General features: G+C 74.1%; 51 protein-coding genes (1 of these 51 only partly in view). 27 read left to right on the top strand and 24 right to left on the bottom strand.

Annotation, left to right across the window (positions count from 1 at the left end):
- From ACFRQN_RS01875 to ACFRQN_RS01855, 5 genes are all read left to right on the top strand, one after another.
- A protein-coding gene (locus ACFRQN_RS01875) for an acyl-CoA dehydrogenase family protein (RefSeq protein WP_049652265.1) crosses the window boundary here: on the top strand, positions 1–424 show its end. The gene continues 764 nt to the left of window position 1, outside the view; 424 of the gene's 1188 nt are visible here — the last part of the coding sequence; its start codon lies off the left edge, out of view; its stop codon occupies positions 422–424.
- Between the two features lie 75 nt (positions 425–499).
- Positions 500–877, top strand: a complete 378-nt coding sequence (locus ACFRQN_RS01870) for a hypothetical protein (RefSeq protein WP_049652263.1) — start codon at positions 500–502, stop codon at positions 875–877.
- 318 nt (positions 878–1195) lie between these two features.
- Positions 1196–2074: an alkaline phosphatase family protein gene (locus ACFRQN_RS01865; protein ID WP_074004219.1), complete on the top strand. Its 879-nt coding sequence runs from the start codon at positions 1196–1198 to the stop codon at positions 2072–2074.
- Positions 2075–2498: 424 nt separating this feature from the next.
- Positions 2499–2981 (top strand): hypothetical protein, encoded by a 483-nt coding sequence (locus ACFRQN_RS01860; RefSeq protein ID WP_049657923.1) that lies wholly within the window; start codon positions 2499–2501, stop codon positions 2979–2981.
- A 275-nt stretch (positions 2982–3256) separates the two neighbouring features.
- Positions 3257–4555 carry a multidrug effflux MFS transporter gene (locus ACFRQN_RS01855; RefSeq protein WP_074004220.1) on the top strand — a complete coding sequence of 433 codons (1299 nt, stop codon included), beginning with the start codon at positions 3257–3259 and terminating at the stop codon, positions 4553–4555.
- 165 nt (positions 4556–4720) lie between these two features.
- Here the strand turns inward: ACFRQN_RS01855 and ACFRQN_RS01850 are convergent, their stop codons facing one another.
- The 10 genes from ACFRQN_RS01850 to ACFRQN_RS01805 form a co-directional block, all read right to left on the bottom strand.
- On the bottom strand, positions 4721–6778 hold the full coding sequence (locus ACFRQN_RS01850; protein ID WP_074004221.1) for a glycosyl hydrolase family 18 protein: 2058 nt from the start codon (positions 6776–6778) through the stop codon (positions 4721–4723).
- Between the two features lie 589 nt (positions 6779–7367).
- A complete protein-coding gene (locus ACFRQN_RS01845; RefSeq protein ID WP_079272435.1) occupies positions 7368–7943 on the bottom strand; it encodes a hypothetical protein in 576 nt (191 codons plus the stop codon).
- A gap of 226 nt (positions 7944–8169) precedes the next feature.
- Positions 8170–9099 carry an ABC transporter substrate-binding protein gene (locus ACFRQN_RS01840; RefSeq protein ID WP_380737486.1) on the bottom strand — a complete coding sequence of 310 codons (930 nt, stop codon included), beginning with the start codon at positions 9097–9099 and terminating at the stop codon, positions 8170–8172.
- Between the two features lie 44 nt (positions 9100–9143).
- The gene (locus tag ACFRQN_RS01835; RefSeq protein WP_049657036.1) at positions 9144–9821 is read right to left on the bottom strand and encodes an ABC transporter permease; all 678 of its coding nucleotides are present in this window, start codon (positions 9819–9821) and stop codon (positions 9144–9146) included.
- The gene (locus ACFRQN_RS01830; protein WP_049657035.1) at positions 9818–10486 is read right to left on the bottom strand and encodes an ABC transporter permease; all 669 of its coding nucleotides are present in this window, start codon (positions 10484–10486) and stop codon (positions 9818–9820) included. The genes ACFRQN_RS01835 and ACFRQN_RS01830 overlap by 4 nt, the downstream gene beginning before the upstream one ends.
- Positions 10476–11684 carry an ABC transporter ATP-binding protein gene (locus tag ACFRQN_RS01825; RefSeq protein ID WP_079272437.1) on the bottom strand — a complete coding sequence of 403 codons (1209 nt, stop codon included), beginning with the start codon at positions 11682–11684 and terminating at the stop codon, positions 10476–10478. The genes ACFRQN_RS01830 and ACFRQN_RS01825 overlap by 11 nt, the downstream gene beginning before the upstream one ends.
- Positions 11685–11899: 215 nt before the next feature.
- Positions 11900–12286 carry a rhodanese-like domain-containing protein gene (locus tag ACFRQN_RS01820; protein ID WP_049657033.1) on the bottom strand — a complete coding sequence of 129 codons (387 nt, stop codon included), beginning with the start codon at positions 12284–12286 and terminating at the stop codon, positions 11900–11902.
- Positions 12280–12870 carry a cysteine dioxygenase family protein gene (locus tag ACFRQN_RS01815; protein ID WP_079272438.1) on the bottom strand — a complete coding sequence of 197 codons (591 nt, stop codon included), beginning with the start codon at positions 12868–12870 and terminating at the stop codon, positions 12280–12282. The genes ACFRQN_RS01820 and ACFRQN_RS01815 overlap by 7 nt, the downstream gene beginning before the upstream one ends.
- Before the next feature lie 195 nt (positions 12871–13065).
- Entirely contained in the window at positions 13066–13143 is a 78-nt protein-coding gene (locus ACFRQN_RS01810) for a putative leader peptide (protein ID WP_107086570.1), read from the bottom strand.
- Between the two features lie 145 nt (positions 13144–13288).
- On the bottom strand, positions 13289–16468 hold the full coding sequence (locus ACFRQN_RS01805; protein ID WP_143204629.1) for a hypothetical protein: 3180 nt from the start codon (positions 16466–16468) through the stop codon (positions 13289–13291).
- Between the two features lie 430 nt (positions 16469–16898).
- On the opposite strand from ACFRQN_RS01805, the gene ACFRQN_RS01800 reads away from it, so the two are divergent.
- The 4 genes from ACFRQN_RS01800 to ACFRQN_RS01785 all read left to right on the top strand — a co-directional run bounded on the left by ACFRQN_RS01800 (position 16899) and on the right by ACFRQN_RS01785 (position 22003).
- Positions 16899–17741 carry a nitrilase-related carbon-nitrogen hydrolase gene (locus ACFRQN_RS01800; RefSeq protein WP_049649708.1) on the top strand — a complete coding sequence of 281 codons (843 nt, stop codon included), beginning with the start codon at positions 16899–16901 and terminating at the stop codon, positions 17739–17741.
- Positions 17742–17752: 11 nt separating this feature from the next.
- Positions 17753–19201 (top strand): dihydropyrimidinase, encoded by a 1449-nt coding sequence (gene hydA, locus ACFRQN_RS01795; protein ID WP_074004224.1) that lies wholly within the window; start codon positions 17753–17755, stop codon positions 19199–19201.
- Positions 19202–19369: 168 nt separating this feature from the next.
- Complete coding sequence (locus ACFRQN_RS01790) at positions 19370–20383, top strand: TIGR03842 family LLM class F420-dependent oxidoreductase (RefSeq protein ID WP_049649710.1); 1014 nt, start codon at positions 19370–19372, stop codon at positions 20381–20383.
- A gap of 63 nt (positions 20384–20446) precedes the next feature.
- Complete coding sequence (locus ACFRQN_RS01785) at positions 20447–22003, top strand: NCS1 family nucleobase:cation symporter-1 (RefSeq protein ID WP_074004225.1); 1557 nt, start codon at positions 20447–20449, stop codon at positions 22001–22003.
- A 58-nt stretch (positions 22004–22061) separates the two neighbouring features.
- On the opposite strand, the gene ACFRQN_RS01780 is transcribed toward ACFRQN_RS01785, so the two are convergent.
- Positions 22062–23306: a glycosyltransferase gene (locus tag ACFRQN_RS01780; protein WP_074004226.1), complete on the bottom strand. Its 1245-nt coding sequence runs from the start codon at positions 23304–23306 to the stop codon at positions 22062–22064.
- Between the two features lie 246 nt (positions 23307–23552).
- On the opposite strand from ACFRQN_RS01780, the gene ACFRQN_RS01775 reads away from it, so the two are divergent.
- Together ACFRQN_RS01775 and ACFRQN_RS01770 are read left to right on the top strand one after the other, a co-directional pair.
- Positions 23553–23819, top strand: coding sequence for a GlsB/YeaQ/YmgE family stress response membrane protein (locus tag ACFRQN_RS01775; RefSeq protein ID WP_049649713.1), 267 nt, complete (start codon positions 23553–23555; stop codon positions 23817–23819).
- A gap of 208 nt (positions 23820–24027) precedes the next feature.
- Positions 24028–24291 carry a GlsB/YeaQ/YmgE family stress response membrane protein gene (locus ACFRQN_RS01770; protein ID WP_063780048.1) on the top strand — a complete coding sequence of 88 codons (264 nt, stop codon included), beginning with the start codon at positions 24028–24030 and terminating at the stop codon, positions 24289–24291.
- A gap of 101 nt (positions 24292–24392) precedes the next feature.
- Here the strand turns inward: ACFRQN_RS01770 and ACFRQN_RS01765 are convergent, their stop codons facing one another.
- From ACFRQN_RS01765 to ACFRQN_RS01745, 5 genes are all read right to left on the bottom strand, one after another.
- On the bottom strand, positions 24393–25316 hold the full coding sequence (locus ACFRQN_RS01765) for an ADP-ribosylglycohydrolase family protein (protein ID WP_074004227.1): 924 nt from the start codon (positions 25314–25316) through the stop codon (positions 24393–24395).
- A gap of 108 nt (positions 25317–25424) precedes the next feature.
- A complete protein-coding gene (locus ACFRQN_RS01760) occupies positions 25425–26012 on the bottom strand; it encodes a TetR family transcriptional regulator (protein ID WP_074004228.1) in 588 nt (195 codons plus the stop codon).
- Between the two features lie 79 nt (positions 26013–26091).
- Positions 26092–27105, bottom strand: a complete 1014-nt coding sequence (locus ACFRQN_RS01755) for an aldo/keto reductase (protein ID WP_380717491.1) — start codon at positions 27103–27105, stop codon at positions 26092–26094.
- A 255-nt stretch (positions 27106–27360) separates the two neighbouring features.
- Positions 27361–27663 carry a GNAT family N-acetyltransferase gene (locus ACFRQN_RS01750; RefSeq protein ID WP_049649718.1) on the bottom strand — a complete coding sequence of 101 codons (303 nt, stop codon included), beginning with the start codon at positions 27661–27663 and terminating at the stop codon, positions 27361–27363.
- A 49-nt stretch (positions 27664–27712) separates the two neighbouring features.
- On the bottom strand, positions 27713–28624 hold the full coding sequence (locus ACFRQN_RS01745) for a class I SAM-dependent methyltransferase (protein ID WP_074004230.1): 912 nt from the start codon (positions 28622–28624) through the stop codon (positions 27713–27715).
- A gap of 197 nt (positions 28625–28821) precedes the next feature.
- Here ACFRQN_RS01745 and ACFRQN_RS01740 point away from each other — a divergent pair, with 197 nt between their 5' ends.
- The 8 genes from ACFRQN_RS01740 (at position 28822) to paaE (ending at position 37898) form a co-directional block, all read left to right on the top strand.
- The gene (locus tag ACFRQN_RS01740) at positions 28822–30324 is read left to right on the top strand and encodes a sensor histidine kinase (protein ID WP_074004231.1); all 1503 of its coding nucleotides are present in this window, start codon (positions 28822–28824) and stop codon (positions 30322–30324) included.
- On the top strand, positions 30321–30980 hold the full coding sequence (locus ACFRQN_RS01735) for a response regulator transcription factor (RefSeq protein ID WP_074004232.1): 660 nt from the start codon (positions 30321–30323) through the stop codon (positions 30978–30980). Before ACFRQN_RS01740 ends, ACFRQN_RS01735 begins: the two co-directional genes overlap by 4 nt.
- A gap of 835 nt (positions 30981–31815) precedes the next feature.
- Positions 31816–33489 (top strand): M20 family metallopeptidase, encoded by a 1674-nt coding sequence (locus ACFRQN_RS01730; RefSeq protein ID WP_198959430.1) that lies wholly within the window; start codon positions 31816–31818, stop codon positions 33487–33489.
- 321 nt (positions 33490–33810) lie between these two features.
- Positions 33811–34812: a 1,2-phenylacetyl-CoA epoxidase subunit PaaA gene (gene paaA / locus ACFRQN_RS01725; RefSeq protein ID WP_117491030.1), complete on the top strand. Its 1002-nt coding sequence runs from the start codon at positions 33811–33813 to the stop codon at positions 34810–34812.
- On the top strand, positions 34809–35138 hold the full coding sequence (gene paaB / locus ACFRQN_RS01720; RefSeq protein ID WP_049649721.1) for a 1,2-phenylacetyl-CoA epoxidase subunit PaaB: 330 nt from the start codon (positions 34809–34811) through the stop codon (positions 35136–35138). Before paaA ends, paaB begins: the two co-directional genes overlap by 4 nt.
- A gap of 13 nt (positions 35139–35151) precedes the next feature.
- Positions 35152–36075: a 1,2-phenylacetyl-CoA epoxidase subunit PaaC gene (gene paaC / locus ACFRQN_RS01715; RefSeq protein ID WP_380737483.1), complete on the top strand. Its 924-nt coding sequence runs from the start codon at positions 35152–35154 to the stop codon at positions 36073–36075.
- Positions 36076–36158: 83 nt separating this feature from the next.
- On the top strand, positions 36159–36719 hold the full coding sequence (gene paaD, locus ACFRQN_RS01710) for a 1,2-phenylacetyl-CoA epoxidase subunit PaaD (RefSeq protein WP_380737541.1): 561 nt from the start codon (positions 36159–36161) through the stop codon (positions 36717–36719).
- Positions 36720–37898, top strand: a complete 1179-nt coding sequence (gene paaE / locus ACFRQN_RS01705; protein WP_117491038.1) for a 1,2-phenylacetyl-CoA epoxidase subunit PaaE — start codon at positions 36720–36722, stop codon at positions 37896–37898.
- Between the two features lie 39 nt (positions 37899–37937).
- On the opposite strand, the gene ACFRQN_RS01700 is transcribed toward paaE, so the two are convergent.
- Positions 37938–39131, bottom strand: coding sequence for an NAD(P)-binding domain-containing protein (locus ACFRQN_RS01700; RefSeq protein ID WP_380737481.1), 1194 nt, complete (start codon positions 39129–39131; stop codon positions 37938–37940).
- A gap of 66 nt (positions 39132–39197) precedes the next feature.
- Positions 39198–39569, bottom strand: coding sequence for a YbjQ family protein (locus ACFRQN_RS01695; RefSeq protein ID WP_049649739.1), 372 nt, complete (start codon positions 39567–39569; stop codon positions 39198–39200).
- A 125-nt stretch (positions 39570–39694) separates the two neighbouring features.
- On the opposite strand from ACFRQN_RS01695, the gene ACFRQN_RS01690 reads away from it, so the two are divergent.
- Positions 39695–40624 (top strand): hypothetical protein, encoded by a 930-nt coding sequence (locus ACFRQN_RS01690; RefSeq protein WP_143204631.1) that lies wholly within the window; start codon positions 39695–39697, stop codon positions 40622–40624.
- Positions 40625–40714: 90 nt separating this feature from the next.
- Positions 40715–41464, top strand: a complete 750-nt coding sequence (locus ACFRQN_RS01685) for an aminoacyl-tRNA hydrolase (RefSeq protein ID WP_380737479.1) — start codon at positions 40715–40717, stop codon at positions 41462–41464.
- A gap of 136 nt (positions 41465–41600) precedes the next feature.
- On the opposite strand, the gene ACFRQN_RS01680 is transcribed toward ACFRQN_RS01685, so the two are convergent.
- From ACFRQN_RS01680 to ACFRQN_RS01670, 3 genes are read right to left on the bottom strand one after another with little or no spacing between them, the layout of a single operon-like run.
- A complete protein-coding gene (locus ACFRQN_RS01680; protein WP_380737477.1) occupies positions 41601–42344 on the bottom strand; it encodes a hypothetical protein in 744 nt (247 codons plus the stop codon).
- 30 nt (positions 42345–42374) lie between these two features.
- Positions 42375–43139 carry a hypothetical protein gene (locus tag ACFRQN_RS01675; RefSeq protein WP_380737475.1) on the bottom strand — a complete coding sequence of 255 codons (765 nt, stop codon included), beginning with the start codon at positions 43137–43139 and terminating at the stop codon, positions 42375–42377.
- Positions 43136–44059: an ATP-binding cassette domain-containing protein gene (locus ACFRQN_RS01670; protein WP_380737473.1), complete on the bottom strand. Its 924-nt coding sequence runs from the start codon at positions 44057–44059 to the stop codon at positions 43136–43138. The genes ACFRQN_RS01675 and ACFRQN_RS01670 overlap by 4 nt, the downstream gene beginning before the upstream one ends.
- Positions 44060–44257: 198 nt before the next feature.
- Here ACFRQN_RS01670 and ACFRQN_RS01665 point away from each other — a divergent pair, with 198 nt between their 5' ends.
- The gene (locus tag ACFRQN_RS01665) at positions 44258–45574 is read left to right on the top strand and encodes a sensor histidine kinase (RefSeq protein WP_380737471.1); all 1317 of its coding nucleotides are present in this window, start codon (positions 44258–44260) and stop codon (positions 45572–45574) included.
- A gap of 44 nt (positions 45575–45618) precedes the next feature.
- The gene (locus ACFRQN_RS01660) at positions 45619–46278 is read left to right on the top strand and encodes a response regulator (protein ID WP_380737469.1); all 660 of its coding nucleotides are present in this window, start codon (positions 45619–45621) and stop codon (positions 46276–46278) included.
- A gap of 31 nt (positions 46279–46309) precedes the next feature.
- Here ACFRQN_RS01660 and ACFRQN_RS01655 read toward each other — a convergent pair whose 3' ends face one another.
- From ACFRQN_RS01655 to modA, 3 genes are all read right to left on the bottom strand, one after another.
- Entirely contained in the window at positions 46310–47386 is a 1077-nt protein-coding gene (locus ACFRQN_RS01655) for an ABC transporter ATP-binding protein (RefSeq protein ID WP_380737467.1), read from the bottom strand.
- A gap of 124 nt (positions 47387–47510) precedes the next feature.
- Positions 47511–48269 (bottom strand): ABC transporter permease, encoded by a 759-nt coding sequence (locus ACFRQN_RS01650; protein ID WP_234348224.1) that lies wholly within the window; start codon positions 48267–48269, stop codon positions 47511–47513.
- A gap of 191 nt (positions 48270–48460) precedes the next feature.
- Positions 48461–49309, bottom strand: coding sequence for a molybdate ABC transporter substrate-binding protein (modA, locus tag ACFRQN_RS01645; RefSeq protein WP_380737465.1), 849 nt, complete (start codon positions 49307–49309; stop codon positions 48461–48463).
- A gap of 363 nt (positions 49310–49672) precedes the next feature.
- On the opposite strand from modA, the gene ACFRQN_RS01640 reads away from it, so the two are divergent.
- The 4 genes from ACFRQN_RS01640 to ACFRQN_RS01625 form a co-directional block, all read left to right on the top strand.
- Positions 49673–50740 (top strand): RNA ligase (ATP), encoded by a 1068-nt coding sequence (locus tag ACFRQN_RS01640; RefSeq protein ID WP_380737463.1) that lies wholly within the window; start codon positions 49673–49675, stop codon positions 50738–50740.
- Positions 50741–50863: 123 nt separating this feature from the next.
- Positions 50864–52270, top strand: coding sequence for a cytochrome P450 (locus ACFRQN_RS01635; protein WP_380737461.1), 1407 nt, complete (start codon positions 50864–50866; stop codon positions 52268–52270).
- 325 nt (positions 52271–52595) lie between these two features.
- Entirely contained in the window at positions 52596–53489 is an 894-nt protein-coding gene (locus ACFRQN_RS01630; RefSeq protein WP_380737459.1) for an MHYT domain-containing protein, read from the top strand.
- Positions 53490–53575: 86 nt separating this feature from the next.
- Positions 53576–56064: nitrate- and nitrite sensing domain-containing protein (locus ACFRQN_RS01625; protein WP_380737457.1), on the top strand; the 2489-nt coding region annotated here is incomplete at its 3' end.

Below are 56064 nucleotides of genomic sequence, written 5' to 3'. Positions count from 1 at the left end.
CGGCATCCTCTGGGGCACCGTCGGAGCCGCCCGCGACTGCTACACCGCCGCCCTGGACTACGCTAAGAGCCGGATCCAGTTCGACCGCCCGATCGCGGGCTTCCAGCTGACCCAGCAGAAGCTGGTCGAGATGATGCTGGAGGTCGAGAAGGCCTACCTGGTCGCCCTGCGGATCGGCCGGCTCAAGGAGCAGGGCGCGGCCCGCCCGCCGCACATCAGCTTCGGCAAGCTCAACAACGTCCGCACCGCGCTGGAGATCGCCCGCAGCGCCCGGACCGTCCTCGGCGCCAATGGCATCACCACCGAGTACCCGGTGCTGCGGCACGCCAACAACCTGGAGTCGGTGCTCACCTACGAGGGCACCAGTGAGATCCACACCCTGGTCCTCGGCGAGGCCATCACCGGCGAGTCCGCCTACCGCTGACGGGCCGCCGCCCGCCCCTCCCGGCCCGGGAAAACCGGTGGCCGGGCCCGTCGCGGCCCGGCTACCGTCCCTGCCATGACCAGCCAGTACGTCCCGACGCGGCCCCCGACCACCACCCTCTGGCGCCCCACCGGCCCGGAGGAGCTGGCCCTGGTCGAGGCCGCCGACCGGCGCGCCTGGCCGCCCCGCCTGCCCGAGCAGCCGATCTTCTACCCCGTCCTCAACGAGGACTACGCGATCCGGATCGCCCGGGACTGGAACGTGCCCGCCTCCGGCGTCGGCTACGTCACCCGCTTCGAGGTCGACACCGCCTTCCTCGCCCGCTACCCCGTCCAGCGGGCGGGCGGCCGGACGATCCTCGAACTCTGGGTGCCCGCCGAGGAGTTGGCCGAGTTCAACCGGCACATCGTCGGCCGCATCGAGGTGGTCCACGAGTTCCGCCCGCAGTCGTGACCCGCCCCGCCGCCGGCAGCGCCGACCTGCCCCGCCGTCCGTAGCGCCGACCTGCCGCCTCCCCGCCTGCCGCCCCGCCGCCCGGAGCCCGCGGCCCGGAGCCCGCGGCGTCGGCACGGTCGGCGGGGCGGCCCGTTCCGTACGGCCCCCGTCGGCCGCGGACCGCCCCGGCGGCTCCCCGGCGCTCTTCCGACACCTCGTGGACACCCGGCGTTCGGTGAGGTGACGCCGACCGGTACGGCGGTCGGTGGAGCATGGCGCGGTCGGCGGCGCCCTCGGCGGGCGCGGCCGGGTGCGCACGACCGAAAGGAACGTCCCATGTCCGCTGCCCAGTGGCCCCGCCCCCGCGTTCTCGTCGTCGGGATCGACGGTGTCCGCCACGACTACCTGGCGCAGGTGCAGATGCCGCGCCTGGAGGAGGTCGCCGAGGCCGGGTTCCTGGTGCCGGTCACCGTCGCGGACGGCACGCCCACCATGTCCGGGCCGTGCTGGACCACCATCGTGACCGGGGTCGAGCCCGCCAAGCACGGGGTCTGGGGCAACCACCTGGGCGGCAACCGGCTCGACGTGTTCCCCGACTTCGCCACCCGCCTCGCCCGGGGCGACCGGCGCCGCACCTTCGTCGCGGCCGGCTGGGACCCGCTGATGATCAACGAGTCCGGCGGCCCGCTGTTCCGCGCCCCCGGCCGGCTCTCCTACGTGGCCCCCGCCGAGGACACCCCCGAGGCCTGGGAGGCGGTGGACGAGGAGGTCGTCCGGGAGGCCGTCCACGTCCTCGGCACCGCCGACCCGGAGGCCTCCTTCGTCTACCTCGGCGCCGTCGACGAGACCGCCCACTTCCTGGGCTGCGGCGACGAGTACCGCGCGTCCATGCGCACCGCCGACGAGCGCCTCGGCCGCCTCCTCGACGCCGTCCGCGGCCGGGCGACCTACGCCGAGGAGCAGTGGACGGTCATCGTCGTCACCGACCACGGGCACGTGGACGCCGGCGGCCACGGCGGCCGTACGGTCGAGGAGCGGACGGCCTGGGTCGCCTGCGCGGGGCACGGCATCCCGGCCGGCCCGCCCACCGGCGAGATCCGCCACCCGGACGTCGCCGCGCAGGTGTACGCCTCCCTGCTGCGCCCGATCGACCCGCACTGGACCCTCGACGGCCGCCCGTTCCCGCTGGCCAGGCCGGTGCCGGCGGCGGTCTGAGCGGCGGGCGGTCCGCGATCCGGGGGTACCGGTGCCCCCGGGTGCAGCAGGCCGGGCTGCGGCGGCGCCGGGCTTGAGCGAGGCTCGACCGGGGCTCGACCGGGGCTCGGGCCGCGCTCGACCCGCGCGTGCCGGCCAGGGCGCCGGAGCGGCACGCCTCCGAGCCCGCGGGCCCCGGACCTGCGGGCCTCAGGGTCCCTGCCGAAGGACATACGCCTGAAGGTGGAGAAGGTACCCCGTGGGTTGGAGACAAGATCGCGACCTGGTGGTGACGATCCGACGGGTCGGGACGGGCCACGATGGTTGCACCGGACGGTGGAGCACGCCGACCGGGCCGGCGACGCGGACCTGAGCGGCCGCCGGCGGCGGAGACGAGCGGTCGGCGACGGCCGCACCGGTCACGACACGGAGAGGACAGCCGGGCATGAAGGGCATCGTGAGCAAGGTCGCGCTGGGAGTCGCTGGTACCGGCATGGCCGTCGCCGTGGCGGCCGTGGCAATCGGCCCGCGGGTGTCCGACTGGTACGACGAGCACCACCAGCAACAGGGCTCGTACGAGACCGGCACCCAGGCCAAGGCCGACCGCCGGTCGATGCCGACCTGGCTGCCCGACAACGCCTCCGGGGTGAAGTACCTGATGTCCACCAGGGGCGACGACCGCCTGCTGCGCGCCACCCTCCCGGAGGAGCGGCTGCCCGTCGGCTGCACCGCCGGGCAGCCGGGCAAGAGCGCGCACCCGGTGCCGGAGTCGCTCAAGGCCGGCTGGTTCCCCGAGGGCGTCGCGACCAAGGTCATCGGCACCTGTGGGTACTACAACGTGGCGCTGACCGGCAACCAGCTCTACGCGTGGCAGGACGGCGCGGCGGTGCAGGCGGCGCTGCGCGCCGAGCACGTCGCCAAGCGCTGAGTCCGGCGGGCACCCGAGTACTCCTGAGCACTCCCGGGAACCCCTGAACACCTCTGAGCACTCCTGGTCGCCGCGACCGGGGAACGGAACGGCCCGCCGGGCACCGGAAGGTGCGGGCGGGCCGTCGCCGTGTGCGGGCCGGAAACGGGCGGCGGACGATCCGCCCGGCGCACCCCCGCAGCCGGACAGCACGTACCCCCGCTGTGGGAACCGGACCGTGCTGCGGTAGGACGGAGCGCGAACGAACCCCACGTCGCCCGTCCGTAAGGAGAACCATGCCCGGCCCGACCGTCGGCCCCACCGACGACACGTCGACCGCTGCCGCCACCACCGCCCCCGCATCCGTCGCCGCACCCGCCACCGGCCAGACCCGTCCCGGCTGGGCCGTGATCGCCGCCCTCGGCGGCCTCACCGCGCTCGGTCCGCTCACCACCGACCTCTACCTGCCGGGCCTGCCCGCGATCGCCGACGACCTGGTCGCCCAGCCGGCCGCCGTCCAGCTCACCCTGACCTTCTCGATGTTCGGGGTCGCCGCCGGGCAGCTGCTCTTCGGGCCGCTCAGCGACCGCTACGGGCGCCGGGTGCCGCTGCTCGCCGGGCTCGTCCTCTACACCCTGTCCAGCGTGGTGTGCGTGTTCGCGCCGAACCTGGCCGTGCTGATCGCCGCCCGCTTCGTCCAGGGCGCGGCCGGGTCCGCCGGGCTGGTGATCGGACGCGCCGTCTCCCGGGACCGCTTCCAGGGCGTCGCGCTGCTGCGCTTCCTCGCCTCGATCGCCCTGATATCCGGGCTGGCGCCGATCCTCGCGCCGATCATCGGCGCGCAGCTGATGCGGTTCACCTCGTGGCGCGGCACCTTCGGCGTGCTGACGGCGCTCGGGCTGCTGCTCACCCTGGTCTCGTTCGGGGTGCTGCGCGAGACGCTGCCGCCGGAGACCCGGGACCGCGGCGGCGTGGGCGCGACCCTGCGGACGATGGGACGGCTGCTGGGCAACCTGCCGTTCCTCGGGCTGGCGCTGACCAGCTCCCTCGCCTTCGGGGCGCTGTTCGGCTACATCAGCGGGTCGTCGACGGTGCTCCAGCACGTGTACCAGGTCTCGCCGCAGACCTACAGCCTGCTGTTCGGGCTGAACTCGTTCGCGATCGTGGTGATGACCCAGGTGAACGGGCGCGTGCTGGCGCCGCGCTTCACGCAGCGGGTGCTGATGCTGGGCAGCCTCGCGGCGGCGGTCGCCGCCGGGGTGGCGCTGGTGCTGCTGACCACGGTGTGGGACTTCGGGCTGGCCGGGTTCTGCCCGCCGCTGTTCGTGATGATGGGCAGCCTGGGCGTGCTGCTGCCGAACACCGCCGCCCAGGCGCTCGGCCTGGTCGAGCCGCAGGTGGCGGGTACGGCGTCGGCGCTGCTCGGGACGGGCAACTTCCTGTGCGCCGCGGTGGTCGCGCCGCTGAGCAGCCTCGGCGGTCAGCCGTCGGCGGTGCTGCTGGCGCTGGTGGTCCTGGTCTGCGGGGTGCTCGCGACGGTGGTCTACCTGGCGCTGTGCCGACCGGAGCGGATGCGGGCGGCGGCGGGCGGCTGACAGGAGACGGGCGGCAGGCCGCGGCCGGAAGACTGACGGCGGACGGATGACAGCGAACGGGTAACAACGAACAGAAGACAGATGACAGCTGACAGATGTTGAAATCTGTCAGCTGTCATCCGTTATCCGTTACTCGTCAACCGTCATTCGTCGCCCGGGGCGGTCTCAGGCGATGGAGAAGTCATCCCCGTACACGTTGCCCTGGCCGTACCAGCCGTGCAGGTACACGGAGACGGTGCCGTTGGCGCCGGTGGTGAAGGGGACGGACACCTTGGTCCAGCCGGAGGAGTTGGCCCACGCGCTGGCGGTGGCGCCGCCGTTGACGCCGATGTAGGCGTAGTTGCCCTGCACCCAACCGCTCAGGGTGTAGCTGGTGTTGGGCTTCAGCGTGACGGTCTGCGCGCACTCGCCGGTCTGGGCGGCGGTGGCCGCGGCCTGGAGGGCCTTGGTGCCGGAGTGGACCGGGGTGGAGACCACGGCGCCGCCGCTCTGGCAGGTCCACGGGGCCAGGCTGCCGCTCTCCAGGTCGCCGTTGACCAGGCCGGTGGTCGGCGTGGTCCCGGTGACGGTCAGCGTGTAGGACGCGATGTGGTTGCCGGAGGCCCCGGTGGCGCTGATGCCCAGCGGGTAGGTGCCCGGAGTCACGGCCGAGCTGGTGGAGATGTTCAGGGTGGCGCTGTTGCCGGCGGTGACGCTGCCGGGGGTGATGGTGGCGGTGATGCCAGGGACGGGCTGGCTGACGACCGCGAGGTTGAGGTTCTGCGCCGAGCCGGCCGTGACCGCCGTCGAGATGGTCGCCGAGACGGACGAACCAGCCGCGACCGTACCGGAGTTCGGGTTCACGGCGACCGAGAAGTCATTGCCGGGCTGGGTGCCGGTGACGGTCAGGGTGAAGGTGCTGGTGTGGCTGCCGGAGGCCGCCGAGCCGGTGACCGTGATCGGGTAACTCCCGGGCGTCACCGAGGAGGTGGTGCTGATGTTCAGCGTGGCGCTGTTGCCGGCGGTGACGCTGCCGGGGGTGACGGTGGCGGTGACGCCGGCCGGGGCGCCGCTGACCGTGAGGTTGACGCTCTGCGCGGAGCCCGCCGTCACGGCCGTCGCGATGGTGGCCGAGGTGGACGAACCGGCCGCGACCGTGGCGGAGTTCGGGCTGGCCGACACCGAGAAGTCGTTGCTCACCGTCGAGCCGCTGGTGAACGGCGCGAAGACGTGGGTGAAGTCCCAGGTGTTCTGGGCGATCCCGGAGCAGTTGTCGTTGCCGGCCGTGCCCGGGCAGCCGCCGTTGTCGCGCTGGAGGGCCCAGAAGGACAGCGTGTTGATGCCCTTGGAGACCGCCCAGTTGTACACGGTGGTGGCGTTGGCCAGGGTGAAGGTCTCGGCCGGACCGAAGTCGTCGACACCGATCATCTCGGTGATCCCGATCGAACCCCACAGCTGGGCGGGGGTCTTGGACGGGTAGAGCTTGGCGAGCTGGTTGTAGAGGCCCTGCGCGGAGGTCTGGGTGTCGGCCGCCATGTCGTGGGCGGCGTTGTCGTAGTAGTCGAAGGTCATCATGTTGACGACATCGATCCGCGCGTTGTTGCTGACCGCGTTCTTCAGCACCGCGAGACCGCTGCTGGCCAGCCCGGAGGTGGTGGTGGGCAGCGTGTAGGAGAACTGGATGCTCCGCCCGTTGGCGGCGGCCCAGTCCTGCACGAGCTTGATGGCCTTGTTGCGGCGGTCGATCCCGGCGGTGTTGGTCAGCGAGTTGTCCTCGATGTCGAGGTCGATCCGGCTGACGTCGTAGGTGGTGATCACGTTCTGGAAGGCGGCCGCGATCTGGTTGACGTCGGTGCAGCTGTCGGCGATCTCGGTGCCGGTGTTGTCGGCGGTGTAGCCGCCGAAGGACGGGATCACGTCCCCGCCGTTGGCGCGGATGGTCGCGATGTCCGCGCCGAACGTGGAGGAGGACACCGGCTTGGAGGTGTCGCCGTTCCAGTACGGCGTGCAGGAGCCCTTGGTGGCGGCCTGGAGGAACGCCATGGTCAGGTGCTTGGCGCCGGACTGCGCGGCCAGTTGGGCCGGGCTCTGGCCGGTCCAGGACTCGAAGTAGGGGGCGAAGACCCGGCTGGGGAGCGGGGTGGCGGCCTGGGCGGAGCTCGTCCCGGCGGCGACCAGGCCGGCCGAGGCGGCCAGCGTGGCGCAGGCCGTCAACACGGCCTGGACTGTTCGGCGGAGGCGCATGAATTCTCCAACAGACTTGGTGGGGCAGGACGTTGGGGAGGTGCGGTCGGTCCGGGTGGGGCGGCCGTGTGGGGTCGGCGGCGGCCCCGGGACCGGGTCGGAACCGGGAGTACGGGGAAGTGCGGGGGTGTGCGGGCGTGCGAAGGCCCACCGACTCGCGTGGACGCGGGCGGCGTGCGGAAGCGCGCGCCGTACGGAGCGGGGGTGGAGCGGAGCATGGCAGGGCATGGCAGTGCCTCAGCCGCCGGTGGTCACACCCCCACAGTGCATCCCGGTCGGATCGACATGCTTATGTTTGGACTAGACCACTGGTCTGTCAAGAGTCCTAACAGTTCGTCAGCACACGGCCCGCGCGACGGAAGGGGGGCGGACCGGCGTCGGGACGGGTGGGCCGCCGGTGGGGCCCGCCGGGAGGACGGTGTCGGACGCTCCGGGTGGCGGCGAGGGGCGGCGGTGAGGGGCGCCGGAAACGAGAAGACCGTGGCCGCGCACCCGGAAAGGGGCGCGGCCACGGCAGCCCGGCGCTCAGGACACCGGGCGGATCATGGTGTCGCCGACCAGCGGGCCAGCGGACAAGCGGATCGGCGGGTCAGTGGGACGGCGGGCAGAGCGTGGCGAGCAGCGCGTCGTTGATCTTCGTGGCGGTGTCCGGCCCGAAGCCCTGCGGGTGGTCGGCGGAGGTGAAGCGCTGGTTGGCCAGGTCCGCCAGCTTCTGCTTGTCCTTGGGGAACTGGTACATCGACTGGCACTGGTTGCGCGCCCGGTCCACGGCCTGGTCCGGCTTGCCGCCGACGATCGCCGGGTCGATCGCGTCCAGCGCGGAGACCAGCTTGGCCGTCACGTCGGTGCCCGGCTTGGCGGGCAGTCCGGCATCGGCGGGCGGCGCGGGCTTGGACGGTGCGGGGGCTCCCGAGGCGCCGGCGTCGGGGGCGGGCGCGCCGGTGCCGCCGTCGGCCGTGGGGGCGGCCGGGTCGGACCCGGGGGTCGCGGGCGGCGTCGCCGAGGGCGTGGCGGCGTCGGAGGGCGCGGTGGCCGAGGCGGCGGGGGCGGTGGGGGAGCCGGCCGCGGAGGTGGCCTTGCCCGAGTCCGATCCGGAGCTGGAGCAGGCAGCGAGGCTCACCGCGGCGAGTGCCGTGAGGGTGGCGGCGAGGAGACGAGTGCGCATGGCGCCCAGACTGTCATGTTCGCGCCGCAGAAGGGAAGGTCCCTTCAGTGGTCGGAAAGCACCTGGAACGCACCCGTGAGCGCACCCGTGAGCGCACCTGTGAGCGCACACGCGAGCGCACCCGGAAAGCCCCGGGACGGTGCCTCCGGAACGGCGGACGGCGGCCCGGAGGAGCTTCCTCCGGGCCGCCGCGTTCACGCTCCACGGCCGCCGGGCCGAATCGCCGTCAGCCGAGGCCGTTGGACTTCAGCCAGTCCTTGGCGACCGCCGACGGGTCCTCCTTGTCCACCGACACGCGCTTCATCAGCGCCACCAGCCCGGCCGTGTCGAGCTTGGCCGACACCGCGTTGAGCGCCGCCGTCGCGGTCGCGTCCACGCCCGCCTTGTTGACCAGCGGGGTGACGTTCTGGGCGCCGAAGATGTTCTTCGGGTCGGCCAGCGGGACCAGCTTGTACTGGACGATCTTCGGGTCGGTGGTGAACACGTTGCCGACCTGGATGCTGCCGTCCTTGAGCGCGTTCGCGGTGGCGTCGCCGGTGGGTTTCCACTCCTTGAAGGTCAGCCCGTAGACGTCCTTGAGCTGCTGCTCGCGGCGGCTCTTGAACTCCGGCGGCCCGCCGATGGTGTACTCGCCGGCCTTGGCGGCGAGGTCGGCGATGCTCTTGAGGTTGTCCTTGTCGGCCGTCTCCTGGGTGACGCTGAGCGAGTCCTTGTCCTCGGCCGGGGAGGACTCGAGGATGCCCAGCGTGGCGGGCAGCGTCTTGGCGAGCTCCGCGTTCACGTCCTGGGTGGTGACAGCGGTGGACTTGGCGTCCAGGTAGGCGAGCAGCGAGCCGTTGTACTCCGGCAGGACGGTGAGGTTGCCGCTCTGCAACTGCCCGTAGAGCACCTCGCGGCTGCCGATGTTGAACTTCTCCTGGACCTTCACGCCCTTGGCCTTGAGCGCCTGCGAGTAGATCGACCCGAGCAGGACGTTCTCCGGGAAGTTGGCCGAGCCGACCACCACGGTCGAGCCGGACCCGCCCGTGGCGGCCGAGGCGCTCGAACCCCCGTCGAGCGGGTTGCCGCCGGAGGAGCCGCAGGCGGTGGCGCCGAGGGTGAGCGCGGCGAGGGTGCCGAGGGCGGCGACGCGGCGGCTTCGGCTGATTGTCGACATGGTGACAGATGTCCTTCCGGAACGGGAGGGGAGGGGGAACGGAGTCAGCGGGGCCGCTGCTGGGCGCGCACCCCGGGCGGGAGCGCGAACCGGGCGAGCAGGGCGAAGAACAGCTGGGCGACGACCGCGAGCAGGACCACCAGCAGCGCGCCACCCACGGTCACGGCGTACTTGCGGGTCGCCAGCCCGTCGATGACGTAGCGGCCGAGGCCGCCCAGCCCGACGTAGGCGGCCACCGTGGCGGTCGCGATCACCTGCACGGTCGCGGTGCGGAAGCCCGCCAGCAGGGTCGGGGCGGCCGAGGGCAGGCAGACCTGCCACAGCACCTGGGGGTGGGTCAGCCCGATGCCGCGCGCCGCGTCCCGGACGTCCGGGTCGGTGCCGCGCACCCCCTCGACGGCGGCCACCAGCAGCGGCGGCGCGGCGAGCGCGACCAGCGGGACCAGTACGGCGGTGTCGCCGACCCCGGCGAGCAGCACCGCCAGCGTCACCAGGCCGAGGGTGGGCAGGGCGCGGGCGGCGCCCGCGAGCGCGGTCACCACGGTGACGCCGCGCCCGGTGTAGCCGATCAGCAGCCCGAGCGGGACGGCGAGCAGCGCCGCGAACAGCAAGGCCGCGCCGGAGAGCAGCAGGTGCTCGGAGACCCGGTGCACGATCGAGTCCGGCCCGCTGAGGTGGTCCGGGTCGGTGAAGAAGTCGCTCAGCCAGTTCAGCCAGTTCACGAGCCCGCTCCCTTCTCCCGGACGGCCCAGGGCGCGAGCAGCCGCCGGGCGGCCACCAGCACCAGGTCGACGGCCAGCGCGAGGACGGCGATCAGCACGATGCCGGCCAGGATCGGGGTCGGGAAGGTGCGCTGGAAGCCGTCGACGAACAGGTAGCCGAGCCCGCCGCGACCGACCAGCGCGCCGACGCTGGCCAGCGAGATGCTGGACACCGCCGCGACCCGCAGTCCGGCGATCAGGTACGGCACGGCGGCGGGCAGCTCGACCGAGGTCAGCCGGTGCCACGGCCCGTACCCCATCGCGGTGGCGGCCTGCCGGACGGAGTCCGGGACGGCGCGCAGCCCGTCCACGGTGGTCGGCAGCAGCACGGCGAGGGCGTAGAAGGTGAGCGGGATCATCACCGTCGCCTGGGTGGCGAGGCCGGTGTACGGGATCAGCACCACGAACACGGCCAGCGAGGGCAGCGCGTAGACGATGTTGAACACGGCGGAGAGCGGCTGGTACAGCCGGGGGTAGCGGGCGCAGGCCAGGCCGAGCGGGACGGCCAGCAGCAGGCCGATGAGCACGGGGACGAGGGCGATCACGGCGTGGTCGGCGAGCAGGTGGCCCAGGTAGCCGAGGTGGTCGCCGATCCAGTACCAGCGGACGATCGGTTCATCGTCCACCGTCGGCTCCGTCCGTGCTGCCCGTTCCGTCCGGGCCGCCCGTGTCGTCCGGGTGGCTTCCGGTGGTGGCCGGGGGCTTGTCGGTGCGGACGGGCGCATCAGCGGCCGGCGAACCGGTGGCAGACGGACCAGTGGCAGACGGACCGGCGGCCGGCGGGCCGGAGGCGTCGGGCCGCAGGGCGGCGAGGACGGCCTCGCGGCTCGCGGTGCCGGTGACCCGGCCCTCGGCGTCCAGCGCGACCGCGACCCCGGCGGGGGAGAGGACGGCGGCGTCCAGCGCCGTGCGCAGGGTGTCGGCGTCCGGGCGGAAGGCGGCCGCCGGGTGCAGCTCGGCGGTGACGGCGTCGCGGTCGATCCAGCCGATCGGGCGGCGCCCGTCGTCCAGGGCCAACTCCCAGCCGCCGTACCGGAGTCCGTCGCCCACCGGGCGGAGCCGGACGCCGCTCGCGGGGCGCAGGGCGAGGCCGCGCAGGCCCCGGTCGCGCCCGAGGAAGGCGGCCACGCCCTCGTCGGCGGGGGTGGTGAGCAGGGTGTGCGGGTCGGCCAGTTGGGCGATCCGGCCGTGTTCGCGCAGCACCACCACCTGGTCGCCGAGCCGGACGGCCTCCTCGATGTCGTGGGTGACGAACAGCACCGTCTTGTGCAGCTCGGACTGGAGCCGCAGCAGCTCCTCCTGGAGCCCGGCCCGCACCACCGGGTCGACCGCGCTGAACGGCTCGTCCATCAGCAGCACCGGCGGGTCGGCGGCCAGCGCGCGCGCCACGCCGACCCGCTGCTGCTGGCCGCCGGACAGCTGGAACGGGTACCGCTTCGCGGTCTCGGGCGCGAGCCCGACCAGTTCGAGCAGTTCGGCGGCGCGGGCGCGGGCCTTCTTCCGGTCCCAGCCGAGCAGGTAGGGGACGGTGGCGATGTTGTCGATCACCTTGCGGTGCGGGAAGAGTCCGGCCTGCTGGATCACGTACCCGATGCCGCGGCGCAGCTTGGCGGGTTCCAGCTCCGCGACGTCCGTGTCGTCCAGCAGGACCCGGCCCGAAGTGGGCTCGACCATCCGGTTGACCATGCGCAGCAGGGTGGTCTTCCCGCAGCCGGACGGTCCGACCAGGACGGTTATCCGACCGGTCGGGACCTCCAGGTCCAGTCCCTCGACGGCGATGGTGCCGTCGGGGTGGCGCATTCCCGCGCCCTCGAATCTGATCACGTGGAGTTTCCTCGTCAGGGCGCCCCGGAAAGGCGGCGCCTGGGTCGTTCGGTCGTTCGGTCAGGGTCGTTCGGTGGCGGCGGTTTCAAGCGCCCGGGCGTACTTCCGCCCGCGTGGTTGCCCGGCTTTGGACCAGCGGAAACTCTGATCACACTATGACCTGCATCATCTCCTGTCCCTGATTTACCGCCCCGGCACGCGGTGCGACCGCAGGCTCAGCCGCCCTGACGGGTCGGCAGGCCGGCGGCCGCCCAGCCGACGAAACCGCCGTCCAGGTCGGTCGCCCGGTGCAGTCCCAGCTCGCGCAGGGAGGCCGCGGCCAGGCTGGAGGCGTAGCCCTCGGAGCAGACCACGACCACCTCGACGTCGTAGCCCGAGGCCTCGGGAATCCGGTGACTTCCCGTCGGATCGAGCCGCCACTCCAGCACGTTGCGTTCGATGATCAGCGAGCCGGGGATCTCCCCCTCGGCCGCCCGCTGCGCCGCCGGACGGATGTCCACCAGCAGCGCGCCGTCCAGCTGGGCCTGGTACGCCTCGCGGGCGCGCGGTCGGTGGACGCCCTCCCGGGCCCGCTCCACCAGGTCGTCGATCGTGGTCACCACTGTTCAGGTCCTTCCTCGGAGGTGCGGACGAGCCCGCCGGCCCGCAGGTCGTAGTGCGCCATCGAACTCAGCGGCGGCGAGTAGGCGTGCAGGGTGACGGCGGGGCCGACGGCGGTGTTGCGCACGTCGTGCACGTACTCGGGGCCGAAGGCGCGGGCGGTGCCGGCCGGGATCCGGCGGATCAGCAGGCCCTGCTCGGGCCCGCCGAGGGACAGCTCCTCCAACTCGCCGAGGGCGACGGCGAAGGCGCCGCGGGAGCCGCCGTGGTCGTGGAAGCCGGTGGACTGGCCGGGCAGCCAGCTGATCAGCCACACCTCGTGGTCGTCGTCCGCGGCCAGCCGCCGGTACCAGCGCTCCTCGGTGGAGAGGCGGACGTGGTGGATCCACTCCTCGGGCCGCTCGGCCAGTTCGCGGACGATGGTCCGCAGGGTGCTGGGGGTGAGCGGCGTGGGGGTGCCCCCGGCGGGCGGCGTCGGTGGTGGCTCGGGGGTGCTCGTGGGGCTTGCGGCGGCGGGGCGGGTGTTGTCGGGGTTTACGGTCGGCTGGGTTTCGGGGCTGATGCTCGGGCTCGGGCTCAGAGTCATGAGGGCGTCCTCGGGTGCGGCGGGAACGTCGGTGGGAAGCGCCCGGTGTCCGGCGGCGGTGGAGGGCGCGGGCCGACGGGGCGGCCCGGCACGCAAGGGTGCGCCGGGGCTGGGCGGGGTCAGGACTGCGGGTGCGGGTGCGCGGCGCGGGCCCTGGCAGACGTCACAGAGCGGGACCGGCGGGGGAGAACAAGGTCAACAGGCACAGATGGAACTCGCCTGGCGTCGCAGATCGACGTGCAGGCGGCATACCAGAGTGGCGCCGGAGTCCATGCGCCGGATCTTTCCCGAGCGAAGCGGAGGAAGTCAAGCCGGGCCGACCGTCCGCCGCCGTCCGTTCCCGGCGACCGACGGACCGGTCGGCTACCCGTCGCCCGCTCGCCGAGCACCCTTCGAGCATCCGTCGGTCGCCTCCCGGCTACTCCTCGGCCGGGCGGCGCGGTGGCGGGGGAGCCGTGGCGGACGGTGCCGGGTCGGTGTCGCGCGTCGGCTGTGCGGGCACCGACCCGGTGGGGCCCGGGGCCGGTCCGGCCGGTGCCTGGTCGGCCCGCGCCTGGTCGGCCCTCGCCTGGTCGGTCAGTGCCTGCTCGATCAGCGGCGCGGCCTGTTCTCCCAGGTGGCGGCCGAGCGTCTGGTAGGCGTCGAACTGCTGGTGGTCGAACCACTGGTCGCTGGTGCGGTCGTTCGGGAAGGCCCGGTTCGCCATCGCGTAGGCGTGCAGCTCGTACGGCATCCCGGGGGTCAGTACCGCCTGGAGGAGGATCAGCCGGCCGTGCCGGACGGCCCCGGGCCCCTCGTCCAGATCCGGGTAGCGGATGTCCCCGGTGACCACCGCCCGGGCCGAGAGCCGGGCGGAGAGCTGTTCCGCGAGCCCGCGCAGCGGTGGCCGGCGGCCCGCGCGGCCCTGCACGCCGTCGTCCGCGCGGCCCTGCACGCCGTCGTCCGCGCGGCCGTCCGAGCGGCCGTCCGCGTCGTCACCCTCGGTGGGCCGGTCGGCGGCGGTGCCCGGGATCAGCAGCTCGGGCTCGTGCAGGGTGATGGCGACGCCCAGCTCCTCGCGGGCCAGGGTGATCGCGGCGGCCAGGTTGGTGGCGTACCCCGCGTCGCCGCTGGCGTCGATGCAGACCACCGTCCGCACCCGGTGCCGCAGCAGCTCGACCAGCCCGAGGTTCTCGTAGTGGCCGCCGTCGGTGGTGAGCAGGAAGCGGTCGTCGGCCGGGAACCGCCCGATCAGCTCCCGCAGTTGGTACGGGAGGCGGCGGACGGCGGGCTGCGCGGGGCGGCGCCAGTCCGGCGGACCGGACCAGTCGGGGCCGAGTACCGCCGGGTTGGGCAGCCACGTCCCGAGGCGGGCGTTGGTCACCGCGAACAGCCGCTGGTAGACGCGGGATTCCCGCCCCATCGCGGAGGAGAAGGCCGCGCCGGAGACGGCCATCGCCGACTGCACGGTGAGGTCCCGGGCGATGTGCGCACTGGTGCGCCGCTCCAGCAGGTCGGTGCGCGCGTACCCGATGTCCGGGCCGCCCACGTAGTCGTAGGAGAGCGAGAAGGAGGCCGCCGGACGGCCCGGTGGCGTACGGGAGTTGCCCGACAGGTTGGCCGCCGCCGAGAAGATCACCTGGGGGAAGTCGGGGTGCCGGGCGCCGTAGTGGCTCAGCCACGTCTGCTCCCGGAAGAAGTGGTACGGGCGGGCCACCGACCGGCCGCCCTCGGTGGCCCGCCGGACCGCGAACGCCGAGGCCAGCCGCAACCGGTAGAACGGGTGCAGGCTCACCCAGGTCTGGTCGAGGTTCAGCCCGACCGCGCCGAGCACCAGGGGCAGCAGCACCTGGACGGCCGTCGGCCAGGCGTAGCCGGTGGCGACCGCCCAGCCGAGGGCCAGCAGCGCACCCGCCGTCAGCGCCAGGAGGGCGGAGCAGACCACGAGGGTCTGCGGGAGGCTGGCGCCGCTGACCCGGGGCCGGCCCGCCGCGCCCGGCGTGGTGGCACCCCGACCGGGCGTCCGGCGGTCGCGCCAGAGTATGCCGAGCAGCAGCGCCAGGTAGCTGAGCGCCACGGTCAGGCCGAGCCCCGCGCCGGTGAGCTGCGGCCCCGCCGCCAGCGCCTGCTGGAGCCGCACCGCGCCCCAGGCCAGCCCCGGTACCACCAGCACCCCGACGGCCAGCAGGGCGGCCAGGGCGAGCAGGCCGAGATTGGCCCTGCGCAGCGCCCGTGGCAGCAGCGCCTGCCAGCCGAGCGAGGGGAAGGCCAGCAGCCAGAGCAGCCAGCACCCGGTGGCCGAGGCCAGCAGGAGGCCGAAGGCGGCGAGTGCCGGTGCCCGGAGCTCCAACGGCCCCGGTACGGCGCCGGCGTGGCGCAGCCCGGCCGCCGCCAGGTGGCTCAGGTCGGTGAGCGGCACGGCCCGGTAGAAGCGGCTGAGCCCGAGGCCGAGTGTCAGGACGGCGGCCAGCAGCAGGGTGAGGGCGGACAGCACCCCGCGCAGCAGCGTCCCGAGGGCGACCAGCCATTCGCCCGCGCCGTCGGCGATGTACTTGCCGTGCCGGCGGAGGTGGTCCTCCTCGGGGGACCCGGGCTCCATCACGGTGTCGGCCGTCAGGCCCGAGACGGCGCGCACCGGGCTGCCGGGCGCGGAGTCGCTGAGCGCGAGCTGGAGCGCGCCGACGGTGTAGCCGCCGCCCGAGACGGAGACCAGGTAGCGGGCCCGTTTCAGCCACGGCCGCAGCGACTGGAGCGCGCCGAGGGTGACGCAGGCGGAGCGGATGCCGCCGCCGGAGGCGCAGAAGCCGAGTTCGGCGGGTTCGCGGCCGGGCGGCACCCGGGCGGCGTCGCGCCAGTGGGCGTGCCGGACGGGCGCGTCCGGGGCGTCCGGCGCTTCGGCGGTGGGCGTCGAGGAGCCGCGCCGGGCGGCGATCGGCCAGGGCGGGATCAGCGCCGGACGGTCGGGGGAGTCGGTGCCGCGGGCCTTCGCGCCCGCTCGCGCCGGCCGGAGCCCGCGCACCGCGCGGGTGGCGGTCACCAGCAGGATGCCCGCCGCGAGCACCCCGGCGGGCAGGAGCAGCAGCCACTTGACGGTGGCGAGCGCGGTGGCGACGGCGAAGGGGGTGTCGGAACCGCCCGCACCCGGGTGGAGGCCGTCCAGCCCGGCGCGCAGCAGCGCGTCCTCGCCCAGGTCGCAGCAGGCCGCGAGCAGCCCGGCGCCGCCGACCGCGACGGCCGACAGCCGCCGGCGGGCCGGCCCGAGCACGTACCCGCCGAGCAGCGCGGCGGCGAGCAACGTCAGCCCGTAGCCGCCGATCAGCCAGCCGTCGGCGCGCAGCGCGGCCAGGTGGTCCGCGGCACGGCCGCCGACCACGGCCTCGGCGGCCGCACGGGAACCGGCGAGCTGGAGGGCGACGTCCCGTACACGCGGCGCCTGGTGACGGAACAGCAGCCCGCCGAGGAGGACCGGCAGCAGGGCGCCGAGGGCGAGCAGCAGGCCGGCCCAGGCGGGCAGGGCGGGCGGCCGCGCCGCCGGGCCTCCGCCCGCCGCGCTATCTGCCGTACCCGTCGCCTCCGCCGCTTTCTTCGCCGCCGCCGTCTCCGTCGCGGAATCCGCCACCACCATCGTCACCCCCCGCTTGGCCGCCCCGATCCCCCGTGACCGGGACGCTGAACTCGTAGGAAACCACCGATGACTGACGATCCGTAGTGATCCACCGCGATGTCCACGCGGGTCTTACCCCACCATCGCCGATTGCGCACCCAGGGTGTCCGGTTTCACTCGAACGAGTAAGAAGGCGACGCGTGGGGTAGATCAGCTTTTCATCCCACCCGGGACCATCCGCGTGTCCGCGCAACAAGATCACCCCAGACGCGTTTCCACCGACGTATTGTCAGGCCACCGAGGCCGGGCCTACCGTCTACAGATCGCTTTCTACGCACGTAGACCCTGCGGTTTCCCGAGCGGACCCGCAGGCGAGACCCGCCCCGTCAACCCTCAGACCGCGGGCCCGACCGCACGGCCGGGCCGCGGAGTTGCGGAGGTAACCATGTCGCAGATCGTCCGGGCCGCGCTCGTCCAGACCCGCTGGACGGGTGACCAGGAGAGCATGATCGCGCTCCACGAGCGGTACGCCCGCGAGGCCGCCGCCCAGGGAGCGAAGATCATCGGCTTCCAGGAGGTCTTCAACTCCCCGTACTTCTGTCAGGTCCAGGAAGCCGAGCACTACCGCTGGGCCGAGGCCGTCCCCGACGGCCCGACCGTGCGCCGGATGCGGGACCTCGCCCGCGAGCTCGGGCTGGTGATGGTCGTCCCGGTCTACGAGGAGGAACAGGCCGGCGTCTACTACAACACCGCCGCCGTCATCGACGCCGACGGCAGCTACCTCGGCAAGTACCGCAAGCACCACATCCCGCAGGTCAAGGGCTTCTGGGAGAAGTACTACTTCAAGCCCGGCAACCTCGGCTGGCCCGTGTTCGACACCGCCGTCGGCAAGGTCGGCGTGTACATCTGCTACGACCGCCACTTCCCCGAGGGCTGGCGCGCCCTGGGCCTGGCCGGCGCGCAGATCGTCTACAACCCCTCCGCCACCAGCCGCGGCCTGTCCGCCTACCTCTGGCAGCTCGAACAGCCCGCCGCCGCCGTCGCCAACGAGTACTTCGTCGCCGCGATCAACCGCGTCGGCACCGAGGAGTACGGCGACAACGACTTCTACGGCACCTCCTACTTCGTCGACCCGCGCGGGCAGTTCGTCGGCGACGTCGCCTCCGACAAGGAGGAGGAACTCGTCGTCCGCGACCTCGACCTCGGCCTGATCGAACAGGTCCGCCAGCAGTGGGCGTTCTACCGGGACCGCCGGCCCGACGCCTACGGGCCGCTCGCCGAGGCCTGAGGAGCAGCGCGATGACCACCAACGACGTGAGGGCCACCCGCGACCCGCACCAGCGCACCGTCGTCCGCGGCGGCCTCGTCATCACCGCCACCGAGGAACTCCACGCCGACGTCCTGATCGAGGGCGAGCGCGTCGCCGCCCTGGCCACCACCGGCAGCTCCGCCGCCGAGGCCTGGACCGCCGACACCGTCATCGACGCCACCGGCCACTACGTCATCCCGGGCGGGGTCGACGCCCACACCCACATGGAGCTGCCGTTCGGCGGCACCGCGGCCTCCGACACCTTCGAGACCGGCACCCGCGCCGCGGCCTGGGGCGGCACCACCACCATCGTGGACTTCGCCGTCCAGTCGGTCGGCGGCTCGCTGCGCGAGGGCCTGGACACCTGGCACGCCAAGGCCGAGGGCAACTGCGCGATCGACTACGCCTTCCACACCATCGTCTCCGACGTCAACGACGCCGTGCTCAAGGAGATGGACACCCTCGTGGACTCCGGCGAGTCCACCTCCTTCAAGCTCTTCATGGCCTACCCCGGCGTCTTCTACAGCGACGACGGCCGCATCCTGCGGGCCATGCAGCGCGGCGCCGCCAACGGCGGGTTGATCATGATGCACGCGGAGAACGGCATCGCCATCGACGTCCTGGTCGAACAGGCGCTCGCCGCCGGGAGGACCGCCCCCCGCTACCACGGCGAGGTCCGGCGCGAACTGCTGGAGGCCGAGGCCACCCACCGGGCGATCAAGCTCGCCCAGGTGGCGGGCAGCCCGCTCTACGTGGTGCACGTCTCCGCAGCCGCCGCGCTCGCCGAAATCGTCGGGGCCCGGGACGCCGGCCTCAACGTCTTCGGCGAGACCTGCCCGCAGTACCTCTTCCTCTCCACCGACAACCTCGCCGAGGAGGGCGCCGACGGCTTCGAGGGCGCCAAGTACGTGTGCAGCACGCCGCTCAGACCGCGCGAGCACCAGGAGGCGCTCTGGCGCGGGCTGCGCACCAACGACCTCCAGGTGGTCTCCACCGACCACTGCCCGTTCTGCTTCGTCGGCCAGAAGGAGCTGGGCCGGGGCGACTTCTCGAAGATCCCCAACGGCCTGCCGGGCGTAGAGAACCGGATGGACCTGCTCCACCAGGCCGTGGTGGACGGGCACATCAGCCGGCGCCGCTGGGTCGAGATCGCCTGCACCACCCCGGCCCGGATGTTCGGCCTGCACCCGCGCAAGGGCACCATCGCCCCGGGTGCCGACGCCGACCTGGTGGTCTACGACCCCACCGCGGTGCAGACCGTCTCCGCCGCGACCCACCACATGAACGTGGACTACTCGGCCTACGAGGGCCGTCGACTCACCGGCCGGGTGCGGACGGTGGTGTCGCGCGGCACCGTCGTGCTGGACGACGGCGACTGGCGCGGCCGGGCCGGCCACGGCACCTTCCTGCGCCGGGACACCTGCCAGTACCTGGTCTGATCCCTCTCCCGATTCCCGCCCCTCCCGTTCCGCGACGTCCACCCGCCGCCGCCCGGTCTGCCGGCCGTCCGGTCGCCCGCCCGGCTGCCGGCCCGCTCCTTCGACCGGGGCGACCGATCCGGCCGACGGCCGGGTGGCGGCGGTCAAAACCCTTACCTGGAGCCCCTCATGGACATCGGCCTCGTCCTCCAGACCGACCCGCCCGCCCGACTGCTCATCGACCGGATGATCCGCGCCGAGCGGGCCGGGTTCAGCCACGGCTGGACCTTCGACTCCTGCGTGCTGTGGCAGGAGCCCTTCGTCATCTACAGCCGGATCCTCGCCGAGACGGAGCGGATGACCGTCGGCCCGATGGTCACCAACCCCTCCACCCGCACCTGGGAGGTGACCGCCTCCACGTTCGCCACGCTCAACGACATGTACGGCAACCGGACCGTCTGCGGCATCGGCCGCGGCGACTCCGCCATGCGGGTCGCCGGGCGGAGCCCCGCCACCCTCGCCCGGCTCTCCGAAGCCATGCACGCCATCAAGGAGTTGGCCGAGGGGCGCACCGCCGAGGTGGACGGCAGCGAGATGCACCTGCCGTGGGTCCGCGCCGGCGCCTCCCTGCCGATCTGGATGGGGGCGTACGGGCCGAAGGCGTTGAACCTGACCGGACGTCAAGCCGACGGCTTCATCCTGCAGTTGGCAGACCCCTACCTCACCGAGTTCATGGTCAAGGCGGTGCGGGCCGCCGCCGTCGAGGCCGGCCGGGATCCGGAGTCGATCACCATCTGCGTCGCCGCCCCGGCCTACGTCACCGCCGACGACTCGCCCGAGGCGCTCGCCCACGCCCGGGAGCAGTGCCGCTGGTTCGGCGGGATGGTCGGCAACCACGTCGCCGACCTGGTCAGCCACTACGGCGAGCACTCCGACCTGGTACCGGAGGCGCTCACCGACTACATCAAGGACCGCCAGGGCTACGACTACAGCCACCACGGGCGGGCCGGGAACCCGGACACGGCCTTCGTCCCGGACGGGATCATCGACCGCTTCTGCCTGATCGGCCCGGTGGAGGCGCAGCGGGCCCGACTGGCGGAGCTCCGCTCGCTCGGCGTCGACCAGTTCGCCGTCTACGCCATGCACGACGCCATCGAGACCACCATCGACGCGTACGGGACGGACGTCATCCCGCACCTGTGACTCCGCCCGGCGCCCCCACCCGAGCTCAGCCGCGGATCCGCCCGCGGCGGACGGGAGTTGCCCATGCCCGGAACCGCGACCAGTGACGGCAGACAGTGGCACCACCCCGACGGCCGGGTCGAACTCGACCCGGCCGCCGGGGACTTGCCATCCAACGGCTTCACCAGCGACGACCTGCGGCCGGTCCCGGTGGCACGGCGTACCTGGACCACGTACAACTTCCTCGCGCTCTGGGTCGGCATGGCCCACAACATCCCGTCCTGGACCCTGGCTTCGGGCCTGGTCACGCTCGGCATGGACTGGAAGCAGGCGGTGCTGACGATCGCGCTCGCCAACCTCCTCGTGCTGGTCCCGATGCTGCTCACCGGGCACGCCGGCACCAAGTACGGCATCCCGTTCCCGGTCTTCGCCCGGGCCGCCTTCGGGCTGCGCGGCGCCAACCTGCCCGCCCTGCTGCGGGCGGCGGTGGCCTGCGCGTGGTTCGGCATCCAGACCTGGATCGGCGGCGAGGGCATCTTCCTGCTGGCGGGCAAGCTGTTCGGCGAATCCTGGTGCACGGCCGGTGAGTTCGGCGGCCACCCGTGGACGCAGTGGCTCTCGTTCCTGCTGTTCTGGCTGATCGAGATGGCCATCATCGCGCGGGGGATGGAGGCGCTGCGGCGGTTCGAGAACTGGGCGGCGCCGTTCGTCATCGTCGGCGCGCTCGCGCTGCTGGTGTGGATCACCGTCAAGGCGGGCGGGCTCGGGCCATTGCTCGACCAGCCGTCCAGGCTGGGGTGGGGCGGCGGCTTCTGGAAGGTCTTCTTCCCCGCGCTGATGGGCATGATCGGGTTCTGGTCCACCCTCTCGCTGAACATCCCCGACTTCACCCGCTTCGGCGGCAGCCAGCGGGCCCAGATACGCGGGCAGGCGCTCGGCCTGCCGACCACGATGACGCTCTTCGCGTTCCTGTCCGTGCTGGTCACCTCGGGCTCCGAGGCGGTCTACGGGGCCCCGGTGTGGGACCCGATCCAGCTGGCCGCCAAGATGGAGAACCCGGTCGGCATCCTGTTCGCGCTGCTGACCGTGCTGGTCGCGACGCTGTCGGTGAACATCGCCGCCAACGTGGTGTCGCCCGCGTACGACCTCGCCAACCTGCTGCCCCGATTCGTCACCTTCCGGACCGGGGCGCTGATCACGGGGGTGGTCGGGATCGTGATCCTCCCGTGGCGGCTGATCTCCGACCCGCACGTGTACATCTTCACCTGGCTCGGTGTGGTCGGCGGGCTGCTCGGCACGGTCGGCGGAGTGCTGATCGCCGACTACTGGGCCCTGCGCCGCACCCGCCTCCGGCTCGCCGAGCTGTACCGCCCGGGCGGGGCGTACTGGTATGCGGCCGGCTGGAACTGGCGGGCCGTGACGGCGCTGCTGGTGGGCGGCGTGCTGGCCGTCGGCGGCTCGTACTCCACCGTCGACGCCGACGGTGCGAAGCAGGGACCCTTCCCGGCGGACGGCCTGATCCCTGTCCTCAAGCCGCTCGCCGACTACGGCTGGGCCGTCGGGCTGACGGCGGCGGCCGTGGTGTACCTGGGGCTGAGCGGGGTGTTCGGGAGGGGGAGCGGGGAGGCGGGGGAGGGCTGACGGGGGAGGACGAACGACTGACGGGTGACAGCGAACAGCTGACAGATTTCGAAAGTTGTCAGCTGTTCGCTGAAACCCGTTCGACGGCGGCGAGGACCTTGGCCGCGCCGTCCTCGGCGGCCAGGGCGGTGGCGACGGCTCGGGCGCGGGTGCGGTAGCGGGGGTCGTCGAGCGTCAGGCGGAGGGAGGTGGCGAGGCGGGCGGGGGTGAGGCCGCGCAGGGGGACGGGGCCGGGGGAGACGCCGAGCCGGGCCAGTCGGGCGGACCAGAACGGTGCGTCGAGCTGGGCGGGCACGGGGACGGCGGGGGTCCCGGAGCGGAGGGTGGCGGCCGTGGTGCCGGCACCCGCGTGGTGGACCACGGCGGCGGTGCGGGGGAAGAGCCAGTCGTGCGGGGTGTCGCCGACGGTCAGGACGGAGTCCGAGTCCTCGGCGGCCAGTCCGCTCCACCCCGACTGGAGCAGGAGGCGCACCCGGGCGGCGCGGGCGGCGGCGAGGACGGTCGCGGTCAGCCGCTCGGCGTCGGGGACGACCAGGCTGCCGAAGCCGACGAAGACCGGCGGCGGCCCGGCGGTCAGGAAGTCGAGCAGCCGGGCCGGGGGCTGCCAGTCCGGCCGGTCGGCCGGCCACCAGTAGCCCGCCACCTCCAGTCGGGGGCGCCAGTCGGCGGGTCGGGGCACCACCAGTGGCGAGAAGCCGTGCAGGACGGGGTGATTGCGGCGGGCCCGGGCGATGCCGAGCGGCGGCAGGCCGAGCCGACGGCGCAGCCCGCGGACGGCCGGGACGAACAACTGGTCGGTCGCGGCCTGGACGGCGTGTCCCGCCAGCAGGTTGCCGGACCGGCCGAGCGATCGGGTGCCGGTGACGGCGGGCGCGAACTCCCGGGTGGGGGCGAGGGGTTGGAGGTACAGCCCGATGCTGGGGATGCCGGCCGCCTCGGCGGCTACCTGGCCGAGTGCGCTGGTGGTGCTGGTGGTCAGCAGCAGGTCGGTCCCGAGCGCCGTGGCGTCGGCGATGCCGTCGCCGAGTGCGGGCATGAACCTCCGGCCGAGCCGCAGGAGTTGCAGGACGGCGCCGGGTCCGCTGCCGGCCCGCAGCAGGCGCCGGCCCTCAACGGAGGCGAGTTCGGCGCGCGGGTCGACCGGCAGTGGGCGGAACTCCAGCCCGGCGGCCCGTACCGACTCGGCGAAGGTGTCGTGGGTGGCGACGGCCACCTGATGCCCGGCCGCCCGCAGCCGGACGCCGAGCCCGGTGAAGGGGGCCACGTCGCCCCGGGAGCCGGCGGTGGCGATCAGGATGCGCATGGCCGCAGTATTTCGGCGCGGACGGCGAGCGGGAAGGGCGCCACGCGCGGGCGGTCCGGCCTGAGCGGCCGGTGTCGTCGGCCGGTCCCGTCGGCCGGTCTCGTCCGCCGGGTTCGGACGGTGCTGCGCGGGTGGCCGACCGGGGCGGCCGACGCGGGTGGCGGAACCGGGCGGCGGGCGGTGGCGTCCTTGCGGGCAGAGCGGACGGGACGGGGCCGTCGCGCCTTGGACGGGAAGGGATGCCGGATGAGCATCGTCGCGTGGATCGTGCTGGGCTTGCTGGCGGGTGCGCTGGCCAAGCTGCTGCTGCCGGGGAAGGACCCGGGCGGCCTGATCGTGACCACCCTGATCGGCATCGCCGGCTCCTTCGTCGGCGGCTGGATCGCGTCGCACTTCATGCACCGCTCGATCACCGCGCACTTCTTCGACGCGGCGACCTGGGTGTCGGCGATCGGCGGCGCCCTGGTGCTGCTGATCGCCTACCGGCTGCTGTTCGGCAACTCGCGCCGCTGACGGAATGGTTCGGTGCGGCCCCGGCGTCCGGGAGACGGCGGGGCGTGCCGGGGGAGGGGAGTTCCGCCGACCGGTACGACGGCGCCCGGATGGCCGGTTCGAACCGGTCCTTGCCGGTGCTGGAACGGTGCGAGGCCCTCGTACGTCCTTCCGAACGGGACCCGGGGGCTCGACGGGGTCGCCACACCGATGACGCAAGGGGCGGCGGATGAGCTGGATGGCGTGGATCGTGCTGGGCCTGGTGTCGGGGACACTGGCCAGGATGGCGATGTCGAGGGGGGAGCGCGGCCTGATCGGCAGCACCCTGATCGGCATCACCGGCTCCTACATCGGCACCTGGATCGTCTCGCACTGGATGCACGGGACGGTGAAGGTGAGCTTCCTCGACGTCACGACCTGGGTGTCGGCGATCGGCGGCGCCATGGTCCTGCTCTTCGGCTACAAGGTGCTCCGCTTCCTTGCCCGGCGCTGACCATCTGGTGCTGACGGCTCGATGCTGATGGCTCGGCGCTGACGGCTCGGTGCTGACCGCCGGGCTCTGAAGCCGGGCGGTCAGCACCCGGCACCGCCCGGTTACCGGTCGGCGGTCCGGGACGCCTCGGCGACCCAGCCCGGGAGCGGCTCGCGCGCGGCGAGCCAGCCGGGCGGCAGGTCCGCGAGCCCGGTCCGGGCGGCGGCCACACCGGCGGCGATGGCGCAGGTGGTGTCCTTGTCGCCCCAGCCCTCCAGGGTGTTCCAGACGGTCTCCGGCAGCGAGTCCAGGTGCCCGGCCGCGGACCAGAGGGCGAACGGCACGGTGTCCGCGGCGGAGATCAGCGCTCCCGAGCCGAGCACGGTGGCGGCGTGCCGGACGCTGGTGTGCTCGGGCATCCGGGCGGCGATCCGGAGCCCGGAGCGGACCTCGCTGTCCGGCAGCCGTCCGGCGATCTCGGTCAGCAACTCGGCCCGGCCGGGCGGGTTTCCGCCCCGGCTGCGGACCGCCAGCGCAGCCGCGAGCGCGACCGCCACCGCACCGGCGACGGCCTCCGGGTGGAAGTGGGTGGTGAGCGCCTGCAGTTCGGCCTGCCGGACCACCGCGTCGAGGTCCTCGGCGAACCAGGCGCCCAGCGGCGCGACCCGCATCGCGGCGCCGTTCCCGTGCGAGCCCTGACCCTCGAACTGGGCCGCGGTGATGGCGCGCCAGTCCCCGCCGGCGCCGATCCCGCGCAGGACCCGGTGCATCGACGGGCCGTACTTGCGCCCGTACTCGCGGGCGTACTCGGCGGCGAACTCCCGGGCGAGCGCGTCCGGTCGGACCTCGCCCGCGGCGAGCAGGTGGCGGACCAGCACAAGCGCCATGGCGGTGTCGTCGGTCCAGTGCCAGGGTGCGGGCCGGACCAGCCGGGCGGCGAGCGCGGCGGGCGCCTCGTCCAGCGGGACCGAGAACCACCGGTCGCCGAAGGCGTCGCCGAGGGCGAGTCCTTCCAGGCTGTCCAGGACCGGGCGGGCCGCACGCATGTCATCCTCCATGTGAGATCAACTGTGTGCGGCAGTCTGCCGGAGGGGGCAGGACGCCGGCGAGCGGTTATTCCTCCGCTCGCCGGCGCCATATCTGCTGACGGTTCGTCACTTCGCCTTCAGGCCACCGAGGACGAGCTTCCAGACGGCGTCGAACCGGTCGTCGACGTCGGGGGTGGACCAGGTGGACGCGTAGGCCGGGTCGTGGAAGGGGCCGGTCGCGTCGAAGACGGCGCGGGCGGTGTTGCGGATGTGGGCGAGCTTGAACTCCTTGGTCTCGATGCCCTCCGCCACCATCCGCGCGATCTGGTCGACCAGGGTGTCGACGTGGGTGTCCACCAGGCCGCTGTTCTCCTCGACCAGCACCATGTAGGTGGCGAACAGCTCCGGGTCGTCCAGCGCCTTCTTCCGCTTGGCCGTGAACAGCGCCGTCAGCCACCGCTGCAGCCGCTCGGAGGCGGGGCCGCCCTCGTTGGAGACGGTCGACAGCTCGTGGTGCGCCTGGTCGAGCCAGCGCTGGGTGACCGCCTCGCGCAGCGCGGCCTTGCTGGGGAAGTGGCGGTAGACGCTGCTGTGGCTGACGCCGAGGATGCGGGCGACGTCCACGACGGTGGCCTTGGCCGGGCCGAACCGCCGGAGGACGTCCTCCGCCGCGCTCAGGATCTGCTCGGCGGTGAGTGTGGTGTCCGTGGTCACGGGGAGGTCCGTCCTTAGGTCGTGCGGTCGGGTCGTGCGGCGATGGCGCCGGTGGTGCGGTGCGGCGCTGGTGGTGCGGTCAGCGCTCGCTGTCCAGGTGGGCCATCTGTGCGGCAGCGTACCGGTCACCGGCGGCGGAGCCGGCGGGTACGGCGGCCTCGACGGCGGCGAGGTCGGCCTCGGTCAGCGCGACGTCGAGGGCGCCGAGGGCCTCGGTCAGGCGGTCCCGGCGGCGGGCCCCGACCAGCGGGACGACGTCCTGACCGCGGGAGGCCACCCAGGCGATGGCGACCTGGGCGACGGTGGCGCCCCGTGCGACGGCGATCTCGCGCAGGGCCTCGACCAGCGCGAGGTTGTGGGCCAGGTTCTCGCCCTGGAAGCGCGGGCTGTGGCTACGGAAGTCGGTCCCGGCGAGGGCCCGTCCCCGGTCCCAGTGGCCGCCGAGCAGGCCGCGGGAGAGCACGCCGTACGCGGTGATGCCGATGCCGAGCTCGCGGGCGGCGGGCAGGACGGCGGCCTCGATCGAGCGGGAGAGCAGCGAGTACTCGATCTGGAGGTCGCTGATCGGGTGGACGGCGGCGGCCCGGCGCAGGGTGTCGGCGCCGACCTCGGAGAGTCCGATGTGGCGGACGTAGCCGGCCTGCACCAGGTCGGCGATGGCGCCGACGGTCTCCTCGACTGGGATGCCCGGGTCCAGGCGGGCCGGGCGGTAGACGTCGACGTGGTCGGTGCGCAGGCGGCGCAGGGTGTAGGCGAGCGCGGTCTTGGTGGCGGCGGGGCTCGCGTCGTAGCCGAGCCACTGGCCGTCGGGGCCGCGCTGGGCGCCGAACTTCACGCTGATCTGCACGCTCTCGCGGTCGCGGCCGCGCAGCGCCTCGTGGATCAGCAGCTCGTTGTGGCCCATGCCGTAGAAGTCGCCGGTGTCGAGGAGGGTGACCCCGGCGTCGAGGGCGGCGTGGATGGTGGCGATGCTCTCGGCCTCGTCGGCCGGGCCGTACAGGTCGGACATGCCCATGCAGCCGAGGCCGAGGGCCGAGGTGACCGGTCCGGTGGTGCCGAGGGTGCGCCGGGCGGGGCGGGTGTGGGAGGACACGGGTGACTCCAAGGGGGCGGGTGCGGTGCCGGAGGGGCAGGAGCAGGGTGACCCGGGTCTCACTGTGACACGACAGCGAACAGATTTCAAAATCTGTTCGCTGTCGTCTGTTATCTGAAAGTTGAAATCTGTCGACTGTCATTTGTTCGGCGGACGGGCGGACGGGCGGGCGGACATGCGGTCGGTCGGTCGGTCGGTCGGACGGGCGGGCGGGCGACTGCGGCATGGCGGCAGACGCCCGCACCGAAGCCGACATCAGTCGGCGACCCGGCTCCGGTTCTCGTACGCGAGGTCGGTGTACTCGGGGTGGCGGAGCATCCAGCCCTTGATGAAGGGGCAGGTGGCCAGCACGGACAGGCCGCGGGCGCGGGCGTCGTCCAGGGCGGCGCGGGCCAGCGCGCTGCCGATGCCCCGGCCCTCGAAGGCGGGCTCGACCACGGTGTGCGGATAGACCACCAGCTGGTCGCTGCGCAGGTACTCGGCGAAGCCCGCCGGCTTGCCGTCCTCCCAGGCCTCGAAGCGGTTCCGGGCTTCCACGTCACGTACCGAGATGGTCATCGCGGCTCCTCACTGCGGGAGAGTCGGAGCCGGGCCCGGCCCCGGTCCATCATCGGGGGAGCGGGGCCGCCCCGCCCGCCGATCCGGTTGCCGTGTCCGTCGTGGTCGTCGTGCTCGGTGCCTTGCTCGGGGGCGCCGGTTCGACCGCCGGCCCGATAGCGGGCCCGACAGTGGGCCCGACGGCGGGTTCGACAGCGGGGCTCCCGGCCGGTGCCCAGGTCTCGCGGCCGCCCGGCGACCGCAGCAGGCAGGCGCGGGCGGGCGGCACGTTGCGCCACACCGTGCGCTCGCCCAGCCCGTACGCCTCCTCGAACCGCCGCAGCAGCCGGACCACCGCCCGGTGGCGGGCGCCCCGGCGGGGGCCGGAGGTGAGGCTGCGCGCCGTCGTCGTGCCGAGGTACCCGAAGTACGTCAGCTCGCCGCCGGGCGCCAGCAGCCGCAGGTAGAGGTCGAGGATGTCGCGCACCTGCGCGGGCTCGAAGTTGGTGAACGGCAGCCCGGACACGATCACGTCGTACCGCTGCCCGCGGTCCTCCGCCCGGGCCCCTTCCGGCGCCGGTCGACGGCACTCCGGCAGCTCCTCGACCCGGCAGGCCGACAGTCGCAGGCCGACCCCGGGGTGGCGTGCGGCGAGGACCGGGTCCTCGCGCAGCCGTTCGGCGAACCGCGGGTTGGCCTCGACGACGTGCAACCGGTCGCCCGGGCGCAGTACTTGGGCCAGTCGGCGGGTGACCACGCCGGTGCCGGCGCCGACCTCCAGCACCGAGATCGGACGGTTCGGGCGGCTGGTGACCGGTACCACCAGGGCGTTCACCAGCTCCGGGCCGCTCGGGGCCAGCGCGCCGGTGTCGTGGAAGGTGCGCAGGGCCTCGGCGAGGAACAGCAGGTGGTCGCCACCGGCGGGCGAACTGTACAGGGGGGAAGGGGGGTCCGGACGGTGGTGGAGCCGTTCGTTGGTCATGCCGTCGACGCTAGGCAGGGCGGAGCCGCCGCGAATCGGCCGGTCAGCGGCGCCGACCCCCGACGAAAGTCGAGGGTGCGGTTACCCGGAAGACAGAGGCGCTCCGCGGCCGAGCGCCCCTAGCATCGAGCCCGAGGTGCCCAAGGGCGGACGTACGGAAGGCTTTCGGGCCGAGGAGAGCGGAAAGGAGGAGCACCATGCGCCGGAGTGTGCTCGGCTGGTACGGGCCGGACCACCGGGCCGGGACGGACACGTTGCTGCTGCTCGGCCTGCTCGGCCTGACCATCGAGGAGGCCCTCGCCCAGTGGACGCAGACCGACGGTCCGCTGCGCCTGCCGCGCACGGTCGTCGCCGCGCTCGCCGCGGTCTCGCTCTTCTTCGCCCGCCGCCACCCGGTGGCCTCGGCCGTGCTGCCGGTGCTCACGGGCGGGCTGTTCAACCGGGCCGTCCCCGGCCTGTTCAGCGTCTTCCACCTCGCCTACCTCGGCCGGCCGGGCCTGGCGATGGCGGGCGGCTCGGTCATCGCGGTGGCCAGTGCGGTGGGTGTGGACTCACTGGTCGGCCGGGCGGGTACCGCCGGGTCCCAACTCCTGGTCCAGGCCGCCACGATGGCGGTCGGCCTGTGGCTGCGGGGCAGACGGGTGCTGATCCGCACCCTGCACGAGCAGGTCGACGCGCTGCGCCGCGAGCGCGAGCTGCGCGCCGAACAGGCCCGGTCCGCCGAACGGGCCCGGATCGCCCGGGAGATGCACGACGTGCTGGCCCACCGGCTCAGCCTCCTGGTCCTGCACGCCGGGGTGCTGCGCGACCAGGCCAGGGCCGGCACCGTCGCCGACGACCCCGACCGGCTCACCCACCGCCTCGAACTGCTGCGCACCACCGCCGCCCGGTCGCTCGACGACCTGCGCGACGTCCTTGGCGCGCTGCGGGCCGACCCGTCGGCCCCGCCCGCCACGGGAGGAGAGCCGTCCATGCCCGTCGAGGCCGGGCGCGTCCCGGCGCCCGCGCTGCGCGACCTCACCGAGCTCGTCGGCGAGGCGACCCAGGCCGGCCAACGGGTCGAACTCACCCTCTCCGGGGAGCCGGAGAGCATCCCGACCACCCACCGGCTGGCCGTGCACCGGCTGGTGCAGGAGGCGCTGACCAACGCCCGCAAGCACGCGCACGCCGCGCCCGTCACCGTACGGGTCGGCTACGGGGCGCCGGCGACGACGGTCGAGGTCCGCAACGGCCCGGGCGAGGCGCCGTTGGGCGGGCCGGGCACCGGTGGCGGGTACGGGCTGGTGGGGCTGGCCGAACGGGTCGGCGCCCTCGGCGGCCACTTCGACGCCGGTCCGGACGGTGGCGGCGGCTTCCGGCTCTCCGCCCGGTTGCCCGCGCCGGACCGCCCGCCGCAGGCGGTGCCGGACGAGGCTTCCGCCCGGCTCCGTGGCGACGGTCCGGATCCACAGTCGGTGCGCGCGGTGGCGTACCCCGGGCGGGCGTCGCCGCGGCCGGAGCGGGGGAAGGGGACGCCAGGGGCGCGGCAATCGCAGGAAGGGGCGCAGGGGGCGCGAAGAGTGAAGCAGTCGGAGCCACCGAAGCAACCGAAGCGACCGGAGGAACCGACGCAGCCGAACCAATCGACGCAAGCGACGCAACCGACGCGGGCGAAGCACGTTGAGCAGGAACCGAAGCCGCAGCCGAAGGACGCCGCATGATCCGAACAATGGTGGTCGACGACGACGCGCTGGTCCGTCTCGGCCTGGTCGACCTCCTGGCCCAGGACCCGGAGCTCACCGTGGTCGCCGAGGCCGCCGACGGGCTGCAGGCCGTCGAGCTCGCCGCCGGTCGGCGGATCGACGTCGTGCTGATGGACATCCGGATGCCCCGGCTCGACGGGATCGCCGCCACCCGGCGGCTGCGCGAACTCCCCGACGGTCCGCGGGTCATCGCCCTCACCACCTTCGACCTGGACGAGTACGTGTACCAGGCGCTCGCGGCCGGGGCGGACGGCTTCCTGCTGAAGGACACCCCGCCCGCGGAGATCGCCCGGGCCGTCCATGTCGTCGCCGGCGGCCAGGGGATGCTGCACCCGGCGGCCGCTCGGCGGCTGATCGACCGCTACCACCGGGTCGGGGCGCCCCGGTCGGTGGCCGCCCGCAGCCGGGCCGCCGGACTCACCCCGCGGGAGACGGACGTACTGCGCGAACTCGCCGACGGGCTCTCCAATGCCGAGATCGCCGGTGTGCTCGGGATGCGCGAGAGCACGGTCAAAGCGCACGTCAGTCGGATCCTGACCGGGCTCGGAGTCGCCAACCGGGTCCAGGCGGCGCTGCTCGCACGCGACGCCGGGCTGATGGGCGACGGCGGCTGAGGACGGACGGCTGGGATCGGCCGGGCCCGGGTTCGGGTGCCGGGGTGCCCGGGTGCCGATCGGTCGTGCACCCGCGGGTACGGTCGCGAACGTTCGCGCACGCGCATATCCGGGCGCTGTCCCGCTGTTCCGGGGTGCCGCCCCGTCGTGCCAGGGGTTGCAGCCGAAGCACGTCGGGGCTCGGTGGGGCACATCGGGGCACGGCATCGGCCAGTGTTCACCTTGGCGTTCCCCGGACGTTCCTCCGGAGTCGGGGCGGACGTCGAAGCGGGCTTCCATGAGCCGCCGCGTGCTCCCGGTTCGTATCGCGTGCTGAGCCGCTGTCACCCATCCGGCGTGGAAATGCCGTGCCTTGGCCGTTTGCGCTGCCGAACTCGGGCGGCGGGTCCATGGTGGAGATGGGCGCGATCCGGCGACCGCGTCCGCGCGCCGATCCAGGCCCGCGCGCCGAGCGCCCGCGCCGAAAGCGGACGGGTGTTGTCCGAAGCGGGGCCCGGTACCGGCACGCTGGGAACAGGGCCACCTCGCAGGAAACCGAACGGTTCTTCTAGGCTCACATCTCGGCTTCCCTGCGGCGGTCCGGCCACTGCGCCCACCGCCACGAAGCCGCCGTCCACGGGGCTCCGGGCGGACCGGGGCCACCGGATCGAGCGAGGAGGACGCACATGCCAAGCACGCCGCCCAACCGTTCCACCGTACTTGGGCCAGACAGGCCGATTCGGTGGGCCGCTCATCATCCCGGTCGGCCGGTGCGGTCCGGCCGGGCCTGGTACCCGGGCGGGAGCGGTCGGCCGGCACGGCCGCTGTATACCGGCGGCGGCCGCGGAGGCGAGCGTTGAGTCCCCAGATCGTCGGGTCGCCCGCCGCACCGGGCGCCGCCGCGGAACCCGCCCCGACGTCGGTCGCCGTCCCGGCCGCCACCGACGGTGAGGCCCCTGCCGCCGCCACGGCCACTGCGACCGCCGCCGCCGCTACCGCCGCAGCCACCGCTACCACCACCAACGGCACCGCCGCCGGCACCGCAACTGCCGCTGCGGATCCGGGCACTACGGTCTCGGCCCCTGCGCTTCCCGCCGCTTCGGTCCAGGCCACCGCGGCCGCGTCCGGTGCCGCGAAGACCGTCGTGGCCAAGGTGGCCGTCACCACGACCGCAGCCGCCAAGTCCGCCCTCACGAAATCCGCCCTCACCAAACCCGTCGTCGCGAAGGCCGCGGCGGCGAAGAGCCCCGTGACGAAGAGCCCCGCGACGAAGAACGTCGTGGCGAAGAACGTCGTCGTGAAGCCCGCGACGGGCCCGGCCGCCACCGCCTCCCATGGGGCCACCGCCGTCACCACGGCGCTGCCCGGTGTGCCGCAGGCGCTCAGCACCCGGGCCCGCACCCTCGCCGGGGCCGTCCGGCGTCGCTGCGTCGACCTGGCGCGGATCGAGTCGCCCAGTGGGGACGCCCCCAGACTCGACGCGCTCGCCGAGGAGTTGGCGGCCGGCTTCTGTGCCACCGGTGCCACCGCCCGGCGCGAGCCCGGACCGGCCGGCGACCACCTCGTACTGGAGTGGGAGGGTCGGGACGAGTCCCTGCCGCACCTGCTGATCGTCGGGCACCACGACACCGTGTGGCCGGTCGGCACCCTCGCGGACTGGCCGGTGACGGAGGAGGACGGTCGGCTCACCGGGCCCGGCGTGGTCGACATGAAGGGCGGACTCGCCATCCTGGAGGGGGCGTTGTCGCTGCTCGCGGACCTGGGTGAGCGCCCGCACCGGACCGTCCGCCTGGTCGTGGTCTCCGACGAGGAGGTGGGCAGCCCCGACGGACGCCGCCTGGTCGAGCGCCAGCTGCGCGGAGCCGCCGCGGTCCTGGGTCTCGAACCGCCGCACCCCGACGGTCGGTTGAAGACCGCGCGGCGCGGCAGCACCCGGGTGCGGCTCACCGTGACCGGCCGCGAGGCGCACGCGGGCAATGACGCCCACGACGGGGTGTCCGCGGTCGACGAGCTGGTGGACCAGCTCGTGCTGGTGCGCGACCTCGCCGGTCAGCCCGGCACCGAGCTCAACGCCGGTCGGATCAGCGGTGGTTCGCGCGCCAACGTGGTCGCCGGCCGGGCCGAGGCCGAGCTGGGGCTGCGCTTCGCCACGGTCGAGGCGCAGCGCCGTACGCTGGACAACCTCGCCCGGCTCACCGCGCTGCGTCCGGGCGCCCGGGTCCGTACGGAGGTGCTGTCCAGCCGTCCGGCCTGGCCCGAGCGGACCGGCAACCCGCTGTTGCGGCACGTGCGTTCGCTCGCCGCGGTGCTCGGGCAGCAGTTGGACGGCGCTCCGGCGGGCGGGGCGGGGGACACCAACCTGCCGGGCTCGCGCGGGCTTCCGACCCTGGACGGCTTCGGCGCGGTGGGCGCCGGGGCCCACGCCCGGCACGAGCACATCCGGGTCGACCAGATCGCTCCCCGGATCGCCCTGCTGGCGGCGCTGCTCGCGGTGCCGCTGCCGCGACTGCGCGACCGCGCGGAGGGCTGAGCCGGCGGTGAGCTGCTGACGGCCGGGAGCCGGTCGCCGGCCCCCGGCGGTCGGCGGCGGCGAACGTAGAACGGCGGACAGCGGCCGGCGGACGGCGGACGTAGAGCAGCGAACGTAGAGCAGCGAACAGAGAACAGAAGACAGCCGACGGATAACAGCTGACAGATTTCAGAATCTGTCAGCTGTTATCTGTTGCGCACCTTGCCATCCCTCAGCCCCTCCGCGCAGAATGGTACCGACCGACCGAACGGTCAGTCGGTTGGCCGATGCTCCAGGCGGCCTCCGGGCAGGAGACGAGAGGGGACTGTGGTGACAGCAGAGGTGGCCGAGACGGTCCCCGCGCAGACGCTGGAGGACCGGTTCGAGGCGGTCGTCGCCGCCGAGCAGCGGATCGAGCCCAGGGACTGGATGCCCGACGCCTACCGGGCCACCCTGATCCGCCAGATCGCCCAGCACGCCCACTCCGAGATCATCGGCATGCAGCCCGAGGGCAACTGGCTGACCCGGGCCCCGTCCCTGCGCCGCAAGGCCATCCTGCTCGCCAAGGCCCAGGACGAGGCCGGCCACGGCCTCTACCTCTACGCCGCCGCCGAGACCCTGGGCGTCGACCGCGCCGAGCTCACCGAGAAGCTGATCTCCGGCCGCCAGAAGTACTCCTCGATCTTCAACTACCCGACTCTCACCTTCGCCGACGTCGGCGTGATCGGCTGGCTGGTGGACGGCGCCGCGATCTGCAACCAGGTCCCGCTCTGCCGCTGCAGCTACGGCCCGTACGCCCGCGCGATGGTGCGGATCTGCAAGGAGGAGTCCTTCCACCAGCGCCAGGGCTACGAGCTCCTGATGACGCTGATGCGCGGCACCGAGGCCCAGCGCCGGATGGTCCAGGACGCGGTGGACCGCTGGTGGTGGCCGTCGCTGATGATGTTCGGCCCCTCGGACGCAGACTCGCCGAACACCGCCCGCTCGATGGCCTGGCGGATCAAGCGGCACAGCAACGACGAGCTGCGCAGGCGCTTCGTCGACATGACCGTCCCGCAGGCCGAGCACCTGGGCGTCACCCTCCCGGACCCCGAGCTGCGCTGGAACGAGGAGCGCGGCGGCTGGGACTTCGGCGAGCCGGACTGGTCCGAGCTGACCAGGGTCATCCACGGCCAGGGCCCCTGCAACGCCCAGCGGGTCGAACGCCGCCGCACCGCCCACGAGGACGGTGCCTGGGTGCGCGAGGCGGCCGTCGCCTACGCGGCCAAGCGCGCGGCCGAGGCCGCCGGGCCCACGGAAGCCTCCGAAGCCACCAATGTGACCGAACAGGAGAACGGAAAGTGACCGACCCCCAGGTTGGCTCCCCGTCCGGGTCCGAGGCCGGGCCCAAGGCCGGCTGGCCTCTGTACGAGGTGTTCGTGCGTCCCCGGCGCGGGCTGAACCACGTCCACGTCGGCTCGCTGCACGCCGCCGACGACCGAATGGCCCTGCTCGCCGCCCGCGACCTGTACACCCGCCGCAACGAGGGCGTGAGCCTCTGGGTGGTCCGCTCGGACGCGATCACCGCCTCCACCCCGGACGAGCGCGACCCGTTCTTCGAGCCCAGCGGCGACAAGGTCTACCGCCACCCGACCTTCTACGACATCCCCGAGGATGTCCCGCACATCTGACGGGGGAGCCACCGTGCACGACCACACCACCTCCACCACCTCCACCGCCGACACCGGCCAGGACGACCACGTCTACCTCAGCCTCGCCGACGCCGCCCCCGGCCCCGAGGGCGAGGGCCGCTGGGCGTACGGGACGGGCTTCGCCGATCCCCTGCTCGGCGTGGACACCGCGCTGCCCCCCGGTCTGGACGGCGCCGACCTCGCCGCCTACTGCCAGATGCTGGGCGACGACGCCCTGGTCCTCGCGCAGCGGCTGATCGAGTGGTGCACCCGGGCGCCCGAGCTGGAGGAGGAGGTCGCGCTGGCCAACCTGGGCCTCGACCTGCTCGGCCAGGCCCGCCTGCTGCTCACCCGGGCCGGTCAGGCGGACGGTACCGGCCGCACCGAGGACGACCTGGCGTACTGGCGGGAGGAGCACGAGTTCCGCAACGTCCGTCTGGTGGAGGCCCCGAACGGCGACTTCGCCTACTCGATCGCCCGGCTGCTGCTGTTCGCCACCGCGCGCGGCGCCCTGTACGAGGCGCTGAGCGCGCACCCCGACCCGGTGCTGGCCGCGGTCGCGGCCCGGGGCGTCAAGGAGCTGGCCTACCACCGGGAGTACGCCACCGCCTGGACCCTGCGCCTGGGCGACGGCACGCCGTACTCCGCCGGGCGGATGCAGGCCGGGGTGGACGCGGTCTGGCCGCTGCTGGAGGAGCTGTTCACGGCGCACCCGGTGGAGCTGCGGGCGGGCGTCGACCCGGCGGCCCTGCGCGAACCGGTGTTGCGCTCGCTCGGCGCCGTTCTCGCCGAGGCCGGGCTGACCGTGCCGGACGTACCGCCGCTGGCCACCGTCCTCGGCCTGGCCGGCCGGGACGGCGTGCACACCGAGGCGCTCGGCCCGCTGCTCGCCGAGTTCCAGGTGCTGGCCCGCGCCCACCCGGGGGCGACGTGGTGACCGGCGACGTCGTGACGGGCCCGGGGCCGACGGGCACCGCGGAGCCGACGGGCGGGACGGTCGCGACGGGCACCGCGGATCCGATGGCCCGCGAGCTGGCCTGGGCGGTCGCCGCGGCCGTGCCGGACCCGGAGCTGCCCATGCTCACCCTGGCCGACCTGGGCGTCCTGGCCGAGGTCGGGGTGGACGGCGGCAGCGGCACGGTGACCGCGTGGCTGACCCCGACCTACTCGGGCTGCCCCGCCGTCGCCGAGATGGCCGCCGACGTGGACCGCCGGCTGCGCGCGGCCGGGTACCCGGACGTCCAGGTGCGGCTGCGGTTGGACCCGCCGTGGTCCACCGACCTGATCACCGCCGAGGGCCGTCGCAAGCTCGCCGAGGCGGGCATCGCCCCGCCGCGCCCGACCGCCGCCGTCGCCGCGGCCGGACCGGTGGCGCTCACCCTCGGTCCCACCCGCACCGGAACCGCGACCGCGCCCACCACCGTGGCCGCGCCGAGGACCGCCGCCGCGCCCCCCGTGCCGTGCCCGCGCTGCGGCGACGCCGACACGGAGGAGCTGTCCCGCTTCGGTTCCACCGCCTGCAAGGCGCTCTGGCGCTGCCGGGCCTGCCGCGAGCCGTTCGAACGCGTCAAGGAGATCTGAATGCCCGCCGCTTCCTCCGCCGCTCCCGCCTCCTCCGCCGCCGGGTCCGCCCCCGACGCCGAGGGGACCGGCATCCGCCCCGCTCGCCGCCCGACCTTCCACCGGCTGCGGATCGACCGGGTCGAGCGGCTCTGCGAGGACGCCGTCGCGGTGACCTTCGCGGTGCCGGTCGGGCTGGCGGAGGAGTACGCCTTCCGCCCCGGGCAGACCCTGACTCTGCGCAAGCTGGTGGACGGCACCGACGAGCGCCGCTCGTACTCGATCTGCGCCCCGGTCGGCGGGCCGCTGCGGATCGCCGTCCGGGAGGTGCCCGGCGGGCTGTTCTCACGCTGGCTGGTGCGCGAGGCGAAGCCGGGCGAGGAGGTGGAGGTGCTGACGCCGTCCGGCCTGTTCACCCCCGAGCTCGGCGTCCCGGCCGACCACGTGCTGCTCGCGGCCGGCTCCGGGATCACCCCGATGCTGTCGATCGCCGGCTCCGTGCTCGCGGCCGACCGCAGCTCCACCGTCACCCTGCTCTACGGCAACCGGCGCAGTGACAGCGTGATGTTCGCGGACGAGCTGGCCGACCTGAAGGACCGCTACCTCGACCGCTTCCAGCTGGTCCACGTGCTCTCCCGGGAGACCAGGGACGCCGAACTGCTCAGCGGCCGGCTGGACCCGGAGCGGGTACGCGCGCTGCTGGCGGCGCTGGTGGACGTCGGGAGCGTTGGGCACTGGTGGCTGTGCGGCCCGTTCGGCATGGTCGTGGGGGCGAAGGACCTGCTCGCCGAGCTGGACGTGCCGGGTGAGCGGGTGCACCAGGAGCTGTTCCACGCCGAGGACGAGCCGCTCCCGGAGCGCGACGAGGACTGGGACCGGACGGACGCCTCGTCCGACGGCTCCGCCGACGGCGTGTCGGGCCCGCGGAGCGAGGTCACCGTCGTCCTCGACGGCCGCGGCAGCACGCTCTGCCTCCCGCGCGACCGCTCGATCCTGGACGGCGCCCAGCGCTCCCGCCCCGACCTGCCGTTCGCCTGCAAGGGCGGAGTGTGCGGCACCTGCCGCGCCCTGGTCACCGAGGGCGAGGTGGAGATGCGCCGCAACTTCGCGCTGGAGGAGAAGGAGCTGGCCGCCGGCTACGTCCTCACCTGCCAGGCCCGCCCGGTCACCGACCGGGTGACCGTGGACTACGACCGCTGAGCGGACCACCACCGCCGACCGGACCACGATCGCGGAGCCTCAGACGGTGGCGGGCTCCATGACCGGGTCACCGGGCGTCGGGCTCCCGACCCTCGGGCTCGCGACCGTCGGGCCGGAGATCGTCGGCCGCCCGGGCGCAGGGTCCCCGAGCAGCTTGACGAGGTCGTTGACGGCCGCCCGCCCGGCCCGGTTGGCGCCGACGGTGCTGGCGGACGGGCCGTAGCCGACCAGGTGGACGCGGGGGTCGGCGGTGGCCCGGGTGCCGGTGAGCGCGATGCCGCCGCCGGGGGAGCGCAGCCCGAGCGGAGCGAGGTGCCCGACCTCGGGCCGGAAGCCGGTCGCCCAGACGATCGCGTCCACGGCCAGCTCCTCGTCGCCCCAGGCGAGCCCGTGCTCGGTCAGGCGGTCGAACATCGGCCGGCGGTGCAGCGCTCCCAGCTCCTCGGCGCGCCGGTAGGCGACGGACGGGCCGAGCCCGGTCACGCTCACCACGCTGCGCGGCGGCAGCCCCTGCCGGACCCGCTCCTCGACCCTGGCGACCACCGCGCGCCCGTACTCGGGGGTGAACGGCCCGTCGTGGTAGACGGGCTCGGAGCGGGTGACCCACACCGTCTCGCCGACCGCGGCGACCTCCGACAGCACCTGGACCGCCGAGGCGCCGCCGCCCACCACCAGCACCCGCTTACCCGTGAACTCCTCGGGGCCGCGGTACTCGGCGTAGTGCAGCTGGCGGCCCGCGAAGCGGCCCGGGTAGTGCGGGAGGAACGGGCGGGTCCAGGTGCCGGTGGCGTTGATCAGCGCGCGGGTGGACCAGGTGCCGCGGTCGGTCTCGACCAGCAGCCGGGAGTCCGGGCGCTCGGACTCGGCGCGTACGGCGTGCACCGCGACCGGGCGTACGACCGGGAGCGCGTGCTGCGCCTCGTACGCCGCGAAGTACTCCGGCACCACCTCGCGCGCGGGGGCGTCCGGGGCCGGCGGCGGGAGTTCGGCGTCCGGGAGGTCGTGGACGCCGTGCACGGTGGCCATCCGCAGGGACGGCGAGCGGTACGCCCAGGCACCGCCGGGGACGGCGTTGGCGTCGAGGACGACGAAGCCGCCGTCGACGCCCGTCCGGTGACGGGCGAAGCCGCGGCGGTGCAGGTGGTAGGCGGCGGACAGACCTGCCTGTCCGGCGCCCACCACCAGGACGTCCACCCGTTCCGGAACGCTGTTCGTTGCACCGTAAACAGTCACGCCCGAGAAACATCGGGAGGTCGGCGGGTGTTCCCCGGTCAGGAGGGGAATGTCACGGGAGGAACGTCAGGAGACCGGGGAGATGACCGCGGCGGTGCCGTAGGCGCAGACCTCGGTACCCACGGCGGCCGCCTCCGTGACGTCGAAGCGCATCATCAGGACGGCGTTGCCGCCGCGCGCCTTGGTCTGCTCGATCAGCCGCTGCATCGCCTCGTTGCGGCTCTCGACCAGGGTCTTCGTCAGACCGCGCAGCTCGCCGCCGACCAGTGACTTCAGACCGGCACCGATCTGGCTGCCGACGTGGCGGCTGCGGACGGTCAGCCCGAAGACCTCGCCGATCACGTGGTCGACCCGGTAACCGGGGATGTCGTTGGTGGTCACGACCAGGACGTCGGCGTTCGGGCCCTGCCCGCCGCCGTACTCGTTGATGTCAGCCATGCGGCTCATCCTGCCAAACTCCTGCGTCCGAGTGACAGCGGCGGGGCCGGGCGGTGGCCGAGAAGGCTCCCGGAAGCTGGTCCGGACCGGTGATCGGGCGACCGAAAGGCCGTACCGTTAGCCCCATGGGCGAGCGAAGTGATCATCCACAGGGGCCGGGCGCGGCGGAGGACTCCGGCGCGCAGGAAATCGAGGCGACGGTGGTGCTGGGCCTGCGGATCACCGACTGGCCGGCCCTGCGCGCGGCCGCGATCAGGGCCGTCGAGGAGCTGGACTTCGGGGGCGTCGACCCGGCCGGGCAGCGCCGCGAACTGCTGCGCGAGGTAGCCGAGGACGCCAACGCGGCGCTCGGCGCGCTGCTGCATCCGGACCGGCTGGTGGCCGCCATCCCCGGGGTGGAGGCGATCGGCGGCACGCTGGAGATCAGCGTCACGGAGGACTTCACACCGGACTTCGCCGACCTGTTCCCGCTGGAGGGCGACGAGGAGGAGGGCGGCGCGGGTGCGGACTGGACGCTCACCCCGCGCACGGCCTGCCTGCTCCACGCCCAGCTGATCGGCCTGGCCGACGCCGCGTACGACGACCTCGACGAGCACGGGGACGAGGCGGTCGCCGACAGCGATGACGTGGACTGGACGGTCTTCGCCCGGCTTCCCGAACGCACCTGGCGGATGCACCGGGGCTGGCGCCGCGCGATGGCCCGGGCCTTCGACGACCTCGCCGACGACCTCGCGCTCGGCGAGTGGCCGCTGCCGCGCTGCCTGGCCGAGGACATCGCGCTGCGGATGGCCCTGGTGGACGCCCGGGCGCTGCTCGGTGCGCAACCCGAGTCGGTGGCGGACATGATGGGCGACCTCCCGGCCGACCTGTACGACTACGACTGGGACGGCTGCCAGGACGAGCTGTTCGGGGTCTACGGGCCGGACGAGGGCGATCCGGAGCTGGCGGCGGAGCAGCGCACCGAGATGCTGCTCGCGGCCACCCACCCGGAGGGCTGGTTCCTGATGTACGAGGACGCGGAGGAGCGGGACCCGCAGCGCGGCTACCGGCGCTGACGGGTCGAGTGCCGACGCGAGTGCCGGGGTGACTGCCGGGGCGGACGGGGCGGGCCGAGTCGGTCGGGGCGGGGCTGGCATCCTGGACGGGTGACTTCTCCTTCCGACGCCCCGACTCCCCTTACCCCGGCCCCCGCTCCGGAGGCCGGCCCCGGCGACGCCCCGTCGCGCGAGGACCGCGACGAGCGGCCGCAGTACGTGCTGCCGCTGGTCGTCCGGCTGGAGCGGGCCACTCCGCCGGGCCGGACGGACGCGCTGGAGACCTCGGCGCGGGCGGTGCTCACCCTGCTCGCCGACCCCCGGGTGACCGAGGCGGGCGGCGAGTGGGCGGAGCGGGTCGAGGCCTGGGAGGACGCCCGGATCCGCAAGGTGGTCCGGCGGGCCCGGGGCGGGGAGTGGCGCCGGGCCGGCGAGCTGCCGGGCGTCACGGTGCAGGGGCGGGAAGCCGAGGTGCGGGTGTTCCCGCCGGTCCCGTTGGACGGCTGGCCGAAGGAACTCGCCAAGCTCCAGGTGTCCGGGACGGACCTCGAGGAGACGGCCGAGGTCGGCGCGCCCGAGCCGGGGCTGCCGGTGCTGTGGCTCAACCCCGAGCTGGAGATGAGCGCGGGCAAGACGATGGCGCAGACCGGGCACGCCGCCCAGCTCGCGTGGTGGCGGCTGGACGAGGCGCAGCGCAAGGAGTGGGCCGAGGCCGGCTTCGCGCTCGCGGTCCGGACCGCCTCGCCGGAGGCGTGGGAGGAGCTCGTCCGCAGCGGGCTGCCGGTGGTCCAGGACGCGGGCTTCACCGAGATCGCACCGGGCAGCTGCACGGTGATCGCGGAGCACCCGGCGCTGCGGTGACGGGCTGACAGGCGACAGCGGACAGCGGACAGCCGACGGCGAACAGCTAACAGCTAACAGCTAACAGACGACAGCGAACAGATGACAGATGTCGAAATCTGTCATCTGTTCGCTGTTTGCTGTCGGCTGTCGTCCGTCAGCTGTGCTGATACCGCCGCATCGCCCGGAGTCCGCCGTAGGCCGCCAGGGCCGTCCAGAGCGCCATGATCAGCAGCCCGGTCCAGTGGCCGTAGTGGATGCCCGGCTCGGTCTGGGTGCGCGTCGCGTAGAGGCCGGCCCGGTCGGGCAGGAACTGGCCGAGTTCCCGGACGCCGGGGATGGCGGCCAGCCAGGTGGTGCCCAGGAACACCATCGGGGTCAGCAGGCCGAGCGCGGCGCTGAAGTTGCCCAGCATCGCGGTCAGTCCGAGGCAGAGCAGCACCATCATCGGGTGGTACAGCACGCCGGCCAGGAAGCTGCGGGCCAGGCCCGGGGTGGAGAGATCCAGGCCGACGGTGGTGCCGACGGCCAGGAACGAGCCCGCCGTCGAGGCCAGGCCGAGCAGCAGGCCCAGCCCGGCGCCGAGCGCGAGCTTGGCGCCGTACAGTCGGCCGCGCCGGGGGACGGCGGTGAGCGAGGTGCCGATCATGCGGGTGTTGAACTCCTGCCCGATCAGCAGGATGCCGAGGCAGGCCACCGCGACGTGGCCGAAGAGCAGCCCGTAGAAGATCCCGTTGGCCGGGTCCGGGGCGGGCGTGTGCTCCTTCGCCCCGTAGGCGGCGCTGACGGCGGCCGTGACGCCGACGGTCAGCGCCAGGGCGACCAGCGGGGCCGCCCACTGCGAGGGCAGGGTGGTGAACTTGACGCGTTCGGCGCGCAGGGCGCCGGCGAGCGTGCTCATGGTTTTCTCTCGTTTCCCGTTCGTCCGTCGTCACTTGGCGCCGATGCGGCGCAGCGCGCGCAGGCCGCCGTACGCTGCCAGCGCCGTCCAGAGCGCCATGATCAGCAGCCCGGTCCAGTGCCCGTACGCGACCTGCGGGTCGTCGGCGTACCGCAGGGCGTACTGGCCGGCCCGGTCGGGCAGGAACTGGACGACCCGGCGGACCCCGGGCACTCCGCCGAGCAGTGGCGAGAGCAGGAAGACGGTCGGCACCAGCAGTCCCATGGCGGCGGTGAGGTTGCCCAGCAGCGCGGTCGCTCCGAGGCAGAGCACCACGAGCAGCGCCTGGTAGAGCACGCCGGCGACGGCGCTGCGCAGGAGGGCCGGCCCGTCCCAGGCGCCCGGGGCGGTGGCCGCGTAGCCGGCGAAGGCGCCCGCCGTGCCGACGGCGCCGACGGCGAGGCCGACGAGCGCGCCGAGCGCCAACTTGGCGCCGTACAGCCGGTTGCGGCGCGGGACGGCGGTGAGCGACACGTTGATCATGCGGGTGTTGAACTCCTGCCCGATCAGCAGGATGCCGAAGCAGGCCAGGGCCGCCTGGCCGAAGTTGAGCCCGTAGAAGACCCCGACGCTCGGGTCGTCGGTGATGCTGTGGTCCTTGCCGCCGATGGCCGCGCCGATGGCGGTGGTGACCCCGGCGGTCAGCAGCAGGGCGAGCAGCGGGGTGATCCAGAGCGAGCGGAGGGTGGTGAGCTTGATCCGTTCGGCGCGCAGGACGTGCAGGACGTGCGCGGAGCCGGCAACCGGTGTGCTCATGCGGAGGCCTCCGCGCGGTACTCGACGCTGTCGGCGGTCATCCGCATGAACGCCTCCTCCAGCGAGTCCTGTTGGACGGCGATCTCGTACAGCACCACCCCGTTGGCGGCGGCGAGCGCGGCGATCCGCTCGGGTTCGGCGCCGCTCACCTCCCAGGCGCCGCCGTCGACTTCGGTGGCGTCGAGGCCGTGGTCGTGGCCGGGGTCGCCGAGCAGGGCGGCGAGCTTGGCGGGGGCGACGGCGCGGACCCTGATCCGGGTCCGGCCGTGGCGGTCGATGAACTCGGAGGTGGCGGCGTCGGCGAGCAGTCGGCCGCGCCCGATCACCACCAAGTGGTCGGCGGTGAGCGCCATTTCGGTCATCAGGTGGGAGGAGACCAGCACCGCCCGGCCCTCGGCGGCCAGGTCGCGCAGCAGGGTGCGGATCCAGCGGATGCCTTCCGGGTCCAGGCCGTTGACGGGTTCGTCCAGCAGCAGCACCGGCGGGTCGCCGAGCAGGGCGGCGGCCACCCCGAGGCGCTGGCGCATGCCGAGCGAGAAGCCCCGGATCCGCCGTCCGGCCGCGTCCGCCAGGCCGACCTGGCCGAGCACCTCGTCGACCCGGCGGGCCGGCAGCCCGTTGCTCGCGGCGAGCCAGCGCAGGTGGCCGTGCGCGGTCCGGCCGCCGTGCATCGCCTGGGCGTCCAGCAGTGCGCCCACTGTCCGCAGTGGGGCGGGGAGTTCGGCGTACGGGCGGCCGTCGACCAGGGCGTGTCCGGCGGTCGGCCGGTCGAGGCCGAGGACCAGGCGCATGGTGGTGCTCTTGCCGGCGCCGTTGGGGCCGAGGAAGCCGGTCACCACGCCGGGTCGGACCTCGAAGGTCAGGTCGTCGACGACGCGCCGGCCGTCGTACTCCTTGGTCAGGCCCTGGATCTCGATCACGGCCCGCTCCCCTCGTCTCGTCGTCGGTGGTCTCCGCCGGTGCCCGCTGTGGCTGCCCCGGTCGGTGGCTCCATTCGACCGGAGCGGGCCGGTGCGGCGGATCCCGCCGGGGCGGGGAGCCGCCTCCCTCCCAGGAGGGAGGGCGCGGGCGACCGGCGCGGGATCCGGGGACGGGGGGCGACCTGGCAGGATGGCGCAATGTCCAAGATCGCAGCGCTGAGGGGCGCGAGCGCGGTGTCCGGAGGCTCCGCGCCGGGAAGTGCGGTGTCCAGGCTCGTCGCGCCGCTGGCGGCCGGCGTCACGTACGCGCGGCTGCTGCACCTGCTGGTGGGGTGGATCTTCGCGGGCGTGGTGCTGATGATCTATCCGGGGACGTACCGGAAGGGCCTCGGAGAGATCCTCACGGCGAGCGTACTGGTGGACTGCGTGCTGCTCGCGGCGCTCGCGCTCATCCCGGCGGCTCGGCGGGCGGAGGGGGTGCAGGCGCGGCTGCTGCTGGTGCCCGACCGTGAGGAGGACATCGCCGCCGAGCCCTCCCGCACCTGGGCCGACCGGCGGCGGACGGCGGGCTGGCTGATCGGCCGGGTCGCGCTCGGCTCGCTGGCCGGGTTCGTGCTCTCCTTCGGCTCCGTCGCGTGCTACGACCGGCTGACCGGTCCGGACGCGCTCTGGTACCTCCCGTTCTCCCCTCTGCTGGTACTCGGTTTCGGCTGGTTCCTGGTCTTCGCCGGGCGCCTCCAACTCGCCATGGCCGTACGGCTGCTGGGCCCGTCGCCGACCGAGCGGCTGGCGGAGGCGGAGCTGCGGGCCGAACGCCTGCTGGAGCGCAACCGGTTGGCCCGGGAGCTGCACGATTCAATCGGCCACGCACTGACGGTGACGGTCCTTCAGGCGGGCGCGGCGCGCGAGGTCGGGGACCCGGCCTTCGTCGCCAAGGCGCTCGAAGTCATCGAGGAGACCGGCCGCCAGGCCATGGAGGACCTCGAACGCACCCTCGTGCTGCTGCGCGAGACCCCGGCCGGGGCGAACGGCGTGGCCACCGAACAGCCCGGGATCGACCAGCTGCCCGCGCTGTTCGACACCGCCCGGGCGGCCGGCAGCCCGGTGGAGGCGCGGATGGAGGTGCCCCCCGGCACGCTGCCCGGGGTGCTCTCCCGCGAGTCGTACCGGATCGTCCAGGAGGGTGTCACCAACGCGCTCAAGTACGCGCCAGGCGAACCGGTCGACATCCGGATCGCCGTACGGGAAGGGCAGTTGGAGCTGCGCTGCGCCAACCGGCTGCCCGGCGCCGGGCGTTCGGCGGTCGGCGCGGCCGGGCCTGCCGGTCCGGCCGGTTCGGCACGGCCTCCGGCGGGCGGTGCGGGCCGGGGCGCGACGCGCAAGGGCGGCAAGGGGCTGCGCGGCATCCGCGAGCGCGCCACGTTGCTCGGCGGGGAGGCGGCGGCGGGGGTGTCGCAGGAGGGCGGAGGGGAATGGGTGCTGACCGTCCGGCTGCCCCTACGCTTGGGCTCGTGACGAACGATCCTGTGACGCGAGGCCCGGCCGGAGGAGCCGCGGGGATGACGGACATCCTGCTCGCCGACGACGAGGAACTGGTCCGGGCCGGCCTGCGGGCCGTCCTGGAGGCGCAGGGGGACCTGCGGGTGGTCGGCGAGGCGGCCGACGGCGCGGAAGCGGTCGCGCTGGCCCGCGCGCTGCGCCCGCACGTGGTGCTGATGGACGTCCGGATGCCCGTGCTGGACGGCCTGGCGGCCACCCGCGAGCTGCTGCGCCCCGGCGCACCGGAGGAGCGTCCGCCGAGGATCCTGGTCGTGACCACCTTCGAGAACGACGACTACGTCTACCAGGCGTTGCGCGCGGGCGCCGACGGCTTCCTGCTCAAGCGCACCCGCCCGGCCGAGATCGCCCACGCGGTACGGCTGGTGGCGGCGGGCGAGTCGCTGCTGTTCCCGGCCGCGATCCGCCGGCTGGCGGCCGGGCACGGCAACCCGACCGCCCGGGCCGCCATGGAGCGGGCGGCGCTGACCGGGCGCGAGGCGGAGGTGCTGCGGCTGGTCGCGCGGGGCCTGAGCAACGGGGAGATCGCCGAGCGGCTGTTCCTCGGCGTGCAGACGGTGAAGACGCACGTCAGCAGCGTGCTGGCGAAGCTGGGGGCGCGGGACCGCACCCAGGCGGTGATCGCGGCGTACGAGTCGGGGTTCGTCGAGCCCTCGGAGTGAAGCGGACTGATGATGCGTCAGAATGACCCGCTCAGGCCGGGTAGGCGTGGGTCTGGGCGGCCTTGACCGAGGCCCAGACCGCGACGCCGGGCGCCAGCTCCAGCTCCGCGACGGCGGCCGGGGTCAGGTCGGCGGCCATCGGCAGGTCGCCGGCGAGTTCGACGCGGACCTGGTCACCGTGCAGGTCGAGCCCGGTGACCTCGGCCTGCCAGAGGTTGCGCGCGCTGGTCCGCGGACGCTCCCGGTACAGCGTCACGGCGGAGGGCGGGAAGGCGACGAAGGCCGGACCGTCCAGCTCCTCGGTGGTGGCCAGCACCGTGCCGTCCGGGAGCGTGACCCGGGAGCCCTCGGCCCGGCCCTGGTACAGGTTCAGTCCGACCAGCCGGGCGATGTAGTCGGTGCGCGGGCGCCGGGCGACCTCCGCCGGGCTGCCGGACTGCACCTCGTGCCCGTCCTCGATCACCACCAGTCGGTCGGCCAGCACCATGGCGTCCAGCGGGTCGTGCGTCACCAGCACCGCCACTGCCTCGAACTCGGCCAGGTGGCGCCGCAGTTGGGCGCGTACGTCGAGCCGGGTGCGGGCGTCCAGGGCGGCCAGCGGCTCGTCCAGCAGGAGCAGCCGGGGGCGTACGGCGAGGGCTCGGGCGAGCGCCACCCGCTGGGCCTGGCCGCCGGAGAGCCGGCCGGGGCGGACCGTGGCGTGGTCGGCCAGGCCCATCCGCTCCAGCCAGTCGGCCGCCTCGGCCCGTGCCTCCCGCTTGGGGCGGCCCTGGCAGCGCGGGCCGAAGGCGACGTTGTCGAGCGCGCTCAGGTGCGGGAACAGCAGGTAGTCCTGGAACACCACGCCGACCGGCCGCTCCTCGGCCGGGGTGTGCACGCGCTGCGCCGGGTCCTCCAGGAGGCGGCCGTCCAGGCGCAGGTGGCCGCCGGTGAGCGGGAGCAGCCCGGCGAGGGCGCGCAGGGCGGTGGACTTCCCGGCGCCGTTGGGGCCGAGCAGCGCCACCACCTCGCCGGGGGCGGCGGTCAGCGCGAGGTCGAGGGCGAACGTGGCGCGCTCGACCCGCAGGCGGGCGTCCAGGGCGGGGCCGGGGCGGCTTTCGGTGCTCATCGGGGCGGCGTCCAGGTGTCCAGTGCGTCTGCTGCGTTCAGCGTGTCCGGGATGGCAGGTGGGGATGGGAGGGCGCGTGCGGTCGGGATGGTGCGGGTGGTCGGGACGGCGCGGGCGGGAGGGGTCACGGCGTCGACAGCCAGCGGTCACGCAGGCCGACCAGGACGGCGACGGAGACCACCAGCAGCACCAGCGACAGCGCGATCGCCGCCTGCGGGTCCGACTCCATGGCCAGGTAGACGGCCAGCGGCATGGTCTGGGTGCGGCCCGGGAAGTTGCCCGCGAAGGTGATCGTCGCACCGAACTCGCCGAGCGCCCGGGCCCAGGCCAGGACGGCCCCGGCGGCGATCCCCGGCGCGATCAGCGGCAGGGTGACCCGCCGGAACGCGGTCAGCCGGGAGGCGCCCAGGGTCGCGGCGGCCTCCTCGTAGCGGGGGTCGGCGGCCCGCAGCGCGCCCTCGACGCTGATCACCAGGAACGGCATCGCCACGAACGCCTCGGCGATCACGACCCCGGTGGTGGTGAACGGCAGCGTGATGCCGAAGGCCGAGTCCAGCCAGGAGCCGACGATGCCGCGCCGCCCGAGCACCAGCAGCAGCGCCACACCGCCGACCACCGGCGGCAGCACCAGCGGCAGGGTGACCAGCGCCCGGATCACCCGCCGGCCCGGCAGCTCGGTGCGGGCGAGCAGCCAGGCCAGCGGGACGCCCAGGACCAGCGACACGGCGGTGGCCGCGGTCGCGCTGATCAGCGACAGGCGCAGCGCGTCCCAGACGGCGGTGCTGGTGAGCTGCTCGGACAGGTCGCTCCAGGGCGCCCGGATCAGCAGGCCGACCAGCGGCAGGACCAGGAACGCCAACCCGAGCAGCGCCGGGAGCAGCAGGGCGACCGGGGCGCGGTGCGTCCGCGGGCGTCGGTTTCGCGGGGCGCGGCTTCGTGGGTCGCGCTTTCGTGGGTCGCGGCGCGGCAGGGCCTTCTCGGCTTCCGCCGCGCCGCCGCCGACGGTGCGGTTCCGACCGGAGTCGCGTCCGGAGTCGCGTCCGGAGCCGTCCCCGGAGCCGGTGGTGCGCTCGCTCACGGTGCCTGGAAGCCCGCCGCGGTCAGCACCTGCTTGGCCTCGGGCGACTGGACGTACGCGACGAAGGCGGCGGCGCCGTCCTTGTTCGGCGCCTTGGCGAGCGCGGCGATCGGGTAGTCGTTCACGGCCTTGTCGGCCTCGGGGAAGTCCACGCCGTCGATCTTCGCAGCATCGGCCTGCACATCGGTCCGGTACACCAGGGACGCGTCGACCTCGCCGAGTTCGACCTTGGTGAGCGCGCCCTTGACGTCCTGCTCCAGGGTGACCGGGGTGAGGTCGACGCCCGCCGCCTTGAGCGCGGTCTGGGCGGCGGAGCCGCACGGCACCTCCTTCGCGCACAGCGCGACCTTCACGCCGGAGGCGGTGAGGTCCTTGAGACCCGCGATGTGCTTGGGGTTGCCCTTGGGGACGGCGATGGTGAGCGTGTTCCGGACGAAGGTCGTCGGCTGCCCGCTGGCACCGCCCGCGTCCGTCACGGTCTTCATGGTGGCCGGGCTGGCGGCGGCGAACACGTCCGCCGGGGCACCGGAGTTGATGCTGGTGGCGAGGCTGGAGCTGCCGCCGAAGTTGAAGGTGACCTTGGCGCCCGGGTTGGCGGCCTCGAACTTCTTGCCGAGCTCGGTGAAGGTCTCCTTGAGCGAGGCGGCGGCGAAGACGGTGATGGTGCCGGAGGCCTTCGGGACGCTGCTGCCCGCGGCGGAGGCGTTCGCGGAGGTGCTCGAAGAGGCCGAGGAACCGGAGGACTTGCCGCCGTCGCTGCCGCAGGCGCTGACTCCGAGCCCGAGGACGAGGACCGCGGCGGTGGCGACGGCGAGCCTGCGGGCGGTGGGCGTACGGGTGCTCATCGGTGCTTCCCCTCCAGGGTGCGCGCCGGGAGGGGCGCGAGGGACGAGCCGCAGATGCGGCCATTACGGCGATCATAGTGCCGCAAATGCGAGCGATGAATCCCCTGTCGGTTCGCACAGCTGGGGGCCGCAGGGGTCTCGGGGCTGCTGTGGGATGGCTCAACCGGGACTCGCGGGGCGGGGTGAGGACGGTGAGGCGGTCAGGCTGGTGGGGACGGTGGGCCGGTGGGGGCGCTGGCGAGGGGCGCGCGGTAATTGCGTCGCGCCGTGGGTGGTCGAACGGCGAGAGTGGTCGCCGTCCGTACAGACGGCCGGGCCGGTTGGACACACGGCCGGGGCCGAACCAAGGGGAGGAGTCCGTCCATGTCCACGCTGCGCGTCACCGCCGAGAAGCTGGTCATCCTGGAGCACCCGAACGCCGATGCCCTGGAGCTCGCCCAGGTCGGCCTCTACCGGGCGGTGGTCGCGAAAGGCGCGTACCGGACCGGGGACCACGCCGTCTACATCCCCGAACAGTCCGTCCTCCCCGAGGAGTTGATCGAGGAGCTGGGCCTGACCGGCAAGCTGGCCGGCGCCCGGGCGAACCGGGTGAAGGCGGTACGGCTGCGCGGCGAGCTGTCCCAGGGCGTCGTCTGCCGGCCCGCCGCGCTCGCCGGCACCGACCTGGCCGTCGCGGCCGAGCGCGGCGAGGACTTCGCCGAGCTGCTCGGGGTCGTCAAGTGGCAGCCGCCGGTGCCGACGTCGATGAGCGGTGACGTGGTCAGTGCGCCGGACCTGCTGCCCTGGGTGGACATCGAGAACCTCAAGCGCTACCTCGAGGCCTTCGCGCCGGGCGAGCCGGTCGTGCTGACCGAGAAGCTGCACGGCAGCTGCTGCCTGGTCACGTACACGGCCGCCACCGGCGAGGTGCGGGTGTCGTCCAAGGGCATCGGTGCGCAGGGGCTGGCGCTGGCCGAGGACGCGCGCAACCTCTACTGGCGGGCGGTGCGCGCGTACGACATCCCGGCGGTGGCGGCCCGGCTGGCGGAGCGCCTCGGGGCCGAGCGGGTCGGCATCTTCGGCGAGGTCTTCGGTGAGGGCGTGCAGGACCTGGGCTACGGCGCCTCGGCGCGCACCGAGCGGCCCGGATACGCCGCGTTCGACGTGTCGGCCGTCGTGGACGGGCAGCTGAACTGGCTTTCGGCGGCCGAACTGCTGGACGGGGAACTGCCGTTGGTGCCCGAGCTGTGGCGCGGACCGTTCGATCCGGAGACCGTGCTGGGGTTCGCCCGGGGCCGGGAGACCGTCTCCGGGCGTGAACTGCACCTGCGCGAGGGCGTGGTGGTGCGGCCGGTCACCGAGCGCTGGAGCCCGGTGCTCGGCGGGCGGGCGATCGCCAAGGTGGTCAGCGAGGCTTACCTGACCCGCAAGGGGGGCACCGAGTACGAGTGAGACGGGCCCGGATCCGGTGGCCGGGCAGGTCGGCCCGGCCGACCGGTCCGGGTGCGGCTCCTCTCGGTGCTGACCGCCCGTCGGTAGAGGCGGCGGGTGAGTCCCCGTACAGAAGGAGTGCCGATGGCCACCGAAGTCCTCCCCGTTCCCGACCCCGGCCTCGTGCCCGCCCCCACCTCCGCGATACCCGTGCCGGCCGGGAACCTGCTGGTCGGATCGCTGTTCGACCTCACCCGCCGCCCGCTGCGCAGCTACCTCGCGGCCCGCCGCGACCACGGCGACGTGGTGCGCTTCCAGGCCGGGCCGCCCGGGCTGCGGGCCGACTTCTACGGGGTGTTCTCGCCGGAGGGCGTCCGCCAGGTGCTGGCGGGCGAGGCGGCCAACTTCCGCAAGGAGGACCCGTTCTACGACGAGCTCCGGAGCAGCGTCGGCAACGGGCTGCTGACCAGCCAGGACGCCGAGTACCAGCGCCAACGCCGGATGGTGCAGCCGCTGTTCACCCGGCGCCGGGTGGACGGCTACGCGGACGCGCTCGCGCAGGAGGCGCAGTCGCTCGCCGAGCGGTGGCGGGCGGTGCCCGGCGGGGTGGTGGACGCGGCGGACGAGACGTCCCGGTTCGCGCTGCGGGCGGTCGCGCGCATCCTCTTCGGCGCCGACGTGGAGGAGGCGATAGCGGTGGTCCACCGCAGCTTCCCGGTGCTCGGCGAGTACGTGAAGGAGCGCGGCTACGCCCCGGTCCGCCTCCCGCGCACCTGGCCGACGCCGGCCAACCGGCGCGGTGCCGAGGCCCAGCGGGCGCTGTACGGGGTCTGCGACCGGATCATCGCCGAACGGGCCGCGCGGGGCGGCGGCGACGAGGGCGCGGACGACCTGCTCACCCTGCTCGGCCGGGCCCGCGACGACCACGGCGAGCGGCTGGATCCGGCCGAACTCCGGGACCAGGTCCTGGTGTTCCTGCTCGCCGGGCACGAGACCACGGCCACCGCGCTGGCCTTCGCGCTGCACCTGCTGGCCAAGCACCCCGAGCAGCGGTGGCTCGCCCGCGAGGAGGCGCGGACCGTCCTGGCCGGGCGCGCGCCGACGGCGGCGGACCTGGACGCGCTCCCGTACATCACCCGGGTGCTGAAGGAGGCGATGCGGCTCTATCCGTCGGCGGCCCTGGGCGGGCGGCGGGCGGTCGAGGAGACCGTCATCGACGGGTACGTGATCCCGGCGGGGGCACAGGTCGTCGTCGCGCCGCTGGTCACCCACCGGCACCCGGACCACTGGGAGGATCCGGAGCGCTTCGACCCGGACCGGTTCCTGCCGGAGGCGGAGCGGGCCCGGCACCGCTACGCCTGGTTCCCGTTCGGGGGCGGGCCGCGGGCCTGCATCGGGCAGCACTTCTCGATGCTGGAGGCGGTGCTGGCGCTGGGGGTACTGCTGCGGGACTTCGAGGTGGAGGCGGTGGACCGGAGGGTGGCGCTCGCCCAGGGGATCACGCTGCGGGCGGCGAGCCCGATGCGGATCCGGGTGACGGCTGACAGCTGACGGCTGACGGGGTTCAGCGAACAACGAACAGCGAACAACAGACAGCGGACAGATGACAGATTTCAAACTCTGTTATCTGTCTGTTGTCATCTGTGCGCCGTCCGCTGGGCAGACGACCGGAGCATTCGAACACATCACCCGGGCCTCGCGGGCAGCTTTTCAGATCTTTGTCTGACCGATTCCGGCCCCTCGATAGCGTCCCACGCACCCCAGGCCGGAAGCGCACATGCGGTTGGCATATGCCTTCGTATGCAGTCCGCCCGGCCCGGGGAGCCCGGGCGCACCGCGTACCGCCTCCGGGCCCGACCGGTCGACCGGAGGTCCCATGGGCACCATCAACCACCTCAGCTTCGGCTGGCTGACCCCCGCCCTCTCGTACCTGATGGCCTGCGCCGGCGCGGCCCTCGGGCTGCGCTGCACGCTGCGCGGGCTGGCCGCGAGCGGCCCGGCCCGGCGGAACTGGCTGGTCACGGCCGCCGCCGCGATCGGCTCCGGGATCTGGACCATGCACTTCGTCGCCATGTTCGGCTTCACCGTCGACGGCACCGAGCTGCGCTACAACGTGCCGCTGACCGTCCTCAGCCTCGTGGTCGCGGTGCTGGTCACCGGCCTCGGCCTGACCGTGGTCTGCTACGGCCGGCACCGCGGCCTCTCCCTGCTCTCCGGCGGCGTCACCACCGGTCTCGGCGTCGCCGCGATGCACTACCTGGGCATGGCGGCCCTCCGGATGCACGGCGGGCTGCACTACGACGCGGGGACGGTCGCGCTGTCCGTGCTGGTCGCGGTCGGCGCCGCCACCGCCGCGCTCTGGGCCGCCGTCACCATCCGCAACGTGTACGCGGCCGCGGCCGCCGCGATGGCCATGGGCCTCGCCGTCAGCTGCATGCACTACACCGGCATGGCCGCCGTCCACGTCCGGTTGGAACCGACCCGGACCGGTCTCGGTGGGGTCAGCCCGATGGAGTTCGTCTTCCCGCTCGCCGTCGGTCTCGGCTCGTTCCTCTTCCTCGCCTCGGCCTTCGTCGCGCTCTCGCCGACCGCCCAGGAGCGGGCCGGCTACCGGGAGGCCGGCGAGTTGGCCACTGAGGAGCTGCCCGCCGGGCCCCCGTACCCCGAGTCCCCGTACCCCGAGCCCGCCCGGCAGGAGCTCGCCCCGGCCGGGGCCGGGCGGCGCGGTGGCGAGGGGCGCGACGGCGAACGGCACGGCCGCGCCGCCTGAGCCGCGCCCCCTCCAGCCCCCGCCCGCCTGCCCCGCCCACCTGTCTCCGTCCTCCAGCCTCTCCCTGCCCGAAAGGCTCCTCACCCATGCGAGAAGACCGCGGTACCGCCCCCGGTGCCCGTCGGGGTGCCCATGCCGGGCCGCCCGCCCGTCCACCGCGGCCCGGCCCGTGGCTGCGCGGCCTGCGCCCCCGGACCGTCCGCGCCCGGATCATCGCCCTGCTGATGGTTCCGGTCGTCTCCGTCATCGCCCTGTGGGGGTTCGCCACCGTCACCACCGCCCAGGGCGTCTGGGGCCTGATGCGCCAGCGCGACGCCCAGCGCACGCTGCTCACGCCGGTCGCGGAGACGGTCGCCGGGCTGCAAGCCGAACGCACGGCCGTCGGTCAGCTGCTGGCCGCCCCGGTGGCCGCCCCCAGCGCCGTCCGGGAGAGCGCCCTGCGCGAGGCGGCGGCGGCCACCGACCGGGCGCTCACCCCGCTGTTCCCGGACCCCCGCCGCCCCGACCGGGGCTACAACCGTGCCGACGCCCAGGGCCTGGGCGGGGACGCGGCCGCCCGGCTGGACGCGCTCGGCGGCTCCCTCGCCGCCCTGCCCGTCCTGCGCGACCGGGTCCTGGCCAGGAGCGTCGGCTGGCCCGAGGCGTACGCCGCGTACGGCGAGGCGGTGGACCGGGCGCTCGCCGCCGCCGGTGCCGTCGCACCGCTCCAGGACCGCCAGGTGGCCGCCGACGCGCGGGTGCTGCTGGAGCTGGCCCGGTCCCGGGAACTGCTCGCCAGGGAGGACGCCCTGCTGCGCGCCGCCCAGCTGTCCGGCGGGCTCGGCGACGACCAGCTGCGGGAGTTCGCCGGCGCGGCCTTCGCCCGGCGCGAGTTCGAGCGGGGCGCCGCCGCCGAGCTGCGCCCCGCCGACCGGACGGCGCTGCTCGCCGTCACCGGTGGCCAGGACCACCGCGAGCTGGCCGGGTACGAGGACAGGGTGCGGACGGCCGCCGACGGCCGGACGGCGGTCGCGGCGGTGCCGGCCGACCGCTGGGCGATGGTCGCGGGCAATGTGGCCGGCGGCCTGCGGACCGTCGAGGACCAGGCCGGACGGCTCGCCGCCGAGCGTCAGGACCCGTACGCCCTGGGCCTGTTCACCCCGGCGGGGATGGCAGTGCTGCTCGGACTGGTCGGCGTGGTGGCCTCGTTGGTGATCTCGGTGCAGATCGGGCGCGGGCTGGTCACCGATCTGATCGGCCTGCGCAACTCGGCACTTGAGCTGGCCGGGCGCAAACTCCCGGCGACCATACGGAAGTTGCGTGCGGGGGAGGAGGTGGACATCGAGGCCGAGGCGCCCCGGCCGGTGGGCCGGGGCGACGAGATCGGCCAGGTGCAGCGGGCGCTGGGCACCGTCCAGCGGGCGGCCGTGACGGCGGCGGTCGAGCGGGCCGAGGTGCTCTCCGGGGTCTCCGGTGTGTTCGTCAACCTCGCGCGCCGCAGCCAGGTCCTGGTGCACCGCCAACTCACCCTGCTGGACGCGATGGAGCGCCGCACCGACGACCCGTCCGAGCTGGCCGACCTGTTCCGCTTGGACCACCTCACCACCCGGATGCGCCGCCACGCCGAGGGCCTGATCATCCTCTCCGGGGCCGCTCCCGGGCGGGGTTGGCGCCGGCCCGTCCCGCTGGTGGACGTGGTGCGCGCGGCCGTCTCGGAGGTCGAGGAGTACGCCCGGGTCGAGGTCCACCCGCTGCCACGGGCCGCGGTGGTCGGCCACGCCGTCGCCGACCTCACCCACCTGGTGGCCGAACTCGTCGAGAACGCCACCGGGTTCTCCCCGCCGCACACCCGGGTGCACATCCGGGGCGAACGGGTCGGCAACGGCTTCGCGTTGGAGATCGAGGACCGCGGCCTCGGCATGGGCCCGGAGGTGCTGGCCTCGGCCAACCGCCGGATCGCCGCCGCCGAGCAGAGCGACCTGTTCGACAGCGACCGGCTCGGCCTGTTCGTGGTCAGCCGGCTCGCCCGGCGGCAGGACGTCAAGGTCTCGCTGGTGACCTCCGCGTACGGCGGCACCACGGCGGTGGTCCTGCTGCCGACCACGCTGCTGGCCGACGAGACGGCCGACGATACGGCCGAAGTGGAGGCGGAGGTGGGGGCGGCGGAGGCGCGGTACGGCTTCGAGCCGGTGCCGCCCCTGCCGCGCGCGGCGGCGCCGGGCGGCGTGGCGGTCGGGGCGGGACCGACGGAGCCGGTGTTCGCCGAGCGGGCACAGCACGGCGGCCCGGAGCGGGAGTTCACGCCGGTGCACGGTCACGCGGGGGAGCCGACGGGCGGTCCCAGCGGTGTCCCGAGCGGCGCCCTGAGCGGCGATCCGAGGCGCCGGGAGCACCCGCGGGACAGGGCAAGTGACGGGCTTCCGGCGGCGGGTGGGCCGCCGCCGGAGGGTGGGGCGCTGCTGCCGTTCGGTGCCCGGGGCAGTGACCCCGGGCCGGTGCGCCGCACCCCCTACCGGGCCTCCGGTGCCCGGGTGGCCGGTCCGGCTGCGGACGGGGGCGCGGCTGCGGCCGCCCGTCCGCAGGCCGGGCCGCCTGT

It is taken from the genome of Kitasatospora sp. NPDC056800 (assembly GCF_042789775.1).
Taxonomy (GTDB): domain Bacteria; phylum Actinomycetota; class Actinomycetes; order Streptomycetales; family Streptomycetaceae; genus Kitasatospora.
Note: the sequence above shows the minus strand (reverse complement) of the source record. Positions and strands in the feature narration are given on the sequence as shown.

Coding starts and splice junctions, on each gene's coding strand:
- ACFRQN_RS01870 (WP_049652263.1), top strand. CDS start 500: ATGACCAGCCAGTACGTCCCGACGCGGCCCCCGACCACCACCCTCTGG.
- ACFRQN_RS01865 (WP_074004219.1), top strand. CDS start 1,196: ATGTCCGCTGCCCAGTGGCCCCGCCCCCGCGTTCTCGTCGTCGGGATC.
- ACFRQN_RS01860 (WP_049657923.1), top strand. CDS start 2,499: ATGAAGGGCATCGTGAGCAAGGTCGCGCTGGGAGTCGCTGGTACCGGC.
- ACFRQN_RS01855 (WP_074004220.1), top strand. CDS start 3,257: ATGCCCGGCCCGACCGTCGGCCCCACCGACGACACGTCGACCGCTGCC.
- ACFRQN_RS01850 (WP_074004221.1), bottom strand. CDS start 6,778: ATGCGCCTCCGCCGAACAGTCCAGGCCGTGTTGACGGCCTGCGCCACG.
- ACFRQN_RS01845 (WP_079272435.1), bottom strand. CDS start 7,943: ATGCGCACTCGTCTCCTCGCCGCCACCCTCACGGCACTCGCCGCGGTG.
- ACFRQN_RS01840 (WP_380737486.1), bottom strand. CDS start 9,099: ATGTCGACAATCAGCCGAAGCCGCCGCGTCGCCGCCCTCGGCACCCTC.
- ACFRQN_RS01815 (WP_079272438.1), bottom strand. CDS start 12,870: ATGACTCTGAGCCCGAGCCCGAGCATCAGCCCCGAAACCCAGCCGACC.
- ACFRQN_RS01810 (WP_107086570.1), bottom strand. CDS start 13,143: ATGGACTCCGGCGCCACTCTGGTATGCCGCCTGCACGTCGATCTGCGA.
- ACFRQN_RS01800 (WP_049649708.1), top strand. CDS start 16,899: ATGTCGCAGATCGTCCGGGCCGCGCTCGTCCAGACCCGCTGGACGGGT.
- hydA (WP_074004224.1), top strand. CDS start 17,753: ATGACCACCAACGACGTGAGGGCCACCCGCGACCCGCACCAGCGCACC.
- ACFRQN_RS01790 (WP_049649710.1), top strand. CDS start 19,370: ATGGACATCGGCCTCGTCCTCCAGACCGACCCGCCCGCCCGACTGCTC.
- ACFRQN_RS01785 (WP_074004225.1), top strand. CDS start 20,447: ATGCCCGGAACCGCGACCAGTGACGGCAGACAGTGGCACCACCCCGAC.
- ACFRQN_RS01780 (WP_074004226.1), bottom strand. CDS start 23,306: ATGCGCATCCTGATCGCCACCGCCGGCTCCCGGGGCGACGTGGCCCCC.
- ACFRQN_RS01775 (WP_049649713.1), top strand. CDS start 23,553: ATGAGCATCGTCGCGTGGATCGTGCTGGGCTTGCTGGCGGGTGCGCTG.
- ACFRQN_RS01770 (WP_063780048.1), top strand. CDS start 24,028: ATGAGCTGGATGGCGTGGATCGTGCTGGGCCTGGTGTCGGGGACACTG.
- ACFRQN_RS01765 (WP_074004227.1), bottom strand. CDS start 25,316: ATGCGTGCGGCCCGCCCGGTCCTGGACAGCCTGGAAGGACTCGCCCTC.
- ACFRQN_RS01750 (WP_049649718.1), bottom strand. CDS start 27,663: ATGACCATCTCGGTACGTGACGTGGAAGCCCGGAACCGCTTCGAGGCC.
- ACFRQN_RS01745 (WP_074004230.1), bottom strand. CDS start 28,624: ATGACCAACGAACGGCTCCACCACCGTCCGGACCCCCCTTCCCCCCTG.
- ACFRQN_RS01740 (WP_074004231.1), top strand. CDS start 28,822: ATGCGCCGGAGTGTGCTCGGCTGGTACGGGCCGGACCACCGGGCCGGG.
- ACFRQN_RS01735 (WP_074004232.1), top strand. CDS start 30,321: ATGATCCGAACAATGGTGGTCGACGACGACGCGCTGGTCCGTCTCGGC.
- paaD (WP_380737541.1), top strand. CDS start 36,159: ATGGCCCGCGAGCTGGCCTGGGCGGTCGCCGCGGCCGTGCCGGACCCG.
- paaE (WP_117491038.1), top strand. CDS start 36,720: ATGCCCGCCGCTTCCTCCGCCGCTCCCGCCTCCTCCGCCGCCGGGTCC.
- ACFRQN_RS01695 (WP_049649739.1), bottom strand. CDS start 39,569: ATGGCTGACATCAACGAGTACGGCGGCGGGCAGGGCCCGAACGCCGAC.
- ACFRQN_RS01690 (WP_143204631.1), top strand. CDS start 39,695: ATGGGCGAGCGAAGTGATCATCCACAGGGGCCGGGCGCGGCGGAGGAC.
- ACFRQN_RS01680 (WP_380737477.1), bottom strand. CDS start 42,344: ATGAGCACGCTCGCCGGCGCCCTGCGCGCCGAACGCGTCAAGTTCACC.
- ACFRQN_RS01675 (WP_380737475.1), bottom strand. CDS start 43,139: ATGAGCACACCGGTTGCCGGCTCCGCGCACGTCCTGCACGTCCTGCGC.
- ACFRQN_RS01665 (WP_380737471.1), top strand. CDS start 44,258: ATGTCCAAGATCGCAGCGCTGAGGGGCGCGAGCGCGGTGTCCGGAGGC.
- ACFRQN_RS01660 (WP_380737469.1), top strand. CDS start 45,619: ATGACGGACATCCTGCTCGCCGACGACGAGGAACTGGTCCGGGCCGGC.
- ACFRQN_RS01655 (WP_380737467.1), bottom strand. CDS start 47,386: ATGAGCACCGAAAGCCGCCCCGGCCCCGCCCTGGACGCCCGCCTGCGG.
- modA (WP_380737465.1), bottom strand. CDS start 49,309: ATGAGCACCCGTACGCCCACCGCCCGCAGGCTCGCCGTCGCCACCGCC.
- ACFRQN_RS01640 (WP_380737463.1), top strand. CDS start 49,673: ATGTCCACGCTGCGCGTCACCGCCGAGAAGCTGGTCATCCTGGAGCAC.
- ACFRQN_RS01635 (WP_380737461.1), top strand. CDS start 50,864: ATGGCCACCGAAGTCCTCCCCGTTCCCGACCCCGGCCTCGTGCCCGCC.
- ACFRQN_RS01630 (WP_380737459.1), top strand. CDS start 52,596: ATGGGCACCATCAACCACCTCAGCTTCGGCTGGCTGACCCCCGCCCTC.